Source organism: Serratia sp. OLAL2, from assembly GCF_002752475.1.
GTDB classification, from domain to species: Bacteria; Pseudomonadota; Gammaproteobacteria; order Enterobacterales; family Enterobacteriaceae; genus Serratia; species Serratia bockelmannii.
In genome coordinates this window covers 1-55,937 of the sequence record NZ_MSTL01000021.1, presented here as the reverse complement: position 1 = coordinate 55,937, position 55,937 = coordinate 1, and the positions used below count along the sequence as shown (strand labels likewise).

General features: G+C 58.3%; 55 protein-coding genes and 1 pseudogene (1 of these 56 running past the window's edge). 27 read left to right on the top strand and 29 right to left on the bottom strand.

Going from position 1 to position 55,937, the window contains the following annotated elements; genetic code table 11:
• A protein-coding gene (ppk1, locus tag BVU99_RS23535) for a polyphosphate kinase 1 (protein ID WP_016926720.1) crosses the window boundary here: on the bottom strand, window positions 1-1,393 show its 5' portion. 671 nt of this gene lie to the left of the window's left edge; only the first 1,393 of its 2,064 coding nucleotides appear in the window; its start codon is at window positions 1,391-1,393; the stop codon falls past the left edge of the window.
• 396 nt (window positions 1,394-1,789) lie between these two features.
• On the opposite strand from ppk1, the gene BVU99_RS23530 reads away from it, so the two are divergent.
• From BVU99_RS23530 to pstB, 3 genes are read left to right on the top strand one after another with little or no spacing between them, the layout of a single operon-like run.
• Window positions 1,790-3,961: an ABC transporter permease subunit gene (locus BVU99_RS23530; RefSeq protein ID WP_049204840.1), complete on the top strand. Its 2,172-nt coding sequence runs from the start codon at window positions 1,790-1,792 to the stop codon at window positions 3,959-3,961.
• Window positions 3,958-5,607 (top strand): phosphate ABC transporter permease PstA, encoded by a 1,650-nt coding sequence (gene pstA, locus BVU99_RS23525; RefSeq protein ID WP_099817656.1) that lies wholly within the window; start codon window positions 3,958-3,960, stop codon window positions 5,605-5,607. The genes BVU99_RS23530 and pstA overlap by 4 nt, the downstream gene beginning before the upstream one ends.
• A 28-nt stretch (window positions 5,608-5,635) precedes the next feature.
• Entirely contained in the window at window positions 5,636-6,448 is an 813-nt protein-coding gene (gene pstB / locus BVU99_RS23520) for a phosphate ABC transporter ATP-binding protein PstB (RefSeq protein WP_019452422.1), read from the top strand.
• 65 nt (window positions 6,449-6,513) lie between these two features.
• Here the strand turns inward: pstB and BVU99_RS23515 are convergent, their stop codons facing one another.
• Window positions 6,514-7,005 (bottom strand): TIR domain-containing protein, encoded by a 492-nt coding sequence (locus BVU99_RS23515; RefSeq protein ID WP_049296092.1) that lies wholly within the window; start codon window positions 7,003-7,005, stop codon window positions 6,514-6,516.
• Window positions 7,002-8,456, bottom strand: a complete 1,455-nt coding sequence (locus BVU99_RS23510; RefSeq protein ID WP_049296091.1) for an SIR2 family protein — start codon at window positions 8,454-8,456, stop codon at window positions 7,002-7,004. Before BVU99_RS23510 ends, BVU99_RS23515 begins: the two co-directional genes overlap by 4 nt.
• A gap of 370 nt (window positions 8,457-8,826) precedes the next feature.
• On the opposite strand from BVU99_RS23510, the gene BVU99_RS23505 reads away from it, so the two are divergent.
• From BVU99_RS23505 to BVU99_RS23480, 6 genes and pseudogenes are all read left to right on the top strand, one after another.
• Window positions 8,827-10,494 carry a ShlB/FhaC/HecB family hemolysin secretion/activation protein gene (locus tag BVU99_RS23505; protein ID WP_043140462.1) on the top strand — a complete coding sequence of 556 codons (1,668 nt, stop codon included), beginning with the start codon at window positions 8,827-8,829 and terminating at the stop codon, window positions 10,492-10,494.
• Window positions 10,495-10,554: 60 nt separating this feature from the next.
• Window positions 10,555-16,383 carry a DUF637 domain-containing protein gene (locus tag BVU99_RS23500; RefSeq protein ID WP_099817657.1) on the top strand — a complete coding sequence of 1,943 codons (5,829 nt, stop codon included), beginning with the start codon at window positions 10,555-10,557 and terminating at the stop codon, window positions 16,381-16,383.
• Window positions 16,380-16,607 (top strand): Imm31 family immunity protein, encoded by a 228-nt coding sequence (locus BVU99_RS23495; RefSeq protein WP_060448088.1) that lies wholly within the window; start codon window positions 16,380-16,382, stop codon window positions 16,605-16,607. The genes BVU99_RS23500 and BVU99_RS23495 overlap by 4 nt, the downstream gene beginning before the upstream one ends.
• Before the next feature lie 250 nt (window positions 16,608-16,857).
• Window positions 16,858-16,965, top strand: a pseudogene (locus BVU99_RS23490) (DUF596 domain-containing protein); the annotation flags it as partial.
• Between the two features lie 37 nt (window positions 16,966-17,002).
• Window positions 17,003-17,284 carry a DUF637 domain-containing protein gene (locus tag BVU99_RS23485; RefSeq protein WP_060448087.1) on the top strand — a complete coding sequence of 94 codons (282 nt, stop codon included), beginning with the start codon at window positions 17,003-17,005 and terminating at the stop codon, window positions 17,282-17,284.
• A gap of 270 nt (window positions 17,285-17,554) precedes the next feature.
• Complete coding sequence (locus BVU99_RS23480) at window positions 17,555-17,821, top strand: hypothetical protein (protein WP_060434423.1); 267 nt, start codon at window positions 17,555-17,557, stop codon at window positions 17,819-17,821.
• A gap of 120 nt (window positions 17,822-17,941) precedes the next feature.
• On the opposite strand, the gene BVU99_RS23475 is transcribed toward BVU99_RS23480, so the two are convergent.
• The 4 genes from BVU99_RS23475 to purM form a co-directional block, all read right to left on the bottom strand.
• Complete coding sequence (locus BVU99_RS23475) at window positions 17,942-18,157, bottom strand: hypothetical protein (RefSeq protein WP_043140451.1); 216 nt, start codon at window positions 18,155-18,157, stop codon at window positions 17,942-17,944.
• Window positions 18,158-18,353: 196 nt separating this feature from the next.
• The gene (gene speG, locus BVU99_RS23470) at window positions 18,354-18,905 is read right to left on the bottom strand and encodes a spermidine N1-acetyltransferase (protein ID WP_004941631.1); all 552 of its coding nucleotides are present in this window, start codon (window positions 18,903-18,905) and stop codon (window positions 18,354-18,356) included.
• Between the two features lie 113 nt (window positions 18,906-19,018).
• Window positions 19,019-19,657: a phosphoribosylglycinamide formyltransferase gene (purN, locus tag BVU99_RS23465; protein WP_025303844.1), complete on the bottom strand. Its 639-nt coding sequence runs from the start codon at window positions 19,655-19,657 to the stop codon at window positions 19,019-19,021.
• A complete protein-coding gene (gene purM, locus BVU99_RS23460; RefSeq protein WP_025303843.1) occupies window positions 19,657-20,694 on the bottom strand; it encodes a phosphoribosylformylglycinamidine cyclo-ligase in 1,038 nt (345 codons plus the stop codon). Before purM ends, purN begins: the two co-directional genes overlap by 1 nt.
• Before the next feature lie 255 nt (window positions 20,695-20,949).
• Between purM and upp the strand changes: the two genes are divergently transcribed.
• A complete protein-coding gene (gene upp, locus BVU99_RS23455; RefSeq protein WP_004941642.1) occupies window positions 20,950-21,576 on the top strand; it encodes a uracil phosphoribosyltransferase in 627 nt (208 codons plus the stop codon).
• Window positions 21,577-21,652: 76 nt separating this feature from the next.
• Entirely contained in the window at window positions 21,653-22,942 is a 1,290-nt protein-coding gene (uraA, locus tag BVU99_RS23450) for a uracil permease (RefSeq protein ID WP_016926727.1), read from the top strand.
• Window positions 22,943-22,989: 47 nt separating this feature from the next.
• On the opposite strand, the gene BVU99_RS23445 is transcribed toward uraA, so the two are convergent.
• On the bottom strand, window positions 22,990-23,238 hold the full coding sequence (locus tag BVU99_RS23445; protein ID WP_016926728.1) for a GlsB/YeaQ/YmgE family stress response membrane protein: 249 nt from the start codon (window positions 23,236-23,238) through the stop codon (window positions 22,990-22,992).
• 33 nt (window positions 23,239-23,271) lie between these two features.
• Window positions 23,272-23,787 (bottom strand): hypothetical protein, encoded by a 516-nt coding sequence (locus tag BVU99_RS23440; protein ID WP_016926729.1) that lies wholly within the window; start codon window positions 23,785-23,787, stop codon window positions 23,272-23,274.
• A gap of 272 nt (window positions 23,788-24,059) precedes the next feature.
• Here BVU99_RS23440 and hda point away from each other — a divergent pair, with 272 nt between their 5' ends.
• Window positions 24,060-24,761: a DnaA inactivator Hda gene (gene hda / locus BVU99_RS23435; protein ID WP_025159568.1), complete on the top strand. Its 702-nt coding sequence runs from the start codon at window positions 24,060-24,062 to the stop codon at window positions 24,759-24,761.
• 7 nt (window positions 24,762-24,768) lie between these two features.
• Here hda and BVU99_RS23430 read toward each other — a convergent pair whose 3' ends face one another.
• The 4 genes from BVU99_RS23430 to BVU99_RS23415 form a co-directional block, all read right to left on the bottom strand.
• Window positions 24,769-25,314 carry a DNA-binding protein gene (locus tag BVU99_RS23430; RefSeq protein WP_049204830.1) on the bottom strand — a complete coding sequence of 182 codons (546 nt, stop codon included), beginning with the start codon at window positions 25,312-25,314 and terminating at the stop codon, window positions 24,769-24,771.
• 13 nt (window positions 25,315-25,327) lie between these two features.
• Window positions 25,328-25,558: a hypothetical protein gene (locus tag BVU99_RS23425; protein WP_025303841.1), complete on the bottom strand. Its 231-nt coding sequence runs from the start codon at window positions 25,556-25,558 to the stop codon at window positions 25,328-25,330.
• A gap of 200 nt (window positions 25,559-25,758) precedes the next feature.
• Entirely contained in the window at window positions 25,759-26,112 is a 354-nt protein-coding gene (gene arsC, locus BVU99_RS23420) for an arsenate reductase (glutaredoxin) (protein ID WP_049296087.1), read from the bottom strand.
• A gap of 20 nt (window positions 26,113-26,132) precedes the next feature.
• Window positions 26,133-27,602 carry a M48 family metallopeptidase gene (locus BVU99_RS23415; RefSeq protein WP_025303839.1) on the bottom strand — a complete coding sequence of 490 codons (1,470 nt, stop codon included), beginning with the start codon at window positions 27,600-27,602 and terminating at the stop codon, window positions 26,133-26,135.
• A gap of 340 nt (window positions 27,603-27,942) precedes the next feature.
• Here BVU99_RS23415 and BVU99_RS23410 point away from each other — a divergent pair, with 340 nt between their 5' ends.
• Complete coding sequence (locus BVU99_RS23410) at window positions 27,943-28,482, top strand: Rrf2 family transcriptional regulator (protein ID WP_025303838.1); 540 nt, start codon at window positions 27,943-27,945, stop codon at window positions 28,480-28,482.
• 160 nt (window positions 28,483-28,642) lie between these two features.
• On the top strand, window positions 28,643-29,851 hold the full coding sequence (locus BVU99_RS23405; RefSeq protein ID WP_099817658.1) for an FAD-dependent oxidoreductase: 1,209 nt from the start codon (window positions 28,643-28,645) through the stop codon (window positions 29,849-29,851).
• Between the two features lie 36 nt (window positions 29,852-29,887).
• Here BVU99_RS23405 and BVU99_RS23400 read toward each other — a convergent pair whose 3' ends face one another.
• Window positions 29,888-30,349 carry an Lrp/AsnC family transcriptional regulator gene (locus BVU99_RS23400; RefSeq protein WP_019452433.1) on the bottom strand — a complete coding sequence of 154 codons (462 nt, stop codon included), beginning with the start codon at window positions 30,347-30,349 and terminating at the stop codon, window positions 29,888-29,890.
• Between the two features lie 193 nt (window positions 30,350-30,542).
• Here BVU99_RS23400 and BVU99_RS23395 point away from each other — a divergent pair, with 193 nt between their 5' ends.
• Complete coding sequence (locus tag BVU99_RS23395; protein WP_025303836.1) at window positions 30,543-31,160, top strand: LysE family translocator; 618 nt, start codon at window positions 30,543-30,545, stop codon at window positions 31,158-31,160.
• 2 nt (window positions 31,161-31,162) lie between these two features.
• Here BVU99_RS23395 and BVU99_RS23390 read toward each other — a convergent pair whose 3' ends face one another.
• Together BVU99_RS23390 and BVU99_RS23385 are read right to left on the bottom strand one after the other, a co-directional pair.
• Window positions 31,163-31,615, bottom strand: coding sequence for a GNAT family N-acetyltransferase (locus tag BVU99_RS23390; RefSeq protein WP_025303835.1), 453 nt, complete (start codon window positions 31,613-31,615; stop codon window positions 31,163-31,165).
• Between the two features lie 43 nt (window positions 31,616-31,658).
• The gene (locus BVU99_RS23385; RefSeq protein WP_043140438.1) at window positions 31,659-32,261 is read right to left on the bottom strand and encodes a helix-turn-helix domain-containing protein; all 603 of its coding nucleotides are present in this window, start codon (window positions 32,259-32,261) and stop codon (window positions 31,659-31,661) included.
• Window positions 32,262-32,304: 43 nt separating this feature from the next.
• On the opposite strand from BVU99_RS23385, the gene BVU99_RS23380 reads away from it, so the two are divergent.
• Window positions 32,305-32,997, top strand: a complete 693-nt coding sequence (locus BVU99_RS23380; protein WP_099817659.1) for a B3/4 domain-containing protein — start codon at window positions 32,305-32,307, stop codon at window positions 32,995-32,997.
• A gap of 6 nt (window positions 32,998-33,003) precedes the next feature.
• Here the strand turns inward: BVU99_RS23380 and BVU99_RS23375 are convergent, their stop codons facing one another.
• Window positions 33,004-33,219, bottom strand: a complete 216-nt coding sequence (locus tag BVU99_RS23375) for a hypothetical protein (RefSeq protein ID WP_025303832.1) — start codon at window positions 33,217-33,219, stop codon at window positions 33,004-33,006.
• A gap of 852 nt (window positions 33,220-34,071) precedes the next feature.
• Here BVU99_RS23375 and BVU99_RS23370 point away from each other — a divergent pair.
• Window positions 34,072-35,148 carry an AI-2E family transporter gene (locus tag BVU99_RS23370; protein WP_025303831.1) on the top strand — a complete coding sequence of 359 codons (1,077 nt, stop codon included), beginning with the start codon at window positions 34,072-34,074 and terminating at the stop codon, window positions 35,146-35,148.
• Between the two features lie 44 nt (window positions 35,149-35,192).
• On the opposite strand, the gene bcp is transcribed toward BVU99_RS23370, so the two are convergent.
• Both bcp and BVU99_RS23360 read right to left on the bottom strand, forming a co-directional pair.
• Complete coding sequence (gene bcp, locus BVU99_RS23365; RefSeq protein ID WP_025303830.1) at window positions 35,193-35,657, bottom strand: thioredoxin-dependent thiol peroxidase; 465 nt, start codon at window positions 35,655-35,657, stop codon at window positions 35,193-35,195.
• A 2-nt stretch (window positions 35,658-35,659) separates the two neighbouring features.
• A complete protein-coding gene (locus BVU99_RS23360) occupies window positions 35,660-36,229 on the bottom strand; it encodes a glycine cleavage system transcriptional repressor (protein WP_015378708.1) in 570 nt (189 codons plus the stop codon).
• Window positions 36,230-36,375: 146 nt separating this feature from the next.
• Between BVU99_RS23360 and dapA the strand changes: the two genes are divergently transcribed.
• From dapA to ypfH, 6 genes are all read left to right on the top strand, one after another.
• Window positions 36,376-37,257: a 4-hydroxy-tetrahydrodipicolinate synthase gene (dapA, locus tag BVU99_RS23355; RefSeq protein WP_033644005.1), complete on the top strand. Its 882-nt coding sequence runs from the start codon at window positions 36,376-36,378 to the stop codon at window positions 37,255-37,257.
• 16 nt (window positions 37,258-37,273) lie between these two features.
• Window positions 37,274-38,326, top strand: coding sequence for an outer membrane protein assembly factor BamC (gene bamC, locus BVU99_RS23350; RefSeq protein WP_025303828.1), 1,053 nt, complete (start codon window positions 37,274-37,276; stop codon window positions 38,324-38,326).
• A gap of 170 nt (window positions 38,327-38,496) precedes the next feature.
• A complete protein-coding gene (gene purC, locus BVU99_RS23345) occupies window positions 38,497-39,210 on the top strand; it encodes a phosphoribosylaminoimidazolesuccinocarboxamide synthase (protein WP_043140423.1) in 714 nt (237 codons plus the stop codon).
• Between the two features lie 209 nt (window positions 39,211-39,419).
• Window positions 39,420-40,286 (top strand): neutral zinc metallopeptidase, encoded by an 867-nt coding sequence (locus BVU99_RS23340; RefSeq protein WP_043140420.1) that lies wholly within the window; start codon window positions 39,420-39,422, stop codon window positions 40,284-40,286.
• 56 nt (window positions 40,287-40,342) lie between these two features.
• Window positions 40,343-42,355 (top strand): GNAT family N-acetyltransferase, encoded by a 2,013-nt coding sequence (locus tag BVU99_RS23335; protein WP_099817660.1) that lies wholly within the window; start codon window positions 40,343-40,345, stop codon window positions 42,353-42,355.
• A gap of 120 nt (window positions 42,356-42,475) precedes the next feature.
• Window positions 42,476-43,165, top strand: a complete 690-nt coding sequence (ypfH, locus tag BVU99_RS23330) for an esterase (protein WP_099817661.1) — start codon at window positions 42,476-42,478, stop codon at window positions 43,163-43,165.
• A 30-nt stretch (window positions 43,166-43,195) separates the two neighbouring features.
• Here the strand turns inward: ypfH and BVU99_RS23325 are convergent, their stop codons facing one another.
• From BVU99_RS23325 to BVU99_RS23305, 5 genes are all read right to left on the bottom strand, one after another.
• Window positions 43,196-43,381, bottom strand: coding sequence for a YpfN family protein (locus BVU99_RS23325; protein ID WP_004941720.1), 186 nt, complete (start codon window positions 43,379-43,381; stop codon window positions 43,196-43,198).
• Window positions 43,382-43,383: 2 nt separating this feature from the next.
• A complete protein-coding gene (locus tag BVU99_RS23320; protein ID WP_025303824.1) occupies window positions 43,384-44,058 on the bottom strand; it encodes a M15 family metallopeptidase in 675 nt (224 codons plus the stop codon).
• Window positions 44,055-45,182: a succinyl-diaminopimelate desuccinylase gene (gene dapE / locus BVU99_RS23315; protein WP_025303823.1), complete on the bottom strand. Its 1,128-nt coding sequence runs from the start codon at window positions 45,180-45,182 to the stop codon at window positions 44,055-44,057. Before dapE ends, BVU99_RS23320 begins: the two co-directional genes overlap by 4 nt.
• Window positions 45,179-45,565 carry an ArsC family reductase gene (locus BVU99_RS23310; RefSeq protein WP_043140410.1) on the bottom strand — a complete coding sequence of 129 codons (387 nt, stop codon included), beginning with the start codon at window positions 45,563-45,565 and terminating at the stop codon, window positions 45,179-45,181. Before BVU99_RS23310 ends, dapE begins: the two co-directional genes overlap by 4 nt.
• A 255-nt stretch (window positions 45,566-45,820) precedes the next feature.
• Window positions 45,821-46,372: a LuxR family transcriptional regulator gene (locus BVU99_RS23305; RefSeq protein ID WP_025303821.1), complete on the bottom strand. Its 552-nt coding sequence runs from the start codon at window positions 46,370-46,372 to the stop codon at window positions 45,821-45,823.
• 531 nt (window positions 46,373-46,903) lie between these two features.
• Here BVU99_RS23305 and BVU99_RS23300 point away from each other — a divergent pair.
• On the top strand, window positions 46,904-47,329 hold the full coding sequence (locus tag BVU99_RS23300) for a GNAT family N-acetyltransferase (RefSeq protein WP_025303820.1): 426 nt from the start codon (window positions 46,904-46,906) through the stop codon (window positions 47,327-47,329).
• Between the two features lie 7 nt (window positions 47,330-47,336).
• Here BVU99_RS23300 and BVU99_RS23295 read toward each other — a convergent pair whose 3' ends face one another.
• Window positions 47,337-47,768: a GNAT family N-acetyltransferase gene (locus tag BVU99_RS23295; RefSeq protein ID WP_049209498.1), complete on the bottom strand. Its 432-nt coding sequence runs from the start codon at window positions 47,766-47,768 to the stop codon at window positions 47,337-47,339.
• A 9-nt stretch (window positions 47,769-47,777) separates the two neighbouring features.
• On the bottom strand, window positions 47,778-48,257 hold the full coding sequence (locus BVU99_RS23290; RefSeq protein WP_049204814.1) for a tetratricopeptide repeat protein: 480 nt from the start codon (window positions 48,255-48,257) through the stop codon (window positions 47,778-47,780).
• Window positions 48,258-48,473: 216 nt separating this feature from the next.
• Between BVU99_RS23290 and ypfM the strand changes: the two genes are divergently transcribed.
• A complete protein-coding gene (gene ypfM, locus BVU99_RS25370) occupies window positions 48,474-48,533 on the top strand; it encodes a protein YpfM (protein ID WP_100396732.1) in 60 nt (19 codons plus the stop codon).
• A gap of 127 nt (window positions 48,534-48,660) precedes the next feature.
• Here ypfM and acrD read toward each other — a convergent pair whose 3' ends face one another.
• Window positions 48,661-51,795, bottom strand: coding sequence for a multidrug efflux RND transporter permease AcrD (gene acrD, locus BVU99_RS23285; RefSeq protein ID WP_025303817.1), 3,135 nt, complete (start codon window positions 51,793-51,795; stop codon window positions 48,661-48,663).
• A 292-nt stretch (window positions 51,796-52,087) separates the two neighbouring features.
• On the opposite strand from acrD, the gene BVU99_RS23280 reads away from it, so the two are divergent.
• A complete protein-coding gene (locus tag BVU99_RS23280; RefSeq protein WP_004941750.1) occupies window positions 52,088-52,366 on the top strand; it encodes a helix-turn-helix domain-containing protein in 279 nt (92 codons plus the stop codon).
• 32 nt (window positions 52,367-52,398) lie between these two features.
• Here BVU99_RS23280 and BVU99_RS23275 read toward each other — a convergent pair whose 3' ends face one another.
• Entirely contained in the window at window positions 52,399-53,031 is a 633-nt protein-coding gene (locus BVU99_RS23275) for a response regulator (protein WP_025303816.1), read from the bottom strand.
• 161 nt (window positions 53,032-53,192) lie between these two features.
• Complete coding sequence (gene narQ / locus BVU99_RS23270) at window positions 53,193-54,869, bottom strand: nitrate/nitrite two-component system sensor histidine kinase NarQ (RefSeq protein ID WP_025303815.1); 1,677 nt, start codon at window positions 54,867-54,869, stop codon at window positions 53,193-53,195.
• Window positions 54,870-55,238: 369 nt separating this feature from the next.
• Here narQ and nudK point away from each other — a divergent pair, with 369 nt between their 5' ends.
• On the top strand, window positions 55,239-55,814 hold the full coding sequence (gene nudK, locus BVU99_RS23265; protein ID WP_033643990.1) for a GDP-mannose pyrophosphatase NudK: 576 nt from the start codon (window positions 55,239-55,241) through the stop codon (window positions 55,812-55,814).
• The last annotated feature ends 123 nt before the right edge of the window (window positions 55,815-55,937 follow it).

The window sequence follows — 55,937 nt, the reverse complement described above, 5'->3', positions numbered from 1 at the left end:
TGCGCGCGGTTTTTTCGTTAAAGTTGCCGGTGCCGATATGAGCATAGCGCACAATTTCATCGCCTTCACGGCGCGAAATCAGGAACAGTTTGGCGTGGATTTTCAGCCCCGGCGCGGAGAAGATCACGTGTACGCCGGCCTCGGTCAGGCGCTTCGCCCAGTGAATGTTGGCCTCTTCGTCGAAGCGCGCCTGCAGCTCGACCACTACCGTGACCTTTTTGCCGTTGTGCGCGGCGTGGATCATCGATTCGATGATGCGCGAGTCTTTCGCCACGCGGTAGATGTTGATTTTGATCGCCAGCACGCTCGGATCGAACGATGCCTGGCGCAGCAGCTCCAGCACGTGCTCAAAGGTGTGGTACGGGTAGTAGAGCAGCACGTCTTTTTCGCGAATGGCGTCGAAGCCGTTGCGGAAACCGTCGAACCAGATGTGGCGCAGGCGCGGCAGCGGCTTGTTGACCAGATTGGCCTTGCCGACGTTCGGGAAGCTGATGAAGTCTTTAAAGTTGTGGTAGCGGCCGCCGGCGATCACCGAATCGTAGTTGGAGATGCCCAGCTTGCCGCGCAGCAGTTCCACCATTTCGTTCGGCATGTCGCGCTGATAAACAAAGCGCACCGGCTCGGCGGTCAGGCGCTGTTTCAGGCTGGAGGACATCAGTTCCAGCAGGCTGGATTCCATTTCGGTCACCAGATCGTACTCCGCGTCGCGGGTCATTTTCATCGAATAGGCGTTGAGCGCATCGTAGTCGAAGAAGCCCTTGAAGATATCGTCTAGGCAGTAACGCAGAATGTTGTCCAGCAGGATCATTGGCTTACGGCGGCGCGGCGCTTCCGGCGGCAGATTGACGAAGCGCGGCACCTTGTCGGACGGGATCTCCAGCAGCGCATAGTCGGTGCGGGCGCCGCGGATGATCTCCACCGCCAGATAGGTGTAGTCGTCTTTCAGGAACTGCACCAGGTTGGTGTCGTGGTTGATCAGGATCGGCGTGATGTGCTGGCGCAGATGCTGTTTGAAATATTGCCGCAGCCAGATTTGCTGGTTCTCGGACACCTGGCGTTCGTTGATCAGGAAGATCTGGTTGCGGGCCATTTCCAGCAGCAGATCGTTGTACAGGCCGTCGAACTCCTGATCGGTTTTCAGCACCTTGGCCTGGATCTTTTTCAGCAGGTGGCGCGAGGAACCGGCGGAGCCTTGCTCTTCGCTGATCAGGATGCGCCGTTTGAGATCGGCGAAGCGGACTTTATAGAACTCGTCGAGGTTGTTGGAGTAAATGCCCAGAAAACGCATACGTTCAATCAGGGGATTGCTCTTATCTGCGGCTTCCTGCAACACGCGTTCATTAAAGGATAACCAGCTTAGTTCTTTTTCGATGTAGAGCTTTTCCTGACCCATTGCCACTCCAGTTCAAATTTAGAATAGGATCCGGGACGCAGCGCCCGGATGCCGCTCTAGTGTCCTTCATCATTATTGCGAGAGATTGACAGGAAAGTCCAACATATCCATTGCGTTGGCGCGCGGCGTTTTTCGGCGGCAATAAATTTTCCCCGCGGCGGGATGCTCGGCAGTAAAACGATCAGCATGAAATGACGGCTAGCAGGCTTATTCTTGGCGTTATAAAGCGTGTTAATGGTCATTTTTCAGCAATATATCAAATTCATATTGTCTGTTGGCAGTGTAAAAAACCTGGGTTGAGTCGGGTAACTTTGTCATGCAAACGTCATAAAACTGACATAAGATGCCCGGTTATCTTACGGCGTAAGCCCGATTACATCAGCGACAGCGAGACACATGACACAGACGACGGCCAATCAACATCCCCGAGATCGCATGCGCGGGCGCATCGACCGCGGCGTGCAGGCGGCAGTGACCGCCAGCGGGCTGATGGTGCTGATGACGTTGATGCTGATCTTCGTTTATCTGCTGTTTGCGGTGCTGCCGCTGTTCAAACCGGCCTCGCTTGGGCAGGCTCAGCCGCTGCCGATCGCGGTGTCGGCCCCGGCGCTGGCGCTGGGCATGGACGTGCAGCAGCGCGTGGGTTATCGCATCGACGCGCAGGGCGCGGGGCAATTTTATCGTCTGACGCCGGCGCCGAGCGGCCAGGCCCAGACGCCGCTGGTGCAGCAGACGCTGCTGGCCAAACCGGCGCTGCTCGCGCAGGCTGCCGGAGAGCGCGATCTGTTTGCGCTGGCGCAGGCCAACGGCCGGTTGGTGGTGGCACGCGCGGACTTCGCGACGGCGGAAAACGGCCGGCCGCAGTGGCAGTTCCCGCTTGGGCAACAGCCGTTGGCGCTGGATCCGCAGAACAAACCGCTGAAACTGCTGTCGTTGGCGGATGCGCATCGCGGGCAGTATCTGTTGGCCGGGGTGACCGACGATCGGCGCCTGGTGTTCGGTCGCTTCAGCCCCGACCGGCCGCCGCAGTTCAGCGAGCGTCCGCTGGAGCACGACGGGGAGCAACTGGTGCTGACGCCGGATGGCCGCCAGCTTTACCTGCTGACCGGCAACCGGCTGGCGCGTTATCAGATCGACGGCGCGCAGCTGCAGCTGCGTGAAACGCGTACCCTTGGCGAACACGCCCCGTATCAGATGACGGCGCTGCCCGGCGGTAGCGCGCTGCTGATCAAGGGCGCCGACGGCAATCTGCGCGAGTGGTTCGAGGTGGAAAAAGATCGGCGCTGGCGCCTGACGCCGGTGCAGCATTTCGATCACGGTGCTGACGGGCAGGAGCTGACGGTGGCCGAGCCTTACCGCCGTGTGTTCGCCACCCTGCGGCCCGATGGCGGCTTCTCGTTATTTTCCGCCATTCAACCGCAGCCGCTGCTGAATACCCGTTTGGGTGCCGAGGTGCGGCAGATGGCGTTCGCGCCGCGCGGCGATGGTCTGCTGCTGGAGAGCGCGCAGGGCTGGCAGCGCTATGCGCTCGACAACCCGTATCCGGACGTCACCTGGCGTTCGCTGTGGGGCAAGGTGTGGTATGAGAACTACCCGCAGCCGGCCTACGTCTGGCAGTCCACCTCCGGCGAAGACAGCTACCAACCCAAATTCAGCCTGATGCCGGTGATCTTCGGCACCTTCAAGGCGGCGGCTTACGCGATGCTGTTCGCCATACCCTTGGCCTTGGCCGGCGCCATCTATACCGCTTACTTTATGACGGCGGGGCTACGACGGGTGATCAAACCGGCTATCGAAGTGATGGGCGCGCTGCCGACGGTGGTGATCGGGCTGGTGGCCGGCATCTGGCTGGCGCCGATCATCGAGCAGTATCTGTTGGCGGTGCTGGCGTTGCCGCTGCTGCTGGCGGCGGCGGTGCTGCTGTGCGGCGCGTTGACCCATCGCTTTATGCCGCGCTGCCGGCCGGGCGTCGATCTGCTGTTGCTGTTGCCGCTGCTGGCGTTGACGGTGTGGCTGGCGTTCAGCCTGGGGCCGTGGCTGGAGGTGGCGCTGTTCGGTGAGCCGCTGCATTTCTGGCTGGGGGATAATTATGACCAGCGTAATGCGCTGGTGGTGGGCGTGGCGATGGGCTTCGCGCTGGTGCCGATCATCTTCTCGCTGGCGGAGGACGCGCTGTTCAGCGTGCCGGCCACCCTGAGCCAGGGCTCTTTGGCGCTGGGCGCCACCCAATGGCAGACGGTGATCAAGGTGGTGCTGCCTTCCGCCAGCGCCGGCATTTTCTCCGCGCTGATGATCGGCTTTGGCCGCGCGGTGGGGGAAACCATGATCGTGCTGATGGCTACCGGCAACACGCCGATTATCGACGGCAGCCTGTTCCAGGGGCTGCGCGCGCTGGCGGCCAACATCGCCATTGAAATGCCGGAGGCGGTTTCCGGCAGCAGCCATTACCGCGTGCTGTTCCTGACTGCGCTGGTGCTGTTTGTCTTCACCTTCGTGTTCAACACGCTGGCGGAGGCGGTGCGCCTGCGGTTGCGTAAGCGTTACACGCCGAATCAGGAGGCGCCATGAAGAGCTGGGTGAAGAGCGGGTCGCCGTGGGTGTGGCTGACCGCCGGTTCGGTGGCCGTCAGCCTGTTGGCGCTGATCGGCATTCTGCTACTGCTGGCCGGGCAGGGGATGCGCTATTTCTGGCCGAGCCCGGTTTATCAGTTCGAACTGAATCAGAACGGCGCTGGGCCGGTGACGGTGATCGGTGAGTTGTACCAGCAACAAAGCATTTCCCGGCGCCAACTGGCCGAGGCGGGCGTCACGCCGCCGGGCGAGGCGCAGAACGTCGAACGTTATCTGATTAAGGTCGGCAACCGCGAACGCGAGGGGCAGGATTTCCGCACCTTGCTGGCCAGCGATATCCGCAGCCAAAGCACGCCGCGCAGCCTGCTGGTGCTGGAACGCGACAGCCACGGCACCGCTTACGGCTATCTGGCGGGGCTGCTGGAAGACGGGCAACCACTGACCGGCCGCAATCTGGGGCAGGCGTTGCAGCAGCGCCTGCCGCAAATCGCCGCGCTCTCGCGCCAGGCGCACGACATTCAATTCCGCGACATGGCGCGCATCAATCAGCAGTTTGACGCGTTGCGGCTGCGGGAAAAGCGCCTGCAGCGCGACGATAAGCTGGACGCCCGCGCACAGGACGCCATCAAGGCCGAACGGCTGGAGCTGCAGCGGCAGTATCAGCTGTTGTCCGAACGTCTGGCGGGGCTGAACCGCGATCGCCAGCGCGACGCGTTGCTGCTGCGCGACATGCACGGGCAGACGTTGACCATTCCGCTCAGCCAGGTGCGCGATGCCTGGTACCCGAACGCCATGAGCACCTCCGAGAAGCTGGCGCACTGGGGCGAGCAGGTGAAGAAGTTTCTCACCGACAGCCCGCGTGAGGCGAATACCGAGGGCGGGGTGTTCCCGGCCATTTTCGGCACGGTGTTGATGGTGATCCTGATGTCGATCGTGGTGATGCCGTTTGGCGTGATCGCGGCGCTGTATCTGCACGAATATGCCGGCAACAATCTGCTGACGCGGGTGATCCGCATCGCGGTGGTCAATCTGGCCGGCGTGCCCTCGATCGTCTATGGCGTCTTCGGCCTCGGCTTTTTTGTTTATATGATCGGCGGCACGCTCGATCAGCTGTTCTATCCTGAATCCCTGCCCAACCCGACCTTCGGCACGCCCGGCGTGCTGTGGGCGGCGCTGACGCTGGCGCTGCTGACGCTGCCGGTGGTGATCGTCGCCACCGAGGAAGGGCTGTCGCGCATTCCCGCCTCGCTGCGGCAGGGCTCGATGGCGCTGGGCGCCAGCCGGGCCGAGACGCTGTGGCGCATCGTGCTGCCGATGGCGGCGCCGGCGATGATGACCGGCCTGATCCTGGCGGTGGCGCGCGCCGCCGGGGAGACCGCGCCGCTGATGCTGGTGGGGGTCGTGAAATCGGTGCCGGTGCTACCGGTGGACGAGATTTTCCCGTATCTGCACCTGGAGCGGAAGTTCATGCATTTGAGCTTCCAGATCTACGATATGGCATTCCAGAGCCCGAGCGTGGAGGCGGCGCGGCCGCTGGTGTTCGCCACCGCCTTCTTGCTGGTGACGATCGTGGTGAGTTTGAATCTGGCGGCGATGGGCATCCGCCATTCGTTGAGGGAGCGGTACCGAGCATGGTCGCAGTAACAATGACGCTATTTTTGGGGAGTGCGTAATGGGTTTGATGACGCCAGGCAGTTTGCCCCGGCTGGATGTCCAGCATCTCGACGATGAACAGACCGCACTGGCGGTCAACGGCCTGAACCTGTTTTATGGTGACAAACAGGTGCTGCACGATATTTCGCTGCGTATCCCGAAACATCGGGTGACGGCCCTGATCGGCCCTTCGGGCTGCGGCAAATCGACGCTGCTGCGCTGTTTCAATCGCATGAACGATCTGGTGGACAACTGCCGCATTGAGGGCGATCTGCAGCTGAACGGCGCGGCGATCTCCGGCGCGCAGATCGACGTGGCGGCGCTGCGGCGGCGGGTGGGCATGGTGTTCCAACGGCCGAACCCGTTCCCGAAATCGATCTATGAAAATGTGGTGTACGGCCTGCGGCTGCAGGGCGTGCGCGACCGGCGCTTGCTGGATGAAGCGGTGGAGCGTTCACTGCGCGCCGCCGCGTTGTGGCATGAGGTAAAAGACCGGCTGCGCGAAAATGCGTTCCGCTTGTCCAGCGGCCAGCAGCAGCGCCTGGTGATCGCGCGCGCCATCGCCATCGAGCCGGAAGTATTGCTGCTCGACGAGCCGACCTCGGCTCTCGATCCGATCTCCACGCTGACCATCGAAGAGCTGATTTCCGCGCTGAAACAGCGCTATAGCGTGGTGCTGGTGACGCACAACATGCAGCAAGCGGCGCGCGTCTCCGACTACACCGCCTTTATTCATCAGGGGCGGCTGGTGGAATACAACGACACCGACGCCATTTTCACGTCGCCGCGCCAGCGCCGCACCGAGGATTATATTACCGGGCGGTATGGGTGAGGCCGTTTGGGCTATGAACAAACGAAAGGCTGCACAACCGTGCAGCCTTTTGTCTATCAGGGGCGTCAGTAATTTTTACGAATGCGGATCGCTTCTTCTACCCACTCAGCCAAATTGTCTTTTATATGGTTATAGACATTGGTGCTGGTCGAATAAGGCGGATCATAGGCTTTGGCGATTGTGGAAAGCTTTGCGTCACCCAGCTTGATGTGATCCAACGGGTTTTTACCTTTCGTGGTTTGGTCGCCGGCGCTGTCTTTCAAATTGTGTATATACACCACCAGCACGCCCATGCCTTTTTTCCAAGCCTCGCATATTTCGAAATTAATCCATTTGCGATCAGCGGTATCTTTACCGGCGAGAATCACGGCGCAGCTGCGATTGTCCAACTGGCCCTTGATCCAAGCGGCGATGGCGGCGTCACCGCCTTTTTTCACTTCCTCCCAATCGTTATCCGTGGCTGGCCGGTTACCTTCCAGAGAGCCCATTTCGCGTACCTGAGAAGCGCGCCAGTTGTCCGGCTCATAATGGAAACTGTAAAAACATTTTCTGGTCATCGGGGGTTATCCTTAGTAATGATATCGATAAGCGCCAACAGGCTTTTTTTCTTCTCCGCCAGGCTGCCCGGTTCGTTAAGCTGATCCAGCAGATTCATGGCGGCGGGGTTGCGGTAGTAGAGGGTTTCTTTCATCTCCTCCTTGATTTTTCGGTAGATCTCGGCAGATGCGCTGCCGGTACAACCGATAGGAATGCAGACGCAGCCTTGTTCCGTGGCGATCTGGAACTCTTTCAATAAACCGTCGGCCAGCACGTATTCGCCTTCGGCGTTGCGTTTGTTGCCGAACAAAAAGATTGCGATGCCGCTGAGCGAAATCATGTTCTGACGGTATTCGTGCCAAAGTGCCGGTAGGGTAATGCCGCCGCTGGCGAATTGGGGGAAAGGACGCAGCACCAGCTGGCTTTCGCTGATTTTTCCTTGGCTGTCGTAAATGGCTTCCAATGCGCCGTTGATCACCGCTGTGCCTACGCCCCAGCCGAAACCGTTGACGATGCGATACTGTTTGTGGATAAGCAGGCGCGCCAGACGATGTATGAACTGGATGGACTCTTCACGGGCATAGGGCTGGTAGTTGTCGGCGCTGCCGGAGATAAACACCGTGCTTTTCTTGAACTGCGTTTCGATGGCATACAGCAGGTCAGTGATTTGCCGATAGTCATCCACCAACAGCGTTTGAATGCCGTAACGGCGCAGATCGTTAATCATCAAGCCTTGTTTGCGGCTGTTGTAATCGCAAGACGCCTGATCCTCGCTGCCGCTGTCGCCGAGCTGGACGCGCCGCATGATGCAGTAGTGGTTTCTCTGCCCTTCGCCGTACTGCGCGTAAAGGCGGCTCAATACATATTGCAGGTTGGGGTCTTCAAAGCTGAAACCGATAAACAGGAAGGTTTTGGCAGTCAGCTCCGCCATCAGCATGTTGATAAAAGGAAGGTGTGTACGGGAGTAAGTTTCGTATTGTTCGCGAGTGATAATCGCCTGGTTGGGATTTCTATAGTCACCATGCATTTTATATAAAACAACATCACGTTTATGAATGTTATTAGTCAGGCTTTCCGGCGTGGTTTTGACGTCGCAGACGCGATTATAACGGGCATAGGTTTTTTCAATCAGGTCGTCGTAGTTAGTGGTCCAAAGTGACGCTATCGGTAATCTGGCGATAATCCGGTGGTTTTCTGTTTCTTCCGCCTGTTCAGCGAATTCTGTAATTATTTTTTGATTTATCTTATGTCTGTTGCCTTTTTCATTGAGGTGATATTGCGCCAGAGAAATAAGATCGCTCTCTTTTTCGATATCCAGCTCCAGTTCATAAGCGATATCGCCGATAAGCTCTTTCCAGCTAACGAAACCGGCGGGGATGGACAGCCCGGCGCCGGCAAACAGCGCAGCGCTGCCGGCTTTGATATCATTAACGTAATCTCGAATAAACAGTTCTATATCACGGTTAAACATGAGGCTATTCCCGATATTGTTTTTCTTTATTGGTTAATTAATAACTATGTTTTTTATGAATTAATTATGCGAATAGAACTACCAAGATAAAATGACGAGTTAACTTTGTAAACTCTGCTTGTTTGTTTTTGTCGATATTGAATGTGTTATTTTAATATTGAATTTATTTGCTCTTATTATTTGTTTTTTTAATTTTAATATTAATTAAATGCACTCTGGGTAATAAGACACGGTGGTTGTGGCATATCTGCATTTTTTGTCACATTGTGACTTTGATTAAATGGAAGTGATTCTCATTATCGTTGATTTGCGGCGTAAATTGTATATACTTCGCTAAGGTATGTAAGTTAACGTAAATGGATGTGTTTAAATGTGTGCATGGAAGCTGAGGATTTGGCCTGTGCTCTTGGCGTTTTGCAGCTCTGCGTGGTGCGCGGAAATCACCAGCCCTGCTGACCGCGACAGCATTACCCAACAGCAGAAAACGTTGCTGGAACAGGCGCAGCAGCAACGCGAGGCGCTGCAAAATAGCGTTGAACTGCCGGCGTTACCGCTGCCTGAGCCGGCCGCCGCAGGGGCGGTTTGCCAAACGGTGCGGCAGATTGTTTTTGAGAGCGCCGAGCATCTTTCCTGGTCGGTGAAAGAAAGCCTGGCGCGCCCGTATCAGGGAAGCTGTCTGACACTGGAGCACATCAACCGCCTGGTGCGTGAAACCACCAATGCTTATCTGCAACGCGGCTATGTCACTTCGCAGGCCTGGCTGCAGGAGCAGGATATCTCCCGTGGCGTGTTGGTCGTCAGCGTCAGCGAAGGGCGAATCGAGTCCATCACGCAGAATGGCGAGCAGACGCCGGCGCTGAAGATGGCATTTCCCGGCCTGGTCGGCGACGTATTGAATCTGCGCGATATCGAGCAGGGCATGGAGCAGCTCAACCGGCTGGCTTCGCAGCAGGTGACCATCGATATTCAACCTGGCGAGCAACCCGGCTTTTCCAACGTGGTTTTGCTGCGTGGCGCCACGCGCGCGCCGGTCTCTTTCTCTTTCGGCGCCGATAACAGCGGCCAGAAAAGCACCGGCACCGGGCAGATGAATGCCGGCGTGGTGCTGGACAACCCGCTGCGCCTGGCCGACCAGTGGTCGCTCTCCGCAGCGCGCAATAACGATTTCAGCCCGCATCATCGCAGCCGCAGCCTGAACGGCAGCGTCACCTTACCCTATGGCTATTGGCTGTTCAGCTACCAGTACGCCTGGAACGATTTTTTCCAGCAGGTGCCATTCAACGGCGCGGCTTACCGCTATCAAGGCAATAACCAGACCCAGCGTTTGGGCGCCAACCGCACGTTGCTGCGGGATGGCAAACGCAAGCTGGCCGTCGATATCGGGCTGGCGCGGCGCACCACGGAAAATAAGCTGGCGGGTGAACGGTTGGGCGTCAGCAGCCCGACGCTCAGCATTGCCAGCCTGGGCCTCAATTACAGCGCGGTCGCGGGCGGCGGCTATATGACGCTGAACCCGACGGTAAGCCGCGGGCTGCGCATGCTGGGCGCCACCGCCGACGATCCGGAGCGCGACGGAGCGCCGCGCAGCGAGTTCCGCAAGCTTGGCCTCGGCGCCAGTTATTTCTATCCGCTCGCACCCTCCCTCTACTACCTGACCTCGGCCTATGGGCAAACCAGCGCAGACAACCTGTATGCCGGGGAGCGCATTTCCATCGGCGGGCAATACTCGGTGCGTGGCTTTAAAGAGCAGTACCTGACCGGTAATCGCGGCGCCTACTGGCGCAATGAACTCAACTGGCAATGGCAGACCTTGCCGAGGCTGGGGGAGCTTTCTTTGACCGGCGCGTTAGACGCCGGCTGGCTGCAGGGGCGCGCCGGGCAGATAGACGGCGGCAGCGTCGTCGGGGCGGCGCTGGGCGCCACGCTAAGCGGCCGCTGGTTCAATCAGGCGGTCACCGTCGGTAAACCGCTGACGCACCCAGACAGCCTGCAACCGGATCGTTGGGTGGCCTACTGGCAAGCCACCGTCACGTTATAACGCCAGCACATAGCAGGAGCGCCTCGGCGTTCAAAACAACATCCTTTCGAAGGAATGAATATGGATAAGCTCAATCATCCGCTGGCGCGGGGCGCCAGCTATTTGCTGATCTACCTGACGGCTTTCCAGCCGTTGCACCCGGCGTTCGCCGCCGGCATTACCGCCGCTAACGGCAATACGCAGGTGGTTATCAAGCCGGGCAACGTACCGGTGGTGAATATCGCCACGCCGAACGGTGCGGGCATCTCCCACAACACCTATAAAGATTTCAACGTTGGGCCACAGGGTGCCGTATTGAATAACGCCACGCACGGCGGCAAAACGCAGCTGGGCGTGGAGATCTACAGCGCGCAGGGCAACACCTACCTGAAGGGAAAACCGGCGGAGTTGATCATCAATGAGGTGATCGGCGGCAGTCGTTCCGAGTTGCAGGGTAAACTCGAGGTATTCGGCAACAAGGCCAACGTGATGATCGCCAACCCGAATGGCATCACCTGCGACGGCTGCGGCTTTATCAACGCGCCGGGCGTGACGCTGACCACCGGCAAACCGCAGTTCGACAAGCAGGGCGCGCTGGAAGCGCTGGAGGTGAAAAAAGGCGGCGTCACCATCGGCGGTAAAGGGCTGGACGGCAGCGGCGCCGACTATGTCGATATCATCAGCCGCGCCACCGAGTTGAACGGCAAAATCAATGCACAAAATCTGTCGCTGACTCAGGGCGCCAACCGCATCAGCTTCAAGGACGGCAGCATCAAACCGATCGCCGGTGAAGGCGCTAAGCCCCAACTGGCCGTGGATACCAAAGCGCTGGGCGGCATGTACGCCAACAAAATCCGCCTGGTGGCCAACGAGGATGGGGTGGGGGTGAACCTGAAAGACCTCACCAGCAAACAGCGGGATATTACGCTGAGCGTTAACGGTAACCTGGTGCTTAACGGCACCACGCACAGCAAGGGTGACCTCAATGTCAGCGCCAAGGGATTGCACATTACGCGGGGTGCTGTCGTGCAGGCGGACGGCAACGCCACGCTGGCAGCAACGACGCTGGTGAATGACGGGCAAACCAGCACCAGCGGCGATATGCGCATCTTCGGCGACCATATCCGCAACGCCGGGGAAAACGCCAAGCTGCACGCTAATAAAAATATGTGGATCCAAAAGGATGAGCAGGGCAACAAGGCTAAATCCGTCGAGAACCGTTCGGCGAAAATCCTGACCAACAGCGGCGATTTAGTGATACGCACGGAGAGTTTGAACAACGTTCGCCAGCAGTTCGCCATTTCCTCCAACAACGCGCCGAAGGACAACAAGGATATCGATCGTTGGTTGGCTGATGGTGTGTACGAGGGGCAATTCGATTACCAATTTTTTGATTATTTGGCGGACTTTGAAGATAAAAATTTCACCTGGTTGGGACACGTCGATTTCAAAAAAACGCCCTGGGTTAACAGTGAACGCGCGCGTTTTACCGTAGTGACCGACAGCCGTCCCGCAGAAATCATTTCAGGGAAGAATGCCTACATTAATGCGTCGGAGCTTTGGAACCACGTCAGCACAATAAAAGCGACTAACGATCTGATTTTAACTGGTAATAATCTGGGCGTGCGCAGTGAAATGACGGGGGACATGAACGACTATGCACTTTTCGAACCGAAGGTGCCGAATCCTAACGTTGTTCTGGGACATAAATGGCAGGATCAGAAATCGTCGATCCCGGAATATGTCATTTATGTCAGAAAAGGCGGGCAAAAGAGCTGGTCGGCTTCTGGCTATCCGGCCTCAGCCATGTTGGCGGGCGGCAATTTGGTTGCGGATTTTAAAAATCAGATAGAAATTAAAACTTCGACGCCGGCGGGAAATCAGCTTAGTGAGGTGGTGGCTTCGGGACGGCCTGACTCACTGGTAGCTCACAACATTGTGCTGCATGCGGGACGTGTTATCAGTACCGATAAAATAAACGCGCGTAACGACCTGACTGTGGTTGCCGATGATGTGTTTTACACCGACGGTGCTGAGCTAACTGCGGGCAAGAGTCTGAACGTTGCAGCAGTGAATGAGCTGGATGCCCGTCAAAGCTATCTGAAGGGACATCATGTCACTTTGACCAGCCGCAACGGCAACGTCAAAGTGCACACTGTACCTAGCCCACGCTATTTCGGCGTCGATGGTGCCCGCTGGCTGAGCCAATTGAATGCTGCCGGGGACTTAACCTTAAATGCCGGGCAAGGTATTTATCTACGTAACACGCACTTCGCGCCGCAAAGCCAAAATATTGCAATGACGGCGAACGGCACTGTTTCGATTGTCAGAAATGACGAGGCGTTGAATAACGATCGTTTAGCGCAGAATTTATCTCCTGAACAACGACAAACGCAGTTCAACCAACTGCTAAATGCCGGACAGTTGAACGCCAGTGGTTCAGTGCTGCTCAACAGCGGCGGTTATCTGGCGTTGCGCGGGACGCACATTAAAGCAGGTAAAGATGTCACGCTGTTGGCCGGCCATAATGCCGATCTGAACTATCGCGAATTGGGGGAGCAATTTAGTCGCTTGTTCCCCTCTTCCCGCACGCCTGAACTGGGTAGCCGGGTACACGCCGGCGGCAATTTACTGATTAACTCGGCCCGCGACATCGGCACCCAAGGCGGCGCGCTCTCCGCCAACGGCAACATCACGTTGCTGGCCGGGCAGAATCTATGGTTGTCGAACCTGGCCTATTCCGCCATTGATGTCGCTAACGACAACAACAAAGACGACCGCCATGTGGTCACTACCCTCAGCGCCGGGAAAAACCTGACCGCGTCGGCGAATAACCAACTGCTGACTTACGGCGCCAGGCTGACTTCCGGCGCCAACATGACGTTGACCTCCGGCGGCGATATGCGCTTCGAGGCGGTGCAAAACCACACTTACCGCGAGAGCGGCAACGAGTTCACCGAAACCCGTACCCAGCAAGGTACCGAGCTGAATGCCGGCGGCCTGATGACGGTGATTTCCGGCGGCAGCATTCTGTTCCAGGCGACCAAGCTGGTGGTTAAAGGGTTGGGAGCTAACTGGAAACCGCCGGTAGCGGTGACGGACTGGGGGAGTCGTATTGCGTCGGCGGAGCAGGCGGTTAGAAATGCAGAGCAAAATGTCAATCAAAAACAGAATGTGCTGAACAACGTTAGAAATACGCCTGAAGGCTTGTTACTCGATAATCCAGCTCAGCATCCTATTTCATACAAGCACAGTAGTTCTGTAACGATACCGGGCACGGGGACTTATCACCTCGATATGGGGAATATTGAAATAAAAACCCGTTCAGATCTGGATAGATTGCTTAATGAGGGAGGAAAGGCATTTGACCCATTCCCTTATGGTGTCGATCCTGCGGAAACATCCGGTGATGGTTATGAGATTGCGCTGGCAATTCGAAAAAAGACGATAGATGAATATGAAAATTTGCGTCAACGCATAATCAAAAAAAAGAATGAGATATACGCAGCCCAACAAGCATTGAATTCTGTTGATAGTGAAAAGGTAAACGCAAATAGGAAATTAGTTAGCGTTCGACAGGAAGCCCAAGCTAAACATGCGGAAGAAACAAGGCTGAAAGCCTATGCCGACGCCCACAACCAGGCCGAAGCCATGCGTGTCGGCAATATGGATATAGCCGCCAAGGGTGGCTATCTCTACGCCCAGGCGATGGAGGAGTCCAGCCACTACGAGAAAAAGGAAACCAAGCGCAAATGGTGGGGTAAGAAAACCGAGGTTAAGCAGACCCGCCATGACGTGACCAACAAGGTTACCGAGTTTACCGCCGCAGGCAATATCACGCTGATGAGCCGCGACGACAGCACCTATGAAGCCAGCAAAATCGCCGCCGGGCAAAACGCGCGCCTGACCAGCTCCCGTGGCCAGGTTAACTTCCGTGCGGTGAAAAACACCTCTTTCGAACAGACCGTCAGCAATTCGAAAGGCTTCTTTATCAAGCAGGCCAATAAAGGCTACGAAGACAATAAGTGGGTGCTGCCGAGCATTCATACCGGTGGAGCCCTGACCGTGGAAGCCGCCAAGGGCGTCAGCGCCGATGTGAAGGTGAAAAACGGGCAGGCGCTGCAAAGCGCCATCGACGCCTTGGGCAATACGCCGGGCACCACCTGGGTCAAAGATCTGAACAAGCGCAACGACGTGCAGTGGAGCAAGGTCAAAGACGCTTACGACAGCTGGGATTACAAAAGCCAGCACCTGAACCCGGCGGTGGCGGCGGTGATCGCCATTGCGGCCGCGGCGGTGACCGCGGGCAGTTCATTGGCGGCTACGGCGGCTTCCAGTGTTTCCGGCGCCGTAGGCGGCGGGGCGATAACCAGCGGCGCAGTCACCGCTGGTATGTCTTCTTTGGCCTCTCAGGCGGCGGTGGCGCTGGTGGAGAATCAGGGCAACCTGTCGAAAACCCTGCAGGCGTTGGGCCGAAATGAAAACGTCAAAGCGACCGCCACGGCGATGGCGATCGGCGGCGCGCTCAATGGCTTCGACAGCGCGATGGGCTGGAGCAAGGACGCGGCGGGCAAACCGCTTAACCCGAACAACGTCAAACTGCCGCAGCTGAGCAACGGTGACTGGAGCAAGGTGGCGCAGCGGGTGGCCGGGCAGTCGGTCATCAGCTCCAGCCTGAATACCGCCATTAATGGCGGCAGTTTCAAAGACAACCTGACCAATGCGCTGCTGGCGAACATCGGCAGTCAGGTTCAGGCCGAGGGCGCCAACCTGATTGGGGATAACGGTCAGGTTCTCGATATACCGGGCCGGGCCGTAAGCCATGCCGTTCTGGCGGGCGTGGCCGCAGAAATCGGCAAGGGCAATGCCAAAGGCGCGGCGGCCGGGGCGCTGGCGGCGGAGCTGGCCGGGGTGATATTGGGCGACAATATCATCAAGCCGGAGGAGTGGCAGAAGAAATCGGAACAGCAGGCGCAGATGGCACGAGTGCTGGGCGCAGCCGCAGGCGCAGTCTTCACCGGCAAGTCTGATGGTGCTTACAGCGGTGCCACCGGTGGTGAGAATGCGTTCCGATACAACTATCTCAGCCACAAACAGCAAGAATTGATGGAGAAAGATTTGGCGGCCGCGAAATCGCCGCTGGATAAAGCGTTGGTGTTGGCTAGTTGGGGAATAACGAGCCATACGCAGGATGGCGCCTTTGCGGCGGGTGTAGTCTCCGGCATCCCGGTTGAAATCAGCGATACGGTGGATGGTTTAGTCGCCGTGGCCAGCAACCCACGCGAGGCAGCGGATGCATTAATAGCTCTGATAAAGAACGATGAACGCTTCTCGATTATTGGCGAGAGTGTGAAACAGGAATACCTGGGGCGGGTCGAGGCGTTCAAGACGAAGTATGAACACGCAGGCATCGACGGGGCTTACGGTGCTGGGCTGGAGTTTGGTAAACTGACGATGGCCGGGCTGGGGCTGTTTGCAGGGGTCGCCGGCGCAGGTAAGTTGGGCGTCAAGATCACAACTAATGCCATTAAAGCATCGGAAAAAGCTGCGTTAAAAGGCCCATTAGCTTATGTAGATGAGCCTTTTTTCAACCCTTATGGGACATTGAGTTCCGGACAGGTCTGGTCGATTAAGGGTCGAATGAAGCATGTTCAGTTACCTAATGAAGGGAAAATTAGATTCGTACCCGACTCTAATTACAAACCAACAAACCCATTACCCAGAGGCCCAAACAAAGGATATATAGATAAATTTGGTAATGAATGGACCAAAGGTCCATCAAGAACGAAAGGCCAAGAGTTTGAGTGGGACGTCCAACTTTCACCAACTGGGAAAGCTCAGTTGGGGTGGGCGAGCCGAGATGGTAAGCACTTGAATGTATCGCTTGACGGGAAAATCACGCACAAATGACTACAAAAATAGAATTTTATCAAGAAGTTGAAATTTCCAATCCACGTAACGACCGAAATGCAAAATATTTAGGAAAGAAAGGTGGCGTTATGGGAATCAGCGAAGAGAACGGCGTAATATACGCCTATACAATTAAACTCTATGAAGAAAGTTTCCTTTTATCCTTTGATATTGACGAGGTAGTGCCAACAGGAAAGCAAAGGAAACAAGAAGATTATTTTTAGATTTTATGCGCAACGTGCTTGGAGGTGCCTGCTGCAGTTAAAAAGGATACCCATCGGTAAGGGGGCCGGCAGCCCTGCGAGGTTGGAACCCTGCGGCAGCTAGTAGGGGATTAATAGGTTCCATTAATCCCTCTAGTTGCCCAAGCTAACTCCGCGAAAAGTACCGCTCGTTGGATTGTTGATATTATTGGTAACGAAAGTCTAGAGGTTCTGCAAGGAAAGGTTAAAAAGAGAATTGAAATAAAGTTTCGATGAGGACTCCACATGCGAAGCCTTCGACGGATTCTGGTTTCTGACAGAGGAATGCCCCGGCGGTATCGTCTGGATCCATGACAGCGGCTATGAAGATTGGACTTGATCTGCACACAGAAATGGCTCCTCGGAGCCGTTTTCTCTTGATTTTGTATGCCATACAAACGCCGATAGGCGCGGCGGGCAAACCGCTTAACCCGAACAACGTCAAACTGCCGCAGCTGAGCAATGGCTACTGGAGCAAGATTGCGCAGCGCGTGGCCGGCCAGTCGGTCATCAGCTCGAGCCTCAACACCACCATCAACGGCGGCAGCTTCAAAGACAACCTGACCAATGCGCTGCTGGCGAACATCGGCAGCCAGGTTCAGGCCGAGGGAGCTAATTTGATTGCGGATAACGGTCAGGTTCTCGATAAAAACAGTTGATGGACATCAATATGCACGTATAGGTGATCGTCTTTACTCTCAACATGCTGTTGACCGAATGTAAGCAACAAGCTAAGGCTCCTCGGCAGGAACCATTGGACCTGGAAAAACCGTTTCGTCCAATATAGTTGAGTATGTAATTAAAATAGGTGTTACTGAAACAAGCATATCTAATGATATTCAAAGGACAATTTATCGGGCTGGTGACATTGGTGTGGTTACTGAAAACCATGGTAACATAATAATCACAATCCTTCGCAGGAGTGAAAAATGAGTGGGTGGATTTATCCCGATGTAATTAAAAAGCTTAGTTTTTCCTGTGTGGCCTTTTTAGAAGGAAAACTACCTGTGGCTGAAATTCAATCAGAAATAAATAACGCAGGTGACAGTATTGTAGCGATAGAGGAAAAATGGTTACGACAGATGCTACTTGATGCGGAAAGCGACATTGAGCTTTTAATCTTCACTATTGACAATGAAAAATTGACAGCAGCTGTCAAACCTATCGTGCAGAATATTATCAAGGCAATAAGTTAGGACATGGATTAACCCCATATTTCCGCAACATGCTATGCATCATAAAATAGGCACCTGATACCGTTTATGAAGGCTGTTGACCCACGTATGGAAACGGCTCTTCGGAGCCGTTTTCTGTTTTTAACGTCCCCGCCCCGAAACCCGCAACACTACCCCCACCAGCAGCAACGCAGCCCCTGAGGCATAGAGCGGGAACCAACGCGTCCACCAGAGTGAGGAAAACAGCGGGGTGCTATTGGGATCTGCGGAGGCGTAGCCGCTATAGGTATTCAGGCCGGCGGCGATGGCGAGCATCGCCAGGCCGATAAAAAGCAGCAGGTTTGAGACGGTCGTCATGGCATTTTTCCTTTGTAGAGGCAGAGGGTAATTCTTACTATTAATTATTGTTCGATTAATTATCTCGGGAAATATTATTTATTTTCGTATTCATCAGGCTATTTCCTGACGATAAAATAATATGCCTTAATACTAGCCGCTTATTTCCCAATAAAAAACCCGCCTGGGCGGGTTTTCTCTTTTTTCTCGCGAATTGTCACTTCACCAGCGGCTTATCATTGGGCGTTTTGAACTTCGCCAGGTATTGCGGCTGGAAAATGCACATGCGCAGCACGGTGCGGTATTCGCCGTTGACGAAGAACTCGTCGATCAGCTCGCCTTCCACGTTGAAGCCCAGCTTGCTGTAGATGTGGATCGCCTTCGGGTTCTCCTTATCGACGATCAGGTACAGCTTGTACAGGTTCAGCACCGAGAAACCGTAGTCCATCGCCAGACGGGCGGCGGTGCTGGCGTAGCCTTTGCCCTGGTGGGCAGGATCGATGATGATCTGGAACTCAGCGCGGCGGTGGATGTGATCGATCTCCACCAGCTCTACCAGGCCGACCTTGGCGCCTTCGTGCTCGATGATAAAGCGGCGCTCGCTCTGATCGTGGATGTGTTTGTCGTAGAGATCGGAAAGCTCGACAAAGGCTTCGTAGGGTTCTTCAAACCAATAGCGCATGACGCTGGCGTTGTTGTCCATCTGGTGGACGAACGACAGATCGTCCCGTTCCAATGGGCGTAACCTGACGCTGGCAGTGCTGGACATGTGGGCTCCTCTGTGCCGTGAAATTGTGCAAAGTATAACTTCACAGAATGGATGAAGGCGAAAAAAAACGGCGCCGCGTGGGCGCCGTTTAGGCAAGGTTCAGGCTGCGCGCATCAGTCGGCGGCGTGACCCTGCTCAGGCAGGCGTTCGCCGTCCAGCCAGGCGGCGCCATCGCGCATCGCCAGGCGACCGTCGACGAACCAGCTCACCACCAGCGGATAGATCGTGTGTTCCTGGGTTTGCACCCGTTCAACCACGTCATCCTCTCCGTCGTCAGCGAAAATCGGCACCTTGGCCTGTAAAATCACCGGGCCGCCGTCGAGCTGTTCGGTCACGAAGTGCACCGAGGTGCCGTGTTCGCTGTCGCCGTTGTCGATGGCCTGACGGTGGGTATGCAGACCCGGGTATTTCGGCAGCAGGGAAGGGTGGATGTTCAGCATGCGGCCGGCATAACGCTGCACGAACTGCGGGCTGAGGATGCGCATGTAGCCGGCCAGCACCACCAGATCGGGCTGGTGCTGGTCGATGGCGTCCGCCAACGCGGCGTCGAACGCCGTGCGATCGGCGTAGGCCTTGGCATCCAGCGCTTGGGCGGCGATGCCCGCCGCTTCGGCGCGTTGCAGGCCATAAGCCTGCGCCTTGTTGCTGAACACCGCCACGATTTCGGCGGCGATGCGGCCCTGCTGGCAGGCGTCAATCAGCGCCTGGAGATTGCTCCCCTGGCCGGAGACCAACACCACGATCTTTTTCATCAGTTGATGACCACTTGTTGTTCGTCGGAAGAGGCGGTCAGTTTACCGATTTTCCACGCTTTTTCACCTGCCGCGGTCAGCAGCGCGATGGCCGCTTCCACTTCGGCTTCCGGCAGGGCGATGACCATGCCTACGCCGCAGTTGAAGGTGCGATACATTTCATGACGGCTGACGTTACCGGCCTGCTGCAGCCAGGTGAACACCGCCGGCCACTGCCAGCTGGCTTCGTCGATCACCGCCTGCATGCCTTCCGGCAGCACGCGTGGAATATTTTCCCAGAAGCCGCCGCCGGTGAGGTGAGCGATGGCGTGTACGTCCGCCTTCTCGATCAGCTCCAGCACGGACTTCACGTAAATCTTGGTCGGCGCCAGCAGGTGGTCGGCCAGCGGTTTGCCTTCCAGCTGAGTGGCGGTCGGATCGGTGTTGCTCACTTCCAGGATTTTGCGCACCAGCGAGTAGCCGTTGGAGTGTGGGCCGGAAGCGCCCAGGGCGATCAGCGCGTCGCCGGACTGCACTTTGCTGCCGTCGATGATCTCGGATTTTTCGACCACGCCGACGCAGAAACCGGCCACGTCGTAGTCTTCGCCGTGGTACATGCCCGGCATTTCAGCGGTTTCGCCGCCCACCAGCGCACAGCCGGACTGTTTGCAGCCCTCGGCGATGCCGGTGATCACGCTGGCCGCGGTGTCCACGTCCAGCTTGCCGGTCGCGTAGTAGTCGAGGAAGAACAGTGGCTCGGCGCCCTGAACCACCAGATCGTTGACGCACATCGCCACCAGATCGATGCCGATGGTGTCGTGGCGTTTCAGATCCATCGCCAGACGCAGCTTGGTGCCCACGCCGTCGGTACCGGAAACCAGCACCGGCTCGCGGTATTTCTGCGGCAACGCACACAGGGCGCCAAACCCGCCCAGACCGCCCATCACTTCCGGGCGACGGGTCTGTTTAACTACACCTTTGATGCGATCTACCAATGCGTTGCCTGCATCGATATCGACACCTGCGTCTTTATAGCTGAGAGAGGTTTTGTCGGTCACTGCGCGATTCCCCACGACGATTTGCGGTTTGAAAACTGTGCTTCCGATGTTGATTCCGGAATAAGGCGCGGCAATTCTAACAGCGCAGGCAAACGTTTGCGAGCGGCTTGTGAACCGGCTCCGCTTTTTCGTCATCTATACTGATATTCAAACTTTTGTTGATCCCGATCGGGCTATTGTGGGTGGCGCGGCGAAAAAAAGGAGGTATAATCCCGCGATTTTTTTGGCCGCAACCACCTTAATAGGAGAAAAATGATGAAGATCGTTGAGGTGAAACACCCGCTGGTAAAACACAAGCTTGGCCTGATGCGTGAAAATGACATCAGCACCAAACGCTTCCGTGAGCTGGCCTCAGAAGTGGGTAGTTTACTGACCTATGAAGCGACCGCCGATCTGGAGACGGAAAAAGTCACCATCGAAGGCTGGTGCGGGCCAGTTGAAGTGGATCAGATCAAAGGGAAAAAGATTACCGTAGTGCCAATCCTGCGCGCAGGTCTGGGCATGATGGAAGGGGTGCTGGAGCACGTGCCGAGCGCGCGCATCAGCGTGGTGGGCGTATACCGCGACGAAGAAACCCTGGAGCCGGTACCGTACTTCCAGAAGCTGGTTTCCAACATCGAAGAGCGCATGGCGCTGGTCGTCGACCCGATGCTGGCCACCGGCGGTTCGATGATCGCCACTATCGATCTGCTGAAGAAAGCCGGCTGCCACAGCATCAAGGTGCTGGTCCTGGTCGCGGCGCCGGAAGGCATCGCCGCGCTGGAGAAAGCGCATCCGGACGTTGAGCTGTACACCGCCTCCATCGATCAGTGTCTGAACGACAAGGGCTACATCGTGCCTGGCCTGGGCGATGCGGGCGACAAGATATTTGGTACTAAGTAAACATTTGAGCCGACTTAACGAGTCGGCTTTTTTTTGACTAAAACCTATAAAACCAATAAACCGAGGAAAAGCACACATGACCCGTCGCGCCATCGGCGTCAGCGAGCGCCCGCCGCTGCTCCAGACCATTCCGCTCAGCTTCCAGCACCTGTTCGCCATGTTTGGCGCCACCGTGCTGGTGCCTATCCTGTTCAAGATCAACCCGGCGACCGTGCTGTTGTTCAACGGCATAGGCACGCTGCTGTATCTGTTCATCTGTAAAGGCAAGATCCCGGCCTACCTCGGCTCCAGCTTCGCGTTTATCTCGCCGGTGCTGCTGCTGTTGCCGCTCGGTTACGAAGTGGCGTTGGGCGGTTTCATCATGTGCGGCGTGCTGTTCTGCCTGGTGGCGCTGATCGTGAAAAAGGCCGGCACCGGCTGGCTGGACGTGATGTTCCCGCCGGCGGCGATGGGGGCGATCGTCGCCGTCATCGGGCTGGAGCTGGCGGGCGTAGCGGCCAACATGGCGGGGCTGCTGCCGGCGGAAGGCACCAGCGCCGATTCGACCACCATCACCATTTCGCTGGTGACGCTGGCGGTCACGGTGCTCGGTTCGGTGCTGTTCCGCGGCTTCCTGGCGATTATCCCGATCCTGATCGGCGTGCTGGTGGGCTATGCGCTGTCGTTCTTCATGGGCGTGGTGGATTTGACCCCGATCCGCGAGGCGCACTGGTTCGCGCTGCCGACCTTCTACACCCCGCGCTTTGAGTGGTTCGCCATCTTCACCATTCTGCCGGCGGCGCTGGTGGTGATCGCCGAGCACGTCGGCCACCTGGTGGTGACCGCCAACATCGTGAAAAAAGACCTGATCCGCGATCCGGGCCTGCACCGCTCGATGTTCGCAAACGGCATCTCGACGGTGTTCTCCGGCTTCTTCGGCTCCACGCCGAACACCACCTATGGCGAGAACATCGGCGTGATGGCCATCACCAAGGTCTACAGCACCTGGGTGATCGGCGGCGCGGCGGTGCTGGCGATCCTGTTGTCCTGCATCGGTAAGCTGGCGGCGGCGATCCAGGCGGTGCCGGTGCCGGTGATGGGCGGCGTTTCCCTGCTGCTGTACGGTGTGATCGGCGCTTCGGGCATTCGCGTGCTGATCGAGTCCAAAGTGGATTACAACAAAGCGCAAAACCTGATTTTAACCTCGGTGATCCTGATCATCGGCGTGAGCGGCGCCAAGGTGCACATCGGCGCAGCGGAGCTGAAAGGCATGGCGCTGGCGACCATCGTGGGGATCGGCCTGAGCCTGCTGTTCAAGGTCATCAGCCTGTTCCGCAAGGAAGAAGAGGTGCTTGACGCGCCGGACGAATCGGCGGAGCAGAAGTAACGAAAAGGGCAGCCCAGGGGCTGCCCTTTTGACTTATGGCATTCGCCTTAGCTGCGAATTTTGCGGTACACGAACAGCACCACGATGGCGCCGATAACCGCCACCACGAAGCTGCCGAAGTTGAAGCCGTCAACCTTGCCGTAGCCGAAGAAGGTGCTGATATAGCCGCCGACCACGGCGCCGATGATCCCCAGCACGACGGTCAGAATAAAGCCGCCGCCGTCTTTGCCGGGCATGATCCACTTAGCCAAAATACCGGCGATCAGGCCGAAGATAATCCAGGAAATAATCCCCATTTACTGCTCCTTTCTTTGGTGGCTGAGAATAGCTTACTGCTGGGTGGCCGGCTGAGTATTGCCGTTCACCGCCGCATCGGTCTCTTGTTTCAACTCTTGCGCTTTGTTTTCGGCGCTGTTCTTGATGGCTTCGGTCTTCGCCTTGGCCTGCTCGGTCAGATCGTTGGCGCCGTTGATGGCGTCGTTTTTGATGGCCTTGGCCTGATCCACCAACTGCTGGCTCTGTTTACCTGCGTCGTCTTTGATCGCGGCGGCTTTGGCCTTGGCGTCGTTGGTGATGGCGTCCGCCTGCTTGGCGGCGTCTTCTTTAATCGCCGAAGCTTTGTCTTTCAGCTGATCCGCCTGAGTGGCGGCCTCTTTTTTGATTTCATCCGCCGTCGCTTTCGCTTTGTCCGTCAGATCGTCCGCTTTTTTCTGGGCGGCGTCTTTCATCTGCTCGGCGCTGTCTTTGGCTTTATCCAGGTTGGCGTCAACCTTGGACGAGTCATCACAGCCGGCAACCAACAACCCGATAAAGGAGGCCAACAGCACTTTATTCCATACTTTCATCGTCTATATCCTTGCAGAAACCTTGTTGATGGTGATTGCATTTAGCCTACCTATACTAGGTCAGATTTTACTTAAAATACAAATTTAACCTGCGCAGGCATGGAGTTAGGGAATGATATCGGATAATTCTTGCCTCGACGGGTGCCGCCGCCGATCAAGCGGCGCTTAGGCATTGTTCACTATTGCGGCATAAGATCCTGCCGGTTCAACAGCGCCCGTTTTCTGTGTTAAACTGCCCACGTTTTTCTGCCAGTTTTGGTTGAGGTGCTTCTCTGAATACGCCGGCACAGCTTTCACTGCCACTTTATCTTCCCGATGATGAAACTTTCGCCAGTTTTTATCCGGGCGAGAACCCATCCCTATTAGCTGCGATCCAATCCGCCGTCCGTCAGGAACATGGCAGCTATATCTATTTCTGGTCGCGTGAAGGCGGCGGGCGCAGCCATCTGCTGCATGCGGCCTGCGCCGAGCTTTCGCAGAAAGGCGAAGCGGTGGGCTATGTGCCGCTCGACAAGCGCGCTTACTTCGTGCCTGAAGTGTTGGACGGCATGGAGCAGCTGGCGCTGGTCTGCATCGACAATATCGAATGCATCGCCGGCGACGAAGAGTGGGAGATGGCGATCTTCAACCTCTACAACCGCATCCTGGAAACCGGCCGCACCCGGTTGTTCATCACCGGGGATCGCCCGCCGCGTCAGCTGAACCTGCGTTTGCCGGATCTGGCTTCGCGCCTGGACTGGGGGCAGATCTACAAGCTGCAGCCACTGTCGGACGAAGAGAAACTGCTGGCGCTGCAGCTGCGCGGCAAACTGCGCGGCTTCGAGCTGCCGGAAGACGTGGGCCGCTTCCTGTTGAAACGGCTGGATCGCGAGATGCGCACGCTGTTTATGACTCTCGATCAGCTCGATCGCGCCTCGATCACCGCCCAGCGCAAGCTGACCATCCCGTTCGTTAAAGAGATCCTGGGGCTGTAACGAGCCATCAAGCCTGTTTTTCTGCATGTTCCAGCAGGGTGCAATAATGCTCAACCTGCTGGCGTTGCCGATCGCTTCGCAGTTGCAAAGCGAGATTGATGTATTCCAGACACTGCGCATTGTCTGCAAGCCGTGGGTCGATTTTCCCCTGCTGTGCCAACCAGGCCGCCACGTCAGCCCAGCGCCATAGCGGTGAGGCTCCGCCGAGCCGTTGAATGGGGGAAGGGAAGCCGCCGGGGCCGCGAGTCCCGTCTTTTAGCATGGCGATCGCCTGACGTGACAGTTCAGTGAGCTCGGCAATATCGCTTAACCCTACCAGGCTGGAGTCCACCGATATCACCTTGGCGCCAATATTTGCAGACTCGATATCGCTGATGGCGCTGCAAATCGCGTGCGCAAAGTTGTCGCTTTCTCGATCGAATTCCAGGTAAACGGCTTTACCGTAGAAACAGATCAGCGCGTCATCACATCCCGCCGCATACAGCGCATCCTCCAGCCCGGCGGTATCGGCAGTGACCCCGCCCAGCGTCAATGCGAAATGATAAAGCGTCATGGTGATTCTCCGGTTATTTTTTCTGCGACAGCGCCAGGCAGTGATCGACCTTGCGCCGAATCTGTTCGGCATGTACCTCTGGGTTTTTTGGCGTGCTCCAGATGCTCATCATATGTTCTTGGTGCCCGACAAAGGCGCAATGTAGCCGACCAAATGCGTGCCCCTTGCTGGGCCGAAAATACCAACCCTGAGAAAGGGCGTAAGCTAATGCCGCCTGAATGTGCTTGTCTGGGTGTTTTTTCATCGCTCGTCCAGTGATGCGCTCAGGGTAGGTGGGGTGTTGACGATTGTCAACGGCTGTTTCACCGAGAGATTTGGCGTTTGCGCAGCATAGCAGTAGAAGAAGACTGGGATGATGAAAAGTATTTATATAACAAACAATTAAAAATAGCCCTGTTCAGGGCTATTGGTATTTTGCGGTTCAATAACAGACTTTCCGGACGATTACAAAATCTCCAGCACCTGCTCCGGCGGTCGGCCGATGCGCGCCTTGCTGCCTTTTACCACGATCGGGCGTTCGATCAGTTTCGGGTTCGTCGTCATTGCCGCCAGCAGTTGCTCTTCGCTCAGGCTGTCGTCCGCCAGCTTCAATTCCTTGTACAGATCTTCTTTTTTGCGCATCAGCTCGCGCGCGGATGTGAAGCCCAGTTCCTTCAACAGCTTTTTCAGCTCATCGACCGTAGGGGGCGTTTCGAGGTACAGCACCACCTTGGGATCGACGCCGTGCTGTTCCAGCAGCGCCAGGGTTTCACGGCTCTTGGAGCAGCGTGGGTTGTGGTAAATCGTGACGTTTTTCATGGCGTTCATTCCTTGTTGAATCAGCTGCGTTGGTATTGGCGGAAGCGCTGTTGCAGTTGGCGCAGCTGGTCGATGCGCGCATCGTAGCGCGCCTGTTTTAGGCTGCCGAGTTTTTGCAACGAGCTGGCATTGCTGAGCAGGCCGATGGCTTGATCGAGCCGGCCGTTCAGCGCCAGGCTTTCGGCACGGGCCGACAGCTCTTCATCGCGCAGCCCTTGTGCGGCGCTGGCCTGCGCCAGCAGATCCCAGCCGTTCGGATCGTCCGGATGGGCAAAGGTGTAGCGGTTCAGGATCTTCGACGCCTGCGCCGGCTGGTTGCCTTCGACATAGGCGTTGGCCAGGTTGAGCTGCAGCACCGGATTGTTGCTTTGGGCGGCGTTGGCCGCCTGCAGGCGGGCGATGGCCTGCGGCGCGCGTTTCTGGCCGAGATCGATGTCGGTCATCAGGTCGATCAGCCAGACGTTTTTCGCATCCTGCGCCAGCATCGGTTGAATGATATTGCGCGCGTCGTCGTATTTTTTCGCTTCATAGAACAGGATGGCGCGGCCGTATTTGGCGGCCGCCTGTTCGCGCACGTTGCCCTTGCTGAGCGAGCCGAGCAGTTCTTCGTTCAGGCCATAGCCTTCCGAACTGTACATGCCCAGTGCGCGCACTTTGGCCATCAGGTAATCCTGCGAGGACTGCACGATGTGTTTCGGCATCTGGTTGGCGCGGTTGCGTGCGTCGGAGAGGCGGCTGTCCGGCAACGGGTGCGTTAGCAGCATTTCCGGCGGTTTGGAGGCGTAGCGCGACTGATCCGAGAGTTTCTGCAGGAAGTCGGGCATCGCTTCCGGATCGAAACCGGCGCGCTGCAGCACCTGAATGCCGATGCGATCGGCTTCCTGTTCGTTCGATTGGGTAAAGCTGATCATGCCTTGCTGGGTGCCGGCCATGGTGCCGCTCAGCGCCGCCATGCCCATGGTCGGGTTGGCCATCGCCAGCAGGATGGAACCAAGCGCGCCCACCCAGGTCAACGGGGCGTTGCGCTGCTGATCTTCCATGGCGCGCGCCAGGTGGCGCTGGGTGACGTGCGAGATTTCGTGCGCTAGCACCGAAGCCAGCTGGCTTTCGTTGTCGCTGACGCGGAACAGGGCGGAATGCAGCACCACGTTGCCGCCGAAGAAGGCGAAGGCGTTGATTTCGTCGTTGCGCACCAGATAGAAATGGAACGGCGTGCGCACCGAATAGGCGCTGGCCACCAGCCGGTTGCCCAGCTGATTGATGTATTGGATTAGCAGCGGATCGTTGATCAGCGGGGCGCTGGCGCGCAGTTGGCGCACGTAAAAATCGCCCATCGCCAGTTCTTGTCCGATGCTCAGGGTGCCGCCGGCGGAGGTGCCCATATCCGGCAACTGGTCCTGGCTTTCCGCCTGTGCTGGCGCCAGGGCGGTGGCGTTCAGCGTGCCGAGCAGCAGCACCGCTAACGCGGTTTTGGTCAACCGGTTGGTCATAGTCAGGCGTTTCCCTTAAATAATCATTTCTAAGACGTCAGCAGCAGACAAGAGTTCTTTATTCCCACGGCGCAATCCGCGTGAAAGTGCGGCGGCTCACAAACCGCGGCGGCGGTGCCCATCACATCATAGTCAGCCGTTGGCAACAAGGAAACGTTAGCCGGGCGCGAATCGGGCAAAAAAGTTTTATTTTTCATTTCGAAGGGCGTTTTCTGCGTCGCCGGTGGCCTGCATTGTCAATAAAACACGGACAAAGTTGATCCGTGTTTTATTGACAAGATAAACGCAGACTCATATAGTCTGCGTTATTGAAGATTCATTGACGGTTGAAAACGGACATATGGCGTACATCACAACCAGCGTTGAATATGGCATCCACTGCCTGCTGTGGCTGGTCGGCGATAACCAGCGGGCGCTCAGCAGCCGCGAACTCGCCGAGCTGCAAGGGATCTCACCCAGCTTTCTGGCCAAGATTTTCCCCAAGCTGGAAAAGGCGGGGATCGTCGCCGCCAGCGAAGGGGTGCGCGGCGGCTACCGGCTGGCCCGCCCGGCGGACGAGATCAGCTTTCTGGCGATCATCGACGCTATCGAGGGGCACAAGCCGCTGTTCGATTGCCAGGAGGTGCGCGGGCGCTGCGCGGTGTTCGATGACTCCCCGCCGGATTGGGCGGTCTCCGGCAAATGCGCTATCCATGCGGTGATGCTGCAGGCGGAGAAGGCGATGCGCGATGCGCTGGCGGCGCAGACTCTCGGCGCCGTCGCCGCCCGTTTTGGCCGCAAAGCGCCGCAAGGCTTCTTCGGCGAGGTCAACCTCTGGCTCGACGAGCGCATGACGGAACGCACCGCGCGCAGCGGCAAAACGGCGCGCGCCAAGACCTAACCACCGCCTTTCCTTAAAACGAAACACACTTTTTCCCGCCTCTTCGGAAGGGGCGGGCGGGCCTTCTGCACCCTGTTACGGGAGCGGGACGGCATCGTTCATCCGAAAAAACTGCGGGCAGCCTTGTCGCCCGGTTAACCCTGTATGAAGGAGTCATCCCATGACGCAGAAAATAGTGATTGCCGGTTCCGGTTTTGCCGGTTTTTGGGCCGCCGTGTCCGCCATGCGCGCCATTACCCTTGCCGGTAAGCATGACGATATCGAGGTGCTCATGGTTTCACCGACGCCAACCGTCACCATCCGGCCACGCCTGTATGAGGCCGTGCTGGAAAACATGAACCCGGACATTTCCGCGCAGCTCGCTGTCGTCGGTGTGCGCCACCTGGCCGGGACGGTAGAGCGTATCGATGCCGCTGCTAAAACGCTCACGGTGGCGCAGGCTACGGGGGAACCCCTTGAGTTGGCCTACGATCGTTTGGTGTGTGCCACCGGCAGCCGGCTGTCCGTGCCTGCGGTGCCGGGCTTTGCCGAATACGGTTTCAACGTCGATACGTTGGAAAGCGCGCAGCGTCTGGATGCCCATATTAAAGCGCTGGTGGCCAAACCGTCGACGCCGGCGCGCAACACCGCCTTGGTGGTGGGGGCGGGGCTGACCGGCCTGGAGAGCGCGGCGGAGATGCCGCAACGGCTGCGCGATGCGCTGGGCAAAGACGAGAACGTGCGCGTGGTGATCGTCGATACCGCCCCGGAAGTGGGCGCCGGGATGGGGGCGGAGCCGGGGGCGGTGATACGCCAGGCGTTGGCGGAGTGCGGCGTGGAAGCGCGGGCCGGCCTGCGCGTCTCAGCCATCGACGCCGAGGGGGTGATGCTGTCGAACGGTGAGCGCATCGCCGCCAACACGGTGATCCTGGCGGCGGGCGTGCGAGCGCATCCGCTGACCGAGCAGATCCCCGGCGAGCGCGACGGCAGCGGCCGGGTGATCGGCGACGCCTTCCTGCGCGCGCCGGCGGCGGCGGGCATTTTCGTGACCGGCGATACGGTGAAGGCGGCGACAGACGATCTCGGTAACCACAACCTGATGACCTGCCAGCATGCGCTGAGCCTTGGCCGCGTGGCCGGCCACAATGCGGCGGCGGAGCTGACGGGCTTGCCGGCGCACCCTTACAGCCAGCCGAAGTATGTGACCTGTCTGGATCTGGGCCCCTGGGGCGCGCTGTATACCGAAGGCTGGGAGCGCCAGGTGCGCTTTACCCGTGAGGAAGGCAAAAAGATTAAGCAGGAGATCAACACGCAGTGGATTTACCCACCGGCGGCGGATCGCGAGGCGCTGTTTGCCGTCGCCAATCCGGATTTCGTGATTGTGCCTTAAAGAAAAGAGAAAACGGGAGCGGTAACGCTCCCGTCGTCATTTGCCCAGCGGCAGGAACGAGCGCTCCGGCACCACGGTTTTCATCACCAGCGTGGAGCTCAGGCGCTGCACGCCCGGCAGAGCGGAGAGTTTCTCGTCGTAAAGCTGCTGGAAGGCGGGCAGATCGCGGGCGATCACGTGCAGCAGATAGTCGGGATCGCCAAACAGCCGCTGTGCCTGCACCACCTGCGGAATGTCCACCATGGCGTTTTCGAAGGTTTCAACGGCGCGGCGATCGCCTTCGCGCATGGTGACGAACACCAGGGCGGAAAAGTTATAGCCCAGGCTGCCGGGGTCGAGCTGGGCGCGGTAACCCCTGATCACCCCGGACTCCTCTAATGCCCGTACCCGGCGGTGGCAGGGAGACACGCTCAAACCGATCCGCTCGGCCAGCTCGGTTACCGACAAACGGCCATCGACCTGCAGTTCAGCAAGAATCTTGCGATCAATCTTATCCATTTGGAAAAATTTCCCCGCTTATGCCGATTTCAGGCAAGTAATTGAAAGCACATTTTAACGCCTTGAGGATATTCTTGCCATCTGTTGAACGGTTTTGACGGCCACCGCGGCAGGCGGAGGCCGTTCTTCTTCCACGAGGAAAGGCAATGGTTCTCTGTTTGGTGTGGCGTGGCGCGTCTGAGAGGGCGCCGGCATGACGCTCGCTCTGTTCGCCGCTTTTTGGGCGGTGTCGATTTTATTGGTGATCACGCCGGGTATGGATTGGGCCTATGTGATCTCGGCGGGCATTCGCGGCCGGGTGGTGGTGCCCGCCGTCGCCGGCTTGCTGTTCGGCCATCTGCTGATGATTGCGATTGTGGTGGCGGGCGTCGGCGCGCTGCTGGTCGGCAACCCGCTGGCGCTGACGGCGCTCACCCTGTTGGGGGCGGCTTATCTGTTGTGGATCGGTTTCAACATGCTGCTGCACCCGCCAGTGCCCGGCGCCGGTGAAGATCAGCGTTCCGATTCCTGGCTGCGCTGGGCCGGCAAGGGCGTGTGCGTCAGCGGCTTGAACCCCAAGGTGTTTCTGCTGTTTCTGGCGCTGCTGCCGCAGTTTACCGACGCCCGAGCCGAATGGTCGGTGCCGATGCAGATGCTGGCGTTGGGCGTCGTGCATTTGATCAGCTGCGGCCTGGTGTATCTGCTGGTGGGATTCGGTTCGCAGTCGGTACTGCGCACGCGCCCGCAGGCTGCGAAGATAGTGGGGCGCATCTCCGGCGCGGCGATGATCGTCATCGCGCTCGGGCTGCTGGCCGAGCAGGCGCTGAAATAGCATTACCGTCGATAGATGTCCGGCCGGGCGATCTGCCAGACAAAGTCGGGGTGGTTGATGGCCGAATAGCCCACTTTCTCATAGAGCCAGGGGGCGGTGCTGGTGACCAGCATGATTCGCCTCAGCTTCGCCATCAGCGGATGGGCCTGGCAGCATTCCGCCAGCCACAGGCCCAGCCCGCTTTTTTGATGCGTCTCCAACACGTACACGTCGCACAGATAGCCGAAAGTGGCGTAATCGGTGACCAGCCGGGCGAAACCGATCTGCCTGGCCTCGTGATACAAACCGAAGCACAGGCTGTGGGTGAGGGACTGGCGGACGGTTTCTTTATCGATTCCCTCCGCCCATGACGAACGGGTCAGAAAAGCGTGGATGGCATCGAGATCAAGCAGGGCGGGATCGGTGCTGACGAGATAGTCCGCACGCTGCCAGACAAGTGGGGCAGGGGTTGTCATGATGATTCTTCTCCTGTGAAAGCGTTCAGGTCAGGGCCGCCGTTCAGGCGTGCAGTTCGGCGACCGTCATGGTGAAAATCAGCGTGTCTTCGCCCTCGTTGGCGTACCGGTGCGGGCCGTCCGTTCTGGCGACCGCCGAACAGCCCGGCGCAATTCTGAGCTTGGTTTGTTCGACGGCAAGGCTTAAGACGCCTTGCTCAACGTGCAGCAGCTCAAACGTGCCCGTCGGGTGGCCGCCCGATGCATAGGATTCCCCGGGCGCCATTTCCCACCGCCACAGTTCTATCATGTTCGGGCCTTGGGTGCCCGCCAGCAAACGGGCCGAGCCGCCGCTATCGCCATGCCACAGCGTGGGAATATCTTGGCTTTCAATCAGGTAGGCGGCGGGCGCGCGGGTGACGTTGACGATGTCCGCCACCGAGAGACCCAGCGCCGCCGCGAGCTTGCACAGGATGGCGATGCTGGGATTGGCGGCGCCTTTCTCGATCTCTACCAGCATGCCTTTGCTGACGCCCGCCCGGCGCGACAGTTCGTCCAGCGATAGCTTTTGGCTTTTTCTCTGTTGCTTGATGCGATGTGACACCGCTTCGCTGACGGTTTGCACGTCGGCGCCAAACTCGGTCGGTCTGTTGACTTTTTTGTTCATCGGTCAATATTATGCAATAAAATGGTCAATATAGGATTATTTAATGATTTTAGTCGATCCGTCAATCGATCCGGCCGTCGCTGCGCTGGCACCCGGTTTCCGGGCGTTAAGCATTACCGCGGTTGCGGCTCCCATAGCCCATCCGGACGTGGGGGCGTTAGCGTTGGCGCAAGCCTGTCGCGCCCTCGGTGAGGAAGACGCACCCTGGGCAGAGGCGCATCTCACGGCCTGGCGCGAGGTTTTCATGCAGTTTGGCGCCAAACCCAAGCGTACGCCCTGTTCCGCCGACGCCCTGCGCAAGCGCGCGCTGCGCGACGGCACGATGCCCAGCATCGATCCGGTCGTCGATCTCTATAACGCCGTCAGCATCCGTTATGCGGTGCCGGTGGGGGGCGAGAATATCGCGGCCTATGTCGGCGAGCCGCGGCTGATCGTCGCGGATGGCAGCGAACTGTTCGATACCGTCAAGGAGGGGGCGGTGATCCATGAATCGCCGGAGGCGGGGGAGGTGGTTTGGTGCGACGATCGCGGCGTGACCTGCCGCCGCTGGAACTGGCGCCAGGGGGTCAGAACCCGGTTGAGCGCCGAGGCCGAGCGGATGTGGTTCATCCTGGAGAGCCTGCCGGCGATGCCGTTGGCGGCGCTGCACGAGGCGGGCGACGAATTGATTGCCGGTTTACGGCAAATGATGCCCGGCGTCACGGTAGAGCAACGGCTCATCGGCTGCGCCTCGTAACGGGTGTCAGCACTGGCGGCGGACCAAACCGGTGATCAAATCCAGCGCGTCGTCCGCCGCCGCGATTTCGCTTTCGCTGAGCGCTTGCCGTTCGATGAAGCTCTCGATCGCTTCCAACAGGGAGAAGACGCTGATTTCATCCCCTATCTTCACGACTTCGCAAACGCCACGCCCGATCGCCAGACAGATGGCTTCATCAAATTCACACGGTTTGCTGTTCATCTTTCCCCCTACGGCGTTTGGGATGATATCGGCCATGCTACCGGTTTTTTCCCGACGGCTGTCTGATGAAAATCCCATTTTTTCGTTGATGCTGACTGGCGCACGACCGCGGGCATTGGCGAAATTCTGATTTCCTCACCGTGGTCAAATTTCCCTTGTGACCACCGTGCCGGCGCGGTATTGTCGCCAAATGACGACAATACCGCCTCATTGTCCGCATAAAAAATTCATGACGTTATCATCCCTTCATCCCGCTGCCGTGCGGGATTTTTTTATGAGGTTTATCTCAAAGTGCGGATAACCTCGACGCGATCGCTTGCCATGCTCTGAGAATAATCCTAGCTTGAAATAGTCATTTAGGGTTAGCAATCCCTCATGACCTCCTTGTAACACTTGATGCACCAGAACGTTTTCTCCCCCGCTGCGGCGGGGGTTTTTAATGACGTGCATCAGAAAAGGCCGCAACGCAAGAACCGACAGAGTTCGTGACGATAACCAGTTTAAGTATCAGGGGACGGGACTATGAAAAATGATCTGGCGGCGGCGATCGCGATTGGCTGTGTGTTGTTGTTCGCATTGGCAGTCGGTTCGCCCCTTTCTATCGGTACCTCGCTGTAATCTTCCGCGGCCCCGTTCGGGGCCGCTCACCGAACCTGTCGCCGCGTCTGCGGATTTTTGCGCCGATCGCCTGCCCGCGCGATAAAATCAGCCAAATCGCTGTTGATGTATGGTGAACTTTGAGTACTCTGAGTGCTTTGCACACCTCGCGTGCGCCCGTTCTATCTATGCTTTAATCAGGCCCATCACAGGAATCGCCATGCCCGCCCGCCAAATCTCGAGGAGCCCGCTCTGATGCTGGAGATGTTATTACAGTGGTACCGCCGCCGCTTCACCGATCCGCAGGCTATCGCGCTGCTGGTGATCCTGGTCGCCGGGTTCCTCATTCTCTATTTTCTGCACGGCATTCTGACCCCGTTGCTGGTCGCCATCGTGCTGGCGTACCTGCTGGAGTGGCCGACCGCGCGCCTGCAGCGCATCGGCTGTTCGCGCACCTGGGCGGCGAGCATCATGCTGTTGGTGTTCGCGGGCGTTGCCATGCTGCTGGTGTTTGTCGTCGCGCCGACCGCTTGGCAGCAGGGCATCAATCTGATGAGCGATCTGCCGGGCATGCTCAACCAGTTCTATAACTTCGCCGCGACGCTGCCGAAGCGTTATCCAGCGCTGGTGGATGCCGGCATCATCGACATGATGGCGGAAAACCTGCGCAGTCGGCTGTCCGGCATGGGCGAATCGGTGGTGAAATTCTCGCTGGCGTCGCTGGTCGGCCTGCTGACGTTGGCTATCTACCTGATCCTGGTGCCGATGATGATGTTCTTCCTGCTGAAGGACAAAGATCAACTGTTGAACGCGGTGCGCCGCGTGCTGCCGCGCAATCGCGGCCTGGCGGGGCAGGTCTGGAACGAAATGAATCAGCAGATCACCAACTATATCCGCGGCAAGGTGCTGGAGATGGTGATTGTCGGCGTGGCGACCTACCTGGTGTTCGCCGTGCTGGACATGCGCTACTCGCTGCTGCTGGCGGTGCTGGTGGGCTTTTCGGTGCTGATCCCCTACATCGGCGCGGTGCTGGTCACCATACCGGTGGTGGTGGTGGCGCTGTTCCAGTGGGGCGTCGGCGCCGATTTCTGGACGCTGATCGTCGCCTATCTGGTGGTACAGGGGTTGGACGGCAACCTGTTGGTGCCCATTTTGTTCTCCGAAGCGGTCAACCTGCATCCGCTAGTGATTATCCTGGCGGTGATCGTGTTCGGCGGGATGTGGGGCTTTTGGGGCGTGTTTTTCGCCATACCGCTGGCGACGCTGGTGAAGGCGGTGATTCACGCCTGGCCCGATGAACTGCGGGTCGAGGTGGAAGACAAGGCCGGCTGACAGGGAAGAAACGAAGCGCAGCAGGCCGCTGCGCTTCGTGAGAATTACTGCTGCAGGTAGCTCAGAACGATGTCGTGGTGATTGGTGGTTTTGAAATCATCAAACACTTTTTCAATCTTGCCGTTGGCGTCGATCAGGAAGCTGATGCGGTGAATACCGTCGTAGGTCTTGCCCATGAAGGTTTTCTCGCCCCACACGCCAAACTGTTGCGATACCTGATGATCTTCATCAGACAACAGTGTGAAGTTGAGCAGCTCCTTTTCGGCGAAGCGCGACAGTTTTTCCGGTTTGTCGGTGCTGATGCCCAGCACTTCGACGCCGACCTTTTTCAATTCGTCCATGTTGTCCCGCAGGCCGCAGGCTTGCACGGTGCAGCCCGGCGTCATCGCCTTCGGATAGAAATAGACCAATACTCGCTGTCCCTGGAAGTCGGCCAAATTAATTTCCTCACCGTCCTGGTCAGGCAAACTAAATTTCGGCGCTGTGTCACCGGCTTTCAATGGGCTCATCACTACTCTCCATCTTTCTCATCATGCTGTGGATAGTTCACCACGCTAATACTGCCTTGCGCGTTCAATTCTGTACATAGGCGATGGAAGGCTTGCTCAATATTTGAGGCGTCCCGATCGCCGGAGCTGTGGGCGGTGATTTGGATATACAGCTGCGGTGGCAGGTCGCCGTCCGCCGGCTGCGTGCGCGAGACCAGCTCGGCGATATTCATCTGGCTGGAGTCGAACAAATCGGTAAAGCGTTCGATGATATGTGGCGAGTCCTTGACTTCCACCTGCACCCATACCGTGGCCGGCATCGGCGGCCTTTCGTGCGAGTTTGTGCGCTTCATCACGATCAGCAGATCCAGCTCCGCGCCTTTTTGCGGCAGGGTGGATTCGATCAGGGTGATGGCGTTCCAGCTGCCGGACAGCAGCATGATGAACGTGAACTCCTCCCCCAGCATGGCCAGACGGCTATCTTCGATATTGCATCCGCAACTGCTGACGTGGCGGGTGATGGTATTGACAATTCCGGGGCGGTCGGCGCCGAGCGCGGTAATCACGAGATAGTGTTCGTCTGACTGAGGCAAAATAGCGCTTCCTGTCGTGCTTAATGGGGTTACCATGGTAAACATAAAAAAAACCGCCTGCCAAGCGCTTACAACGCGGTTGTGCGCTTGCTTTTGGATGGGCAGCAAAAGTACCATGAGTGACTTGTTTGTGGAGGGGACGGCCAATGTTTACGGGAAGTATTGTTGCACTGGTTACGCCGATGGACGACAAAGGTGCTGTCGATCGCGCGAGCCTGAAAAAATTGATCGATTATCATGTAGCCAGTGGCACCGCGGCGATCGTTTCCGTAGGGACCACCGGCGAGTCCGCAACGCTTGCCCATGACGAGCACGTTGACGTGGTGCTGCAGACGCTGGAGCTGGCCGACGGCCGCATCCCGGTGATCGCCGGCACTGGCGCCAACGCTACCGCCGAAGCCATCGCGCTCACCACCCGCTTCGCCAACACCGGCGTGGTGGGGTGTCTGACGGTGACGCCGTACTACAATAAGCCGACGCAGGAAGGGCTGTATCAGCACTTCAAGGCGATCGCCGAGAGCACCGAGCTGCCGCAGATCCTGTACAACGTGCCTTCGCGCACCGGTTGCGACATGCTGCCGCCGACCATCGCTCGGCTGGCGAAAATCAAGAATATTGTTGCTGTAAAAGAAGCGACGGGGAACTTAAGTCGCGTTAGTCAGATCCAAGTGCTGGTTGACGATGAAGATTTCATTTTGCTGAGCGGCGACGACGCCAGCGGACTGGACTTCATGCAACTGGGCGGCAAAGGGGTGATTTCCGTGACGGCCAACGTGGCCGCGCGCGAGATGGCGGAACTTTGCGCGCTGGCGGCGCAGGGCAAGTTTGCCGAAGCGCGCCGCTTAAATCAGCGCTTGATGCCGTTGCATCAGGATCTATTTGTAGAAGCAAACCCAATTCCGGTGAAGTGGGCCTGTAAGGCGTTGGGATTGATGGCAACCGATACGCTGCGTCTGCCGATGACGCCGTTGAGTGAAACCGCCCGCCCGGTGGTGGAGCGCGCGCTGAAAAGCGTCGGTTTGCTGTAACTCTAAGGGAAATTTGATGGCTTATTCATTGCAAAAGTCGACGGTAGCAAAAGTAGTGGGCATCTCTTTGGTGATGATGCTGGCAGCCTGCAGCAGCGATCAGCGCTACAAGCGCCAGGTCAGCGGCGACGAGGCCTACCTCGACGCGGCTCCGCTCAAGGCGCTGAACGCGCCGTCCGGCATGATCCTGCCGGTGCAGAGCGGCAACTATGACGTTCCCGCCACGAAGCTGCAAGGCAACGTCGGCAAGCAGCTGGACATTCGTCCGCCGGTGCAGCCGTTGGCGCTGCTGAGCGGTTCACGTGCGCAATACGCCGGCGACAGCGGCACGCTGCTGTTGGAAAACAGCCCGCAGAACCAGAACCTGTGGTCGCGCGTCGTCAGCCTGCTGCAGGCGAAGAACATCGCGATCGCTTCCCGCCAGGACGCCGGTCAGACCCTGACCACCGACTGGGTGAAGTGGAACCGTCTGGACGAAGACAACCAGTACGAAGGCCGTTATCAGATCAGCGTGCAGCAGCAGGGCTACCAGCAGGCGCTGGTGGTGAAAAGCGTTGGCCTGCAGCAGCAGGGCAAGAGCGAGCAGGTGACCGACCAATCTGAGATTCAGCGCTACAACGGCATGATGATCAACACCCTGATCGAAGGCCTGGACAAGCAGGACAACCTGGCGAGCAGCCAGACCGCCAGCCGCTTCGGCGCACTGGACGTGCAGAGCGGCGCCGATGACACCGGCCTGCCGATGCTGGTCGTGCGTGGCCCGTACACCGTTGTGTGGGATCGCCTGCCGCCGGCGCTCGAAAAACTGGGGATGAAAGTGGGTGACCGCAGCCGTCCGCAGGGCACCGTCGCCGTGACCTACAAGTCCCTGAGCAGCAGCGATTGGGATGCGTTGGGCGTTAAGGATCCTGAACTGGCGGAAGGGGATTACAAGCTGCAGGTCGGCGATCTCAACAACCGCACCAGCCTGCAATTCATCGATCCGAAAGGCAAACCGCTCACCCAGTCGAAAAACGATGCACTGGTGGCGGCATTCCAGTCTGCCTTCAGTAAAACCAGCGTTAACTAATCAAAAAGGGGCCTCGGCCCCTTTTTGTTTTGTCTATACGGTATCGTTTGCGTCGCAGGTTTGGCACAATAGTGTCCGGCACGCCAAAGAATTCATTAGGTCAATTCTATACCCCCTAATTTCGGGCCGCGCTCGGGAGACAACGGGGATACATCACTGGAGTAAGTAAGATGCAAAAGCTAGCTGAGCTGTATCGCGGAAAGGCAAAAACCGTTTACACCACCGAGAATCCCGATCTGTTGGTGTTGGAGTTCCGCAACGATACGTCAGCACTGGATGGTCAGCGCATTGAGCAGTTCGATCGCAAAGGCATGGTGAACAACAAGTTCAACCATTTCATCATGAGCAAACTGGAAGAAGCCGGCATCCCGACCCAGATGGAGCGTCTGCTGTCCGACAACGAAGTGCTGGTGAAGAAGCTGGACATGGTGCCGGTGGAATGCGTGATCCGCAACCGCGCCGCCGGTTCGCTGGTGAAGCGTCTGGGCATCGAAGAAGGTCTGGTGCTGAACCCGCCGCTGTTCGATCTGTTCCTGAAAAACGACGCCATGCACGATCCGATGGTGAACGAATCCTACTGCGAAACCTTCGGCTGGGTGAGCAAGGAACATCTGGCGCGCATGCGCGACCTGAGCTACCGCGCCAACGAGGTCTTGACCCAGCTGTTCGATGACGCCGGCCTGATCCTGGTCGACTTCAAGCTGGAGTTCGGCCTGTTCAACGGCGAAGTGGTGCTGGGCGATGAGTTTTCGCCGGACGGCAGCCGCCTGTGGGACAAAAACACCCTGGACAAGATGGACAAAGACCGTTTCCGTCAAAGCCTGGGCGGCCTGATCGAAGCCTACGAAGAAGTGGCGCGCCGCATCGGCGTGAAGCTCGACTAAGCGTTGGCACCGCCATTCGGGGCGATCCGGCCGGATCGTCCCGCTATTCTGCGTTTTTCCAGAAAATTTCTACATTTCCTCCGCGGCAGACCATTTATAATGATGGATGCGAGATGACTAAAACCTATCCCACTCAGGCTTGAAGCTGCCTTTGCGCTTACGATCGCGGTGCAACTTCAACGAGCAGGGGAAATATCTGGAGTGTATTTATGCGTTGGCAAGGGCGTCGGGAAAGTGACAATGTTGAGGATCGTCGCGGGCAATCTTCAGGTTTGGGCGGTGGTGGCGGCGGCTTCCGTGTGCCGCGCGGCAAGGGCGGCATTGTCATTCTGGTGGTGGTGCTGGTGGCCGGCTATTACGGTATCGATCTGTCGCCGCTATTGAACGGCGGTAACGTCGCACCGCAGGGTCAACAGCAGAGCGCTAACATCAGCCCGAAAGACGATGAATTGGCCAAATTTACCTCGGTGGTGCTGGCCTCAACCGAGGATAACTGGAAAGAGATTTTCCAGCGCATGGGCAAAACCTATCAACCGCCGAAGCTGGTGATGTATCGCGGCGTGACGCGCACCAGCTGCGGCACCGGTCAGGCGGCTATGGGGCCGTTCTACTGCCCGGGTGACAGAACGGTGTATATCGATTTGTCTTTCTACCAGGATATGAAAACCAAGCTGGGCGCCGGCGGTGATTTCGCTCAGGCCTATGTGGTGGCGCACGAAGTCGGCCACCACGTGCAGAACCTGTTGGGCATCGAGCCGAAGGTCCGCCAGATGCAGCAGGGCGCCAGCCAAGCGGAAGTAAACCGCCTGTCGGTGAAAATGGAGCTGCAGGCGGACTGCTTTGCCGGCGTGTGGGGCAAATACGCTGAGAAGCAGCAGATGCTGGAAGAGGGCGACCTGCAGGCGGCGCTGAACGCCGCACAGGCGATTGGCGACGATCGGTTGCAGCAGCAGAGCCAGGGCCGCGTTGTGCCGGACAGCTTCACTCACGGCACCTCGCAGCAGCGCTATACCTGGTTTAAACAGGGCTTCGACAGCGGCGATCCCAATACCTGCAACACCTTTGCATCCCGTTAACGCCTCAAGTGCCGGAGCCTGACTCCGGCATTTTTTTCGGATTGAGACACAGCGTTATGTTACAGGCAGCGCAACAACTTATGCGGCGGCAGGGCATCCGACGCCTGCTGGTGCTCAGCGGTGAACCTGACTGGTGCCGCGAACAGGCGCAGCGGCTGGCGGCTACGTTGCCAGGCGACTGGCCGTGGGTCGGGGAAAATCCGCCGCCTGGCCAGGTGGCTTTAGCAAGCGGCGCGATGCGCCAATTGCTGGGGCAGGAGCGGCTGCACGCGGTGTTCGACGCCGGTCACTCGCTGGACGTAGAGGCGCTGGCGGCGTTGAGTGGCGCCTTGCGCGCCGGCAGCTGGCTGCTGCTGTTGACGCCCCCCTGGCGACAATGGCCTCAGCAGCCGGACGGCGACAGCCTGCGCTGGAGCGATTGTCCGCAGCCGATCACCACGCCGCATTTCATTCATCATCTGCAGCAGCATCTGGCCGATGACAGCGAAGTGACGATCTGGCGGCAGGGAGAGCCCCTGACGCTGGCCGCGCTGCCGGCGCGTGAAGGGTGGCAGCCGCCGGATGGCCGCCCGACCGAGGAACAACAGGCGATCTTGACGGCGCTGCTGCAGGCCGAGTCCGGCGTGTGGGTGCTGACCGCCGCCCGTGGCCGCGGCAAATCGACGCTGGCCGGCATGCTGGTGGCGCAGTCGCCGCTGACCTGCTGGATCACCGGGCCGAGCCGCGCCGCCACTGAGGTGGCCGGGGAATGGGCGCAGGGGCGCGCGCAGTTTTGGGCGCCCGATGCCCTGCTGGCGCAGTGTCGTGAGGGTGACGTCAGCGCCGTGGGGTGGCTGCTGGTGGATGAGGCGGCGGCGATCCCCGCGCCACTGTTGCAGCAGTTGATCGGTTATTTTCCTCGCGTGCTGTTGACCACCACGGTGCAGGGCTATGAAGGCACCGGCCGCGGTTTTCTACTGAAGTTTTGCGCCGGGCTGCCGTCCTATCAGGCGCTGAGCCTGCAACAGCCGATGCGTTGGGCACAGGGGGACGCGTTGGAACGGATAACGGACAATGCGCTGTTGTTCAACGAGCTGCCCGCCTGGCCGGCGGATGGCCAGGCGATCGATTACAGCCAGGCGGAGCAGCGTGAACTGTGCGCCGATACGCAGCGGCTGGCGCGTTTCTATGCTCTGCTGAGCAGCGCGCATTACCGCACCTCGCCGCTGGATTTGCGCAGGTTGATGGATGCGCCCGGTATGCATTTCGGGCTGGCGCAGGCCGAACAGGAAGTGGTGGGCGCCGTGTGGCTGGTGGACGAAGGCGGGTTGAGCGCCGAGTTGGCGCACGACGTGTGGGCCGGCCGCCGCCGACCGCGCGGCAACTTGGTGGCGCAGTCGCTGGCGGCGCATGGCGGCCAGTGGTGGGCGCCGACGCTGCATTCACGGCGCATTACCCGCATCGCGACGCTGCCTGCGTTGCGGCGGCAGGGTATCGCGCGTCAGCTGGTCGAGCGGCAACGCTGCCAGGCTCAGGGTCTGGACTTCCTGTCGGTCAGCTTCGGCTATACCGAGCCGCTGTGGCGCTTTTGGCAATCCTGCGGTTTCGAGCTGGTGCGCATCGGCAGCAAGCCGGAGGCCAGCAGCGGCTGCTATACCGCGATGGCTATCTTGCCCCTGAGCGAGCAAGGGGAGGCGCTGCGGCATGCGGCGCACAAGCACCTGGCGCGTGACTGGCCCTGGCTGCGGCAGCGTATCGAGCTTACGCTGGCGATCCCGGGCGACGACGGCGATACGTCGCTCGGCGAAGAGGACTGGCGCGAGCTGGCCGGGTTCGCTTTCGCCCATCGGCCGCTGGAGGCCAGCCTGGGGGCATTGCAGCGTTTGCTGTTGGCCAGCAGTCTGCCGCTGTCCGCGCTGCGCGGCCATCTGCAGCGGCGGCAATCCCCGGCGGCCTGCGTGGAGCAGGCGGGCGTAAGCGGCCAGAAAGCCTTGCTGCGCTACTGGCGGCACGAAACGGCGCAGGCGCTGGAACAGCTGAATGCGCAGCACTGCCGCTACTGGCGCGACTGGGCGCAGTCGTTGCAATAAATTGAATAACTCGCTCAATAAAACCCGATTTTCCCGATTTCTCAACGGCGTATAGTCACTGTCAGCGGTGCGGCGGCGACTGTCGCCGCACCAGGTTTGGTTACTATTAAGGAGTCATCGATGAAACATGAGCATTTCGTTGTCCAAACCCCGGCGACCCCGGCGGCGCAGCTGATCTTGCTGTTTCACGGTGTCGGCGACAACCCGGTGGCGATGGGGGAGATCGGCAGCTACTTCGCCAAAGACTTTCCTCAGGCACAGGTGGTGAGCATCGGTGGCCCCGAAGCGTTCGGCAACGGTGCAGGGCGTCAGTGGTTTTCGGTGCAGGACGTGACCGAAGAGAACCGCGCGGCCCGCATCGCAGACGTGATGCCGCAGTTTGTGGCCGTGGTGCGTCATTGGCAGCAGTTGAGCGGCGTAGGCTATGCCGGCACGGCGCTGGTGGGGTTCTCGCAGGGGGCGATCATGGCGCTGGAAGCGTTGAAAGCAGAAACCCGGCTGGCCGGGCGCGTGGTCGCGTTCAGCGGGCGTTTCGCGCAACTGCCTGAGCGGGCTTTCGGCGACAGCGTGGTGCATTTGATCCACGGTGAAGAGGATGCGGTGATCGCGGTGCAACACGCTCACGCGGCGGCGGAGGCGTTGCGGACCAACGGCGCCGATTTCACGCTGGACGTGGAACAGGACGTTGGGCATGCGATCAACCAGGGCATGATGAACGCCGCGCTGGAAAGGTTGCATTACTATGTGCCGCAGCGCTACTGGGACGAAGCCTTGTCCGGCAAGCGCGGCGAGCTGATCGCCTTCCGCTAAAAATTCAGGGCGCCGATGAGCGCCCTGATGTCATTTCTTTTTCGGCCAGTCGTCTTCGTCATCCCACTGGGCATTGTTGTCGCGGTGCGGCGGTATCTCCGGCTTGTTGGCCAAATAGCTTTTAACGTCGACGCGGCGCAGTTCCTTGATGCCGCTGACGACCATCCCCACCAGAACCAGCAGGATAATCCACCAGTAATCAGCTAACCATTGCATAGCTACTCCTTTCCTTCACTGCGTATAAAACGCGAAAAAATCGAGGGCAGATGGCGTTCGAGCCATTCGGCACCGGCGACCTCCTTATCATGCCAGGCCGCCAGCAACAGCGCCGGGGTCAGCAAATGTTCGGCCTCTTGTGCCAGCGGCCGGTAGCTCAGATGCCACGGCTCCACCGCCACGCCGCCGCAGTCTTCGGTAAAGGGGCGGTAGAAACCGAATTCGGCCATATGCGCCGTCAGCCACTGGTTGAGCGGCGCAAAGTAACCGCCTTCCTCATATTCCCACGGCTCCAGCTGCAGCTTTTGCCCTTCCGGCAACAGCGACGGATCGTACACGTCCAGATCGCTGCCCCAGTGATGGCGGCTGGCGCCCGGCAGGGCCGACCAGCGCAGGATCGCCTCACAGCGCTCGGCGGCCGATAACGTCGCGACGTCGATCGGGCGGCTGTCCTTATCTAATACTGGCCGCTGGCCGCAGAATTTGCCATTCCAAATCGCCAACTGGCGGTCGAAATCGCGGAAGGTGCTGGCGGGCTGGAGATCGAATCCCGCCTCATGCGCCGCCTGCTGCATCGCCAGGAAGGCGTTGACCGCCTGCGGCTGCAGGCGGTGGTTCCCGCTCAGCGGCGCGAGGTGTTCGGTTGAGCGGCCGGTGAGCATCTCTGCGTTGATCATGCGACCAATTGCTCCATGATGCGTTGATACATGCGGCTCAGCAGCTGCAGATCCGCGGCGTTGACACATTCGTTGACCTTGTGGATGGTGGCGTTGACCGGCCCCAGTTCCACCACCTGCGCGCCCATCTGCGCGATGAAGCGGCCGTCGGAGGTGCCGCCGGTGGTCAGCAACTGCGGCGTCAATTCAGAATAGTGCTCGACCGCGTTGACCACCGCATCCACCAGCGCGCCGCGCGAGGTGAGGAACGGTTGGCCGGACAGCCGCCATTCGATGCTGTAATTCAACTGATGGCGTTCCAGCAGCTCTTCCACGCGCTGCTTGATCATCGCGTCGGTCAGTTCGGTGCTGAAACGGAAGTTGAACTGCACGTAGAGATCGCCCGGGATCACGTTGTTGCTGCCGGTGCCGGCCTGCACGTTGGCGATCTGCATACTGGTCGGCGGGAAGAACTCGTTGCCGCGATCCCATTCGATCGCCACCAGTTCATTCAGTGCCGGCATGGCGCGGTGCACCGGATTGTCCGCCAGATGCGGATAGGCAACGTGCCCCTGTACGCCGTGGATATGCAGGTTGGCGGTGATGGAGCCACGACGGCCATTTTTCACCACGTCGCCGACGCGCTCGGTGCTGGACGGCTCGCCGACCAGGCAGTAATCCAGCCGCTCGTTGCGCGCCATCAGCGCTTCGACCACTTTAACCGTGCCGTGAGTGGCGCTGGCTTCTTCATCCGAAGTGATCAGGAATGCCAGACGGCCCCGGTGATTCGGGTTGGCGGCGACAAAGCGTTCCGCGGCCACCACCATCGCGGCCAATGAGCCTTTCATGTCCGCCGCGCCGCGGCCATAGAGCATGCCGTCACGGATTGCCGGTTCAAACGGCGGGTTGTCCCAGCGTTTTTCATCACCGGTCGGCACCACGTCGGTGTGCCCGGCAAACGCCAGGGTTTGCCCTTCACCGCGCCAGGCCCAGAAGTTTTGGGTATCTTCGAAGTCCATTGCTTCGACGGTGAAGCCGATCGCCTGCAGGCGATCGATCATCAGCTGCTGGCAGCCTTCGTCATTCGGGCTGAGGGAAGGGCGTTTGATCAACTGCTGGGCCAGTTCGATAACCGGGCAAGTCATACGGCAACCTCGGTGATAAATTGTTGGTAAGCGTCGGCGTTAAAACCGAGCAGGGCGTGGCCGTTGCCGTCGTCCAGCAGCGGACGTTTAATGATTGCCGGCTGCGCCAACATCAGCGCGATGGCGGCGTCGGCATTATCACAGGCGTTGCGCTGCGCTTCATCCAGCTTGCGCCAGGTGGTACCGCGGGTATTGAGCAGCGGCTCCCAACCCAGCTGCGCGACGAAACCGCGCAGTTGCTGTTCGGTCAGGCCGTCGGCGCGGTAGTCGTGAAAATGATAGGCTATGCCCTGATCTTCCAGCCAGCGGCGGGCTTTTTTGATGGTGTCGCAGTTTTTGATGCCGTACATCGTCAGCGTTGTCTGTTGCGGTTTATTTGCCATGGCGTAAAGCTACCTGTCTCGTCGAGTCGATACTGAGCGGCGGGCGCGGTCTTAGGCCTTCTCGCCGCCCGGCGATAGCAGAGATAATGCCAGTAAAGCGGCGGCGAGATCCAGACAACGATGCGCGCGAGAGACGATTGGGCGCCAGGGAGAGAGAGGTTGGCAAAGCGATGAAACGGCGATCTTCGCCAGCGGTGCTTTTAAAAGACGCCGGCGAACGCATTCAGCCGCCAATGCGGAGCTGGGGGGCGGTCACTACTCTTTATTGATTCTTATGTTTAAACGATCGGTCAAACACCGTACGCGGGTAATATGCAACAGCGGTTTTATCCTGCTGGCGCCGAGCTTTTTCATTATTCGCGACTTGTAATGATTGGCGGTTTTATTTCTGATATTCATGGTATTGCTGATATCGGCCAGCGATTTTCCCGTCGACCACTCCGAAAGGAAAAGGGACTCGCGCTGGGAGAGTTGCGGCGGTTCGGTATAGTGACTGTAACGCTTATATAAGTCACCGATCAGGTGGCTGAAGCGGCTCAATGATATAAGGTTTGATAATATAATGGTCTTATTGTCGACAATCACCACCTCATGCAGGCAGTCGGTGATAATGATTATTTTGTAGGTATTGGGGTTGGCATATTCATCGCGGTAACGTGCTTCAAAATTGGCGATAGTGACATCGATAAAGCAGACCCTTTTACGGCTAAAGCCGGCCGGCGCGCGTTTTTCCGCCCATGTTTGGTTAATGAGTTGTCGAATGCCGACGGTGGTATAGGCACACTCGCTGAAAATATCAATTTCCATTTTATTATAGTCCTTTACTTTCTATTTCCCGGTGAGGATTGATATCTTAAAACATAAAAAAAGAAATAATCTAAATAATTTCATGTTGAACTTATCTTGCACCGCAAACGAATGAGCGTTATCTGGGCGCGAGCTTTGAAGGGAAGGTTATATACTAGCATGATTTATAAAGAGTAAATCTTTTTTTCAACCGAATTTTTAAGCAAGGTAAGGCTAATAGAATAGACATCTTCTATTAATACCTCGGTAATTGAAAGGAATTAACATAGATATTGGCTATCAAAATTATCAAAACGATCGTTTTTGACGATCATTAAATGACGTAAGATTGCGTTTAACGAGTTAAAAACTAAGATTTTTCTTGGTTTTATCACGATGAGAAGCTTTACTTGGAACGACAGTAAAGTCGGCGCTGAAGTCATGCGAAAATTAACGTGGAAATTGAGACAAAGATAATTCTAAACAAAGAAAATGCGATGTTTTAAGCTGTGAGCAGAGTGCGAACGTGGATGATTGATACGGAGAGCTGGCGTGAAAGAATGTCATATCGAAATTTCCGATCGGGTAACGCAGGAAATAACGTCCTGTATCGCGGAGGGGTTGGACCGTTTTAATGATCAACATATCGGCTACGGCGATCGTCTGCCGTTGGCCGTGGTGGTAAAAGATCCCGATAGTGGGGAGGTTCTCGGGGGGATTACCGGGCGCTCATCATTAGGGCTGCTGTTTCTCGATCTCTTTTATCTGCCGGAAGCGTTGCGCGGGGCGGGGCTGGGCAGCGAATTGTTGCGCCGTTTCGAGCAGGAAGGCCGCCGGCGCGGTTGCCTTTCCGCCGTGTTGTACACCATCAGCTTTCAGGCGCCGGACTTTTATCAACGACATGGCTGGCAGCGTATGGGGGAGGTGGCGTGCCTGCCGCCGGGGACCTGCCGTATCTTTATGAGCAAAACCTTGTAATGCGCGATTAACGTACGTAGCCTCCCTGTTGCAAACGCCGCAGGGCGGCGCCCTCAGCGAACACCATGCCGGTGGTCAAATCGTGAAAGCCGTACTTTTTATAGAAGGCCAGTTTTTCCGGCACCGAATAGATGAAAATCTTGCCGAGCGGCGCCAGATCTTGCATCACCCGGTCCATCAACCTGCGCCCCAACCCCTGTCCCTGAAAGCGCGGATCGATCGCCACGTCGGCCAGGTAGGCAACCGAGGTCAAATCGCTGATGGCATGTGCGGTGGCGATCAGCTCATCGCCGATAAACCCCCAATAGCAAAACTGGCTGTGTTGGTAAACGCGTTGCAGCGTATGCGGATCGCGTTCGCCCAGCCCGGCGGCCTGCAGCAATTCACACAGCCGCTGCCAGTCGATGGCGCGGCGGCTTATATCGGTGATGATTTCCATGGTTTTCCTCTAATCAATATGATTGAGATCGGCGGCATAGTGCCGAATGGCGCGCTGATAGCCGCGGATACCGGGGTCTGACGAGGTGTCCGCCAGCAACAACAACAGATCGGCCACGGCGCGTTTATTTTCACCCAGGTTGTACAGCGTCATGGCGCGAAACAGCATTAGTTCGTTGGCCTGCGGGAATTCGGTCAGGCCATCGTCGAAAGCGCGCAGCGAAGCCGGGTATTTCCCCAGGGCGCGGTAAGTGCTGCCGAGGCCCAGCCAGGCTTCACGGCGCTGGGCGGGCGGCAAATCGCGAGCCAATGCCGCGAGGTAGCAGGGAATGGCCTGTTGCTCCAGGCCCTGAACGTCATACAGGCAGGCCAGCTGAAAGTGTAACATCGCCGCTTCCGGCTCGGCCGCCAGTTGCCGTAACGCCAGCGCAGTCGCTTCCTGATAGCGGCCCTGCGTTTTCAACTGCGAGAGAGACAAAGAAGTGGACATGATCGGCGCTCCCTTGGCGTATTTTTATACCTTTTACACGCTACCGTGGAGAAATTGATATCACAAGGGAATAGCTGTACTGCACATTGATCAGATAAATACGAAAATGTGCGCTAAGCCCGATTTCCGGGCCCGGCATCGTTCCCGTTTCCCTTCACATGGTCAAAAAACAAGCGTAGAATCCGCTTCGTCAAATAATTGAGGTTGTAAAGTATTATGGTTGATCGTGAATTAGGAAACTGGAAAGACTTCATTGATGAGATGTTGGGCAACTGACACAGCGTTGAAGCAGATGGCAAGGTTGAGTCATTGGAACGTCACTGAAACACCTTGGGAACGAGATTATCGTTCGAAAAAAAGCAGCATCGGTTACCCGACGCTGCTTTTTTTTATGCGCTGCCTGTTACTCCTCAGTGGTCGGCGTGGTTGCCGGATGCGCTTTACCCGGGAAACGGCGCCGCACCAGCACGAAGAACAGCGGCACGAAGAAAATCGCCAGCAGGGTGGCGGATATCATGCCGCCCATCACCCCGGTGCCGACCGCATGCTGGCTACCGGAACCGGCGCCGCTGCTGGTGGCCATCGGCAGCACGCCGAAGATGAACGCCAGCGAGGTCATCAGGATCGGCCGCAGACGCATGCGGGACGCGTCGAGCGTCGCCGACATCAGATCCTGGCCTTTATGGTTCAGCTCATTAGCGAACTCGACGATAAGAATGGCGTTTTTCGCCGACAGCCCAATGATGGTCAACAGGCCAACCTGGAAATAGACGTCGTTCTCCAGACCGCGCAGCCAGGTGGCGGCGACCGCGCCGATCACCCCCAGTGGCACCACCAGCATCACAGAGAACGGTATCGACCAGCTCTCGTACAGCGCCGCCAGGCACAGGAACACTACCAGCAGCGAGATGGCGTACAGCGCCGGCGCCTGCGAGCCGGACAGCCGTTCCTGATAGGACATCGCCGTCCATTCCAGCCCGAAGCCGGTCGGCAGTTGGCTGACCAGTTTTTCCATTTCCGCCATCGCGGTGCCGGTGCTGACGCCGTTGGCCGCTTCGCCGACGATCTCCAGCGCCGAGCTGCCGTTATAGCGCTCCAGCCGCGGCGAACCGTACTCCCAGTGCGAGCTGGCGAAGGCCGAGAACGGCACCATGCCGCCCGCGCTGTTGCGTACATACCATTTGTTAATGTCATCCGGCAGCATGCGGAACGGCGCTGCGGCCTGCACGTAGACTTTTTTCACCCGGCCGCGGTCGACGAAGTCGTTGACGTAGGTCGAGCCCCAGGCGGTGGAGAGGGTATTGTTGATGTCGTCGATAGACACGCCCAGTGCCTGAGCCTTGCGTTGATCGATATCGATTTGCAACTGCGGGCTGTCGTCCAGGCCGTTGTGGCGCACGCGCGACAGCAGCGGGTTTTGCCCGGCCAGCTGTAGCAGCTGATCGCGCGCTGCCATCAGCTTGGCGTGGCCGAGGCCGGCGTGGTCTTCCAACTCCATATCGAAGCCGGAAGAGTTGCCGAGGCCGGTGATAGCCGGCGGGCTGCTGGCTATCACCCGCGCTTCGTTAATCTTGTTGAACGCCAGGGTGGCGCGATCGATGATGTCGAACGAGCTGTTGGCGCCCGAGGTGCGCAGATCCCAGTCTTTTAGCCGAATGAACAGACGCGCCACGTTTTGGCCGTTCCCCCCCGGCCCGGAGCCGATGATGGCGAACACCGACAACACATCCTGTTTCTCTTCGGTGAGGAAGTACCGCTCGACCTTTTCCACCACTTTGGACGTTTGTTGCAGGGTCGAGCCTGCCGGCAGCTGCACCTGTACGGTGAAGATGCCACGGTCTTCCTGCGGCAGGAAGGAGGTCGGCAGCTTGATGAACAGCAACGCCATGCCGCCGAGCAACAGCAGATAAATCACCATGTAGCGGCCGCTGGCGTGCAGGATGCGCCCCACGCCGCGCTCATAGCGTTCGGTGTTGCGGTTGAACATGCGGTTGAACCAGCCGAAGAAGCCGCGCTTACCGTGGTGGTGGCCCTTGGCGATCGGTTTGAGCAGCGTGGCGCACAGGGCAGGGGTCAGGATCATCGCCACCAGCACCGACAGCACCATGGCGGAGACGATGGTGATGGAGAACTGTCGATAGATGGCGCCAGTGGTGCCGCCGAAGAACGCCATCGGTACGAACACCGCCGACAGCACCAGGGCGATGCCGACCAGCGCGCTCTGGATTTGCCCCATGGATTTGCGCGTGGCTTCACGCGGCGGCAGGCCTTCTTCGCTCATCACGCGTTCGACGTTTTCCACCACCACGATGGCGTCGTCCACCAGCAGGCCGATCGCCAACACCATGGCGAACATGGTGAGGGTGTTGATGCTGAAGCCGCAGGCGGACAGGATGGCGAAGGTGCCCATTAGCACCACCGGCACGGCGATGGTGGGGATCAGCGTGGCGCGGAAATTCTGCAGGAACAGGTACATCACCAGGAACACCAGCAGGATGGCTTCCAGCAGCGTTTTCACCACGTCCTTGATCGAGGCTTTGACGAACGGGGTGGTTTCATAGGCCACTTTGGCCTCCAGCCCGCGCGGGAAGTACTGCGACAGTTCGGCGATCTTGTCCTTCACCAACTGGTCGGTCTGCAGTTCGTTGGCGCCGGAGGCCAGCTTGATGTTCATGCCCGCGGCCTGCATCCCGTTGTAGCGGCTGAGGTAGTTGTAGTTCTCGCCGCCCAGTTCGACGGTGGCGACGTTGCCCAGCGTCACCAGCGAGCCGTCCTGATTGACCCGCAGGGTGATCTGGCGGAATTGTTCTGGCGTCTGGAGCTGCGACTGGGCGTTGATGGTGGCGTTCAACGCCTGTTTATCGACCGATGGCGTGCCGCCCAACTGGCCGACCGCCACTTGGGCGTTCTGCGATTGAATGGCCTTGACCACGTCCTGGGTCGTGAGCTGGTAACTGTTGAGCTTGTTGGGATCGAGCCAGATACGCATGGCGTATTGCGAGCCGTACACGTCCATGCTGCCGACGCCGTTGATGCGGCTGAGCGGATCCTGCAGGTTGGAGACGATGTAATCGGCGATGTCCTGCTTGTCCATGCTGTTGTCGGTGGAGACGAACGCTACCATCATCAGCGTGGTGTCGCCGGATTTCGACACCGTGACCCCCTGATTCTGCACTGCCTGCGGCAAACGTTTGATCGCCGCCTGCAGCTGGTTTTGCACCTGCTGCATCGCTTCGTTGGGATCGGTGCCGGCTTCGAACGTCAGCGTGACGGTCGCCTGGCCGGTATTGGTGCTCTGCGACGACATATACATCATGTTGTCGAGGCCGGTCATATTCTGTTCAATGATCTGCGTGACGGTGTTTTCCAGCGTTTGCGCCGAAGCACCTGGGTAAGTTGCGCTAATGCGCACGTTCGGCGGCGCCAGATTCGGGTATTGTTCTACCGGTAAAGAAAAAATCGCCAATGCCCCGGTCAGGCAAAGAATAATTGCCAGCACCCAGGCGAAAATCGGGCGATCAATAAAAAAATTGGCCATGCAGCGCGAACCTCGTTATGACTTGTTCTATCTTTAAAACGCATCGGAAATATGCATTTCAGCGGCAGGGAAGGATTCCGGCGCTATTGCACTTTACTCGGGATAGTCGAGGAAAGCGTGGAGAAAAAAAGGAGATAGTGTAAATAACGGTAGCGGAAAACGGCGTGGATGCACCGACGCCGATAATTGTACGCTATTAAGACATTTTTATTACTATCAAAGGCCTTGCGCATGTCTTCGCCGCAGGCAACCGAAAGTAAAAACTGGACTCACCTTACAGCAGGAGCTTGGCATGGGAATTAACCCGGTATTTGCCCGTCGGCTTTATTTATGCTGGCTGATCAGCCACAGTGAGCGGCCCAATGTGCCGCGGTTGATGGCGCTGACCGGTTGGCCGCGCCGCACGTTGCAGGATGTGCTGAAGGCGCTGCCCGGCATGGGCGTCGAGCTGCAGTTCGTGCAGCAGGGCGTGCGCAACAACGACGGTTTCTATCAGTTGGAAAGCTGGGGGCCGTTCAACAAGAGCTGGGTGCATCAGCACCATCAGGCGCTGCTCAGCGCCATCGAGTAAGCGGCCCCGGCGTATTGGCCGGGGCGGGGCGATCAGTGGCTTTTGTACTCCAGGTACATCACCGTCGCCGCCACGCGAGAACGCACGTCCAGCTTGCGCAGTATATTGCGGATGTGCACCTTCACGGTTTCTTCAGAGATATGCAGCTGCGCCGCCACCTGTTTGTTGGACAGGCCGCGCGCCACCTCTTGCAAGACGTCCAGTTCGCGTTCGGTCAAGGCGGCGAAGGGATCGCGTTGCTCGCCGCGCGCCAGCAAATAGTCGGCCATGGCGTCGCTGATCACGTTCTGCCCTTCGGCGGCGGCGCTGATGTGTTCCAGCAGCTGTTCCGGTTCACTGTCTTTCAGCAGATAGCCGTCGGCGCCGGCGTCGATCAGCGCATACAGATCGCTGCGCGCATCGGAGACCGTCAGCACGATGATGCGCGCGTCCACGCCTTCGTCGCGCAGGGCCCGCAGCGTATCCAGTCCGGACATGCCCTTCATGTTCAGATCCAACAAGATCACGTCCGGCGCGTGCTGCAGTGCCAGCGCAACCGCCTCGCTGCCGTTGCCGGCCTCCGCTACCACGCCAAATCGCGCATCCAGTCCCAGCAGCTGTTTGATGCCGCGCCGCATCAACGGATGATCGTCAACGATCATGACTCGGTATTGCTTCATCACCATGAAATATGCTCCCTGTAGCAAGTAAAGCCACTCAAACGCGCCCGGAGGCGTGCTTCACAGTGGGACTGTCTCTTCAAAAATAGCGGCATTCTGCACCGCAAACCTCTCTGGGCAGCCTTCTGTCCGGCGGCAACCGTAACGCCGAGTGAACAGCCGCAAGGTCAGGGCGAGAATGTCAGGCAGACCGCCGTGCCGCCGCCGCCTCTGCGCCGGATGCGCAGCGTTCCTCCCAGTCGCGCCGCGCGTTCGCTCATGATGGTCAAGCCGTAATGCCCTTCCGGTTCTTCCAGACTGGCGATGCCGCAACCGTCGTCGGTAATGCTGAATACGTTGTCGCCTGCAGCATTGACCTCGCAACACACCGCGATCTCGTTCGCTCCGGCGTGCTTGACGGCATTGAGTACCGCTTCGCGCACGATCTGCAGCGCGTGCACCTGCTGTTGGGCGTTGAGCGCCTGCGAGGGCAGCCGACAGTGTAACTGAATCCGCGCGGGGGTTAGCGCCTTTAATGGCTGCAACAGTTGCTCCAGCGCGGCATTCAGATCCGCCTCCTGAATGTTGAGGCGGAAGGTGGCCAGTAATTCTCTCAGCTGGCGATAGGCATCGGCCAGCGTGCGATCGAAATCATCGATAATCGTCTGCGCCGCCGGATCGTCGGCGGCGCGCCGGAGCAGCGTCAGCTGGATGCGCAGGAACGACAGCGTCTGCGCCAGCGAATCGTGCAGCTCGCGGGCGATGGTCCCACGCTCTTCCATCAGCAACAGATATTGGTGCTGCTTTTGCGCGCGGTTGAAGTAGACGCCGCGGCCCAACATATTGGCCAGGCTCTGCATCAGGTGAGGATGCGGCGGCTGCGCCTCGGGCTGCCAACGCAATTCGCCCAGCAGTTTATCGCCTTGAGTGATCGACAGCGCGCTCCAGGCTTGCGCCGGCGCCGGCTCTCCTTCGTTCAGTTGCCACTGGCCATGGTCGTCCGCCACGTTCAACCGGATGCAGCGCAGTCGTTCACTTTGGCGCACGATGCGCAGCACATTTTCAAACGCCTGCTGATCGATCTGGCGCACGCTCAGCGCCTGCGAGCAGCGATATAGCACCTCCAGCGTTTCGTTGGCCTGCTGCAGGCGCTGGGTCTTTTCCTGCACTTTCAGCTCCAGCGACTGATAGAGCCGGGCCAGCTCGTCCGACATGGCGCTGAAGGTTTGCGACAGTACGCCGAGTTCGTTCGGCAGCGCCACGTCCAGCTGCGGGTGGCGAAAGTCGCGCTGTTGCACGCGCTGGCTGGCGTCGACCAGATGCTGCAGCGGCGTGACCACCTGGCGGCGCATAAAACGGATGCAGAACAGCACCAGACCGATGATGGCGGCGTAGCCCAGTACGCTGATGGCGGCCACCAGGGTGAGTTTCAACTCTGAATAACGCTGTAGAGCGGAAACGAAATGATCGACGCGGTTGACGTAGCCGGCAACCTCTGCCCGGTAGGCGGCCGCCTGCCCGTCGCGGATCTGCTGCTCCATCGTTTGCCATGTTCGTTGCAACGCCAGATAGTGGTTGCGTACCTCGGCCGGGACGTAAAAACGCGCCAGCTTTTGCAGCGCGGGTGCCTGCAAAGATTGCCGGTATTGCTGCAGGTGCAGCTCCAGCTCCGGGTTCTGCCGGTCGAGGTCAAAGGCCAAGCGGTAGCTTTGCATGCGCAGCGAACCGGCGATGTTGATCGCCTCGGCATCGCTCTGGCTGCCGGCGACGGTCGTCAACGCCAACCCGGTGGCGAGCACCGACAGGATCACGATGCCGAACAGCGCTCTGGCCAGGCTGCCGGTCACGGAACGTTTAACAAGCAATCACGGAATCCTTTTCTCTCAGGTGAGGCGCTTCGCCATTTTCATTCGAAAGCAAAACTATAACTTTTGCAACTAAATTGCACCGCGATTTGTATCAAGTTGTCAACAAAACGGGAACAATTGTCGTTGTGTAATCAAATGAATAGCGAAATGCCCACCGATTTTCAGCCGCAGCCCGGTTTCCACTGATGATTTGCCTTTGTGGATGCGATTCGTCCTGACTCGTCTGTCAGAGTCTGCGTCTGCCCACGATGTATTTTAAATCCTGGTTTACCCGGAGAGGCGATGTGATTTTTGTTGCAAATCGTCTGCCGCGGCGCGGCCTAATCGCGGTATGATCTGCACGTTGTCACGCAAGGAAAAAGGGTTATGTCGTCGAAAATTGAGAATGTGAAGAAAGAGCTGCTGTCGGACAACTGGTATGTGCTGCACAAGTACACGTTCGATCTGAAACGCAAAAACGGCGGTTCGGTGCAACAGGTGCGCGAGGTCTACGATCGTGGCAACGGCGCTACCATTTTGCTGTACAACCGCGCCAAGGGCACGGTGGTGCTGACCAATCAGTTCCGCATGCCGACCTACGTCAACGGCAACGAGAGCGGCATGCTGCTCGAGGCCTGCGCCGGCCTGCTGGACGCCGACTCTCCGGAGCAATGCGCGCGCCGCGAAGCGGTGGAGGAGACCGGTTTTCAGGTCAGCGAGGTGAAGAAAATCTTCGAAGCCTACATGTCGCCGGGCGGCGTGACCGAAATCGTGCACTTCTTTATCGCCGAATACCATGATGATGAGCGGCGCGCGGCCGGCGGCGGCATTGAAGATGAAGATATTGAGGTGATCGAACTGCCGTTTCGCGACGCGGTGGCGATGATCGCCGACGGCCGGATTAAAGACGGCAAGACCATCATGCTGCTGCAGTATTTGCAGATTCATCGGGTGATGGAATAAAAAAAGCCGGTCATGATGACCGGCTTTTTTATCGGCTTGCGCCCGGCCGCTTACTTCAGCAGCGCCTGCGCCTTGGCCACCACGTTGTCCACGGTGAAGCCGAACTCGGCGAACAGCTGCTCG

Excerpts from the sequence above, each read along its gene's own strand:
- BVU99_RS23530 (WP_049204840.1), top strand. The coding sequence starts at position 1,790 with ATGACACAGACGACGGCCAATCAACATCCCCGAGATCGCATGCGCGGG.
- pstA (WP_099817656.1), top strand. The coding sequence starts at position 3,958 with ATGAAGAGCTGGGTGAAGAGCGGGTCGCCGTGGGTGTGGCTGACCGCC.
- pstB (WP_019452422.1), top strand. The coding sequence starts at position 5,636 with ATGGGTTTGATGACGCCAGGCAGTTTGCCCCGGCTGGATGTCCAGCAT.
- BVU99_RS23515 (WP_049296092.1), bottom strand. The coding sequence starts at position 7,005 with ATGACCAGAAAATGTTTTTACAGTTTCCATTATGAGCCGGACAACTGG.
- BVU99_RS23510 (WP_049296091.1), bottom strand. The coding sequence starts at position 8,456 with ATGTTTAACCGTGATATAGAACTGTTTATTCGAGATTACGTTAATGAT.
- BVU99_RS23505 (WP_043140462.1), top strand. The coding sequence starts at position 8,827 with ATGTGTGCATGGAAGCTGAGGATTTGGCCTGTGCTCTTGGCGTTTTGC.
- BVU99_RS23500 (WP_099817657.1), top strand. The coding sequence starts at position 10,555 with ATGGATAAGCTCAATCATCCGCTGGCGCGGGGCGCCAGCTATTTGCTG.
- BVU99_RS23495 (WP_060448088.1), top strand. The coding sequence starts at position 16,380 with ATGACTACAAAAATAGAATTTTATCAAGAAGTTGAAATTTCCAATCCA.
- BVU99_RS23480 (WP_060434423.1), top strand. The coding sequence starts at position 17,555 with ATGAGTGGGTGGATTTATCCCGATGTAATTAAAAAGCTTAGTTTTTCC.
- BVU99_RS23475 (WP_043140451.1), bottom strand. The coding sequence starts at position 18,157 with ATGACGACCGTCTCAAACCTGCTGCTTTTTATCGGCCTGGCGATGCTC.
- speG (WP_004941631.1), bottom strand. The coding sequence starts at position 18,905 with ATGTCCAGCACTGCCAGCGTCAGGTTACGCCCATTGGAACGGGACGAT.
- purN (WP_025303844.1), bottom strand. The coding sequence starts at position 19,657 with ATGAAAAAGATCGTGGTGTTGGTCTCCGGCCAGGGGAGCAATCTCCAG.
- upp (WP_004941642.1), top strand. The coding sequence starts at position 20,950 with ATGAAGATCGTTGAGGTGAAACACCCGCTGGTAAAACACAAGCTTGGC.
- uraA (WP_016926727.1), top strand. The coding sequence starts at position 21,653 with ATGACCCGTCGCGCCATCGGCGTCAGCGAGCGCCCGCCGCTGCTCCAG.
- BVU99_RS23445 (WP_016926728.1), bottom strand. The coding sequence starts at position 23,238 with ATGGGGATTATTTCCTGGATTATCTTCGGCCTGATCGCCGGTATTTTG.
- BVU99_RS23440 (WP_016926729.1), bottom strand. The coding sequence starts at position 23,787 with ATGAAAGTATGGAATAAAGTGCTGTTGGCCTCCTTTATCGGGTTGTTG.
- BVU99_RS23430 (WP_049204830.1), bottom strand. The coding sequence starts at position 25,314 with ATGACGCTTTATCATTTCGCATTGACGCTGGGCGGGGTCACTGCCGAT.
- BVU99_RS23425 (WP_025303841.1), bottom strand. The coding sequence starts at position 25,558 with ATGAAAAAACACCCAGACAAGCACATTCAGGCGGCATTAGCTTACGCC.
- arsC (WP_049296087.1), bottom strand. The coding sequence starts at position 26,112 with ATGAAAAACGTCACGATTTACCACAACCCACGCTGCTCCAAGAGCCGT.
- BVU99_RS23415 (WP_025303839.1), bottom strand. The coding sequence starts at position 27,602 with ATGACCAACCGGTTGACCAAAACCGCGTTAGCGGTGCTGCTGCTCGGC.
- BVU99_RS23410 (WP_025303838.1), top strand. The coding sequence starts at position 27,943 with ATGGCGTACATCACAACCAGCGTTGAATATGGCATCCACTGCCTGCTG.
- BVU99_RS23405 (WP_099817658.1), top strand. The coding sequence starts at position 28,643 with ATGACGCAGAAAATAGTGATTGCCGGTTCCGGTTTTGCCGGTTTTTGG.
- BVU99_RS23400 (WP_019452433.1), bottom strand. The coding sequence starts at position 30,349 with ATGGATAAGATTGATCGCAAGATTCTTGCTGAACTGCAGGTCGATGGC.
- BVU99_RS23395 (WP_025303836.1), top strand. The coding sequence starts at position 30,543 with ATGACGCTCGCTCTGTTCGCCGCTTTTTGGGCGGTGTCGATTTTATTG.
- BVU99_RS23390 (WP_025303835.1), bottom strand. The coding sequence starts at position 31,615 with ATGACAACCCCTGCCCCACTTGTCTGGCAGCGTGCGGACTATCTCGTC.
- BVU99_RS23385 (WP_043140438.1), bottom strand. The coding sequence starts at position 32,261 with ATGAACAAAAAAGTCAACAGACCGACCGAGTTTGGCGCCGACGTGCAA.
- BVU99_RS23380 (WP_099817659.1), top strand. The coding sequence starts at position 32,305 with ATGATTTTAGTCGATCCGTCAATCGATCCGGCCGTCGCTGCGCTGGCA.
- BVU99_RS23375 (WP_025303832.1), bottom strand. The coding sequence starts at position 33,219 with ATGAACAGCAAACCGTGTGAATTTGATGAAGCCATCTGTCTGGCGATC.
- BVU99_RS23370 (WP_025303831.1), top strand. The coding sequence starts at position 34,072 with ATGCTGGAGATGTTATTACAGTGGTACCGCCGCCGCTTCACCGATCCG.
- bcp (WP_025303830.1), bottom strand. The coding sequence starts at position 35,657 with ATGAGCCCATTGAAAGCCGGTGACACAGCGCCGAAATTTAGTTTGCCT.
- dapA (WP_033644005.1), top strand. The coding sequence starts at position 36,376 with ATGTTTACGGGAAGTATTGTTGCACTGGTTACGCCGATGGACGACAAA.
- bamC (WP_025303828.1), top strand. The coding sequence starts at position 37,274 with ATGGCTTATTCATTGCAAAAGTCGACGGTAGCAAAAGTAGTGGGCATC.
- purC (WP_043140423.1), top strand. The coding sequence starts at position 38,497 with ATGCAAAAGCTAGCTGAGCTGTATCGCGGAAAGGCAAAAACCGTTTAC.
- BVU99_RS23340 (WP_043140420.1), top strand. The coding sequence starts at position 39,420 with ATGCGTTGGCAAGGGCGTCGGGAAAGTGACAATGTTGAGGATCGTCGC.
- BVU99_RS23335 (WP_099817660.1), top strand. The coding sequence starts at position 40,343 with ATGTTACAGGCAGCGCAACAACTTATGCGGCGGCAGGGCATCCGACGC.
- ypfH (WP_099817661.1), top strand. The coding sequence starts at position 42,476 with ATGAAACATGAGCATTTCGTTGTCCAAACCCCGGCGACCCCGGCGGCG.
- BVU99_RS23325 (WP_004941720.1), bottom strand. The coding sequence starts at position 43,381 with ATGCAATGGTTAGCTGATTACTGGTGGATTATCCTGCTGGTTCTGGTG.
- BVU99_RS23320 (WP_025303824.1), bottom strand. The coding sequence starts at position 44,058 with ATGATCAACGCAGAGATGCTCACCGGCCGCTCAACCGAACACCTCGCG.
- dapE (WP_025303823.1), bottom strand. The coding sequence starts at position 45,182 with ATGACTTGCCCGGTTATCGAACTGGCCCAGCAGTTGATCAAACGCCCT.
- BVU99_RS23310 (WP_043140410.1), bottom strand. The coding sequence starts at position 45,565 with ATGGCAAATAAACCGCAACAGACAACGCTGACGATGTACGGCATCAAA.
- BVU99_RS23305 (WP_025303821.1), bottom strand. The coding sequence starts at position 46,372 with ATGGAAATTGATATTTTCAGCGAGTGTGCCTATACCACCGTCGGCATT.
- BVU99_RS23295 (WP_049209498.1), bottom strand. The coding sequence starts at position 47,768 with ATGGAAATCATCACCGATATAAGCCGCCGCGCCATCGACTGGCAGCGG.
- BVU99_RS23290 (WP_049204814.1), bottom strand. The coding sequence starts at position 48,257 with ATGTCCACTTCTTTGTCTCTCTCGCAGTTGAAAACGCAGGGCCGCTAT.
- acrD (WP_025303817.1), bottom strand. The coding sequence starts at position 51,795 with ATGGCCAATTTTTTTATTGATCGCCCGATTTTCGCCTGGGTGCTGGCA.
- BVU99_RS23280 (WP_004941750.1), top strand. The coding sequence starts at position 52,088 with ATGGGAATTAACCCGGTATTTGCCCGTCGGCTTTATTTATGCTGGCTG.
- BVU99_RS23275 (WP_025303816.1), bottom strand. The coding sequence starts at position 53,031 with ATGGTGATGAAGCAATACCGAGTCATGATCGTTGACGATCATCCGTTG.
- nudK (WP_033643990.1), top strand. The coding sequence starts at position 55,239 with ATGTCGTCGAAAATTGAGAATGTGAAGAAAGAGCTGCTGTCGGACAAC.